This is a genomic window from Chishuiella sp., assembly GCF_032109125.1.
Classification (GTDB): domain Bacteria; phylum Bacteroidota; class Bacteroidia; order Flavobacteriales; family Weeksellaceae; genus Empedobacter.
Window position 1 is genome coordinate 1 of sequence record NZ_DAMCLZ010000005.1, and the last position, 57,671, is coordinate 57,671.

General features: G+C 28.4%; 64 protein-coding genes and 3 tRNA genes (1 of these 67 running past the window's edge). 20 read left to right on the forward strand and 47 right to left on the reverse strand.

The window, feature by feature from the left end; genetic code table 11:
• The first annotated feature begins 85 nt into the window (after positions 1–85).
• Positions 86–931, forward strand: coding sequence for a hypothetical protein (locus RT575_RS06930; RefSeq protein WP_313567102.1), 846 nt, complete (start codon positions 86–88; stop codon positions 929–931).
• Between the two features lie 38 nt (positions 932–969).
• On the opposite strand, the gene RT575_RS06935 is transcribed toward RT575_RS06930, so the two are convergent.
• Together RT575_RS06935 and RT575_RS06940 are read right to left on the reverse strand one after the other, a co-directional pair.
• A complete protein-coding gene (locus RT575_RS06935; RefSeq protein WP_291101624.1) occupies positions 970–2,064 on the reverse strand; it encodes a mannose-1-phosphate guanylyltransferase in 1,095 nt (364 codons plus the stop codon).
• A 9-nt stretch (positions 2,065–2,073) separates the two neighbouring features.
• Positions 2,074–2,664 (reverse strand): SprT-like domain-containing protein, encoded by a 591-nt coding sequence (locus RT575_RS06940; RefSeq protein WP_180905771.1) that lies wholly within the window; start codon positions 2,662–2,664, stop codon positions 2,074–2,076.
• Between the two features lie 53 nt (positions 2,665–2,717).
• Between RT575_RS06940 and RT575_RS06945 the strand changes: the two genes are divergently transcribed.
• The 6 genes from RT575_RS06945 to RT575_RS06970 all read left to right on the forward strand — a co-directional run bounded on the left by RT575_RS06945 (position 2,718) and on the right by RT575_RS06970 (position 7,020).
• Positions 2,718–3,464: an MlaE family ABC transporter permease gene (locus tag RT575_RS06945; RefSeq protein ID WP_171622564.1), complete on the forward strand. Its 747-nt coding sequence runs from the start codon at positions 2,718–2,720 to the stop codon at positions 3,462–3,464.
• The gene (locus RT575_RS06950; protein WP_114998788.1) at positions 3,464–4,231 is read left to right on the forward strand and encodes an ABC transporter ATP-binding protein; all 768 of its coding nucleotides are present in this window, start codon (positions 3,464–3,466) and stop codon (positions 4,229–4,231) included. Before RT575_RS06945 ends, RT575_RS06950 begins: the two co-directional genes overlap by 1 nt.
• Positions 4,232–4,255: 24 nt before the next feature.
• Entirely contained in the window at positions 4,256–4,855 is a 600-nt protein-coding gene (locus RT575_RS06955) for a porin family protein (protein WP_280049384.1), read from the forward strand.
• Between the two features lie 74 nt (positions 4,856–4,929).
• Positions 4,930–5,637: a tetratricopeptide repeat protein gene (locus RT575_RS06960; protein ID WP_125349548.1), complete on the forward strand. Its 708-nt coding sequence runs from the start codon at positions 4,930–4,932 to the stop codon at positions 5,635–5,637.
• 114 nt (positions 5,638–5,751) lie between these two features.
• Positions 5,752–6,249: a 6,7-dimethyl-8-ribityllumazine synthase gene (ribH, locus tag RT575_RS06965; protein ID WP_180905773.1), complete on the forward strand. Its 498-nt coding sequence runs from the start codon at positions 5,752–5,754 to the stop codon at positions 6,247–6,249.
• 30 nt (positions 6,250–6,279) lie between these two features.
• Positions 6,280–7,020 carry an acyl-[acyl-carrier-protein] thioesterase gene (locus RT575_RS06970; RefSeq protein WP_291101627.1) on the forward strand — a complete coding sequence of 247 codons (741 nt, stop codon included), beginning with the start codon at positions 6,280–6,282 and terminating at the stop codon, positions 7,018–7,020.
• A gap of 97 nt (positions 7,021–7,117) precedes the next feature.
• Here the strand turns inward: RT575_RS06970 and RT575_RS06975 are convergent, their stop codons facing one another.
• A complete protein-coding gene (locus tag RT575_RS06975; RefSeq protein ID WP_180905775.1) occupies positions 7,118–7,576 on the reverse strand; it encodes a copper resistance protein NlpE N-terminal domain-containing protein in 459 nt (152 codons plus the stop codon).
• Between the two features lie 100 nt (positions 7,577–7,676).
• On the reverse strand, positions 7,677–8,093 hold the full coding sequence (locus tag RT575_RS06980; RefSeq protein ID WP_038330990.1) for a nucleoside-diphosphate kinase: 417 nt from the start codon (positions 8,091–8,093) through the stop codon (positions 7,677–7,679).
• Positions 8,094–8,267: 174 nt separating this feature from the next.
• Between RT575_RS06980 and RT575_RS06985 the strand changes: the two genes are divergently transcribed.
• Entirely contained in the window at positions 8,268–8,795 is a 528-nt protein-coding gene (locus RT575_RS06985) for a hypothetical protein (protein WP_291101630.1), read from the forward strand.
• Positions 8,796–8,810: 15 nt separating this feature from the next.
• Here RT575_RS06985 and RT575_RS06990 read toward each other — a convergent pair whose 3' ends face one another.
• The 5 genes from RT575_RS06990 to alaS form a co-directional block, all read right to left on the reverse strand.
• On the reverse strand, positions 8,811–9,251 hold the full coding sequence (locus tag RT575_RS06990; protein WP_038330995.1) for a DUF805 domain-containing protein: 441 nt from the start codon (positions 9,249–9,251) through the stop codon (positions 8,811–8,813).
• A 56-nt stretch (positions 9,252–9,307) separates the two neighbouring features.
• The gene (locus RT575_RS15590) at positions 9,308–9,631 is read right to left on the reverse strand and encodes a DMT family transporter (protein ID WP_371202251.1); all 324 of its coding nucleotides are present in this window, start codon (positions 9,629–9,631) and stop codon (positions 9,308–9,310) included.
• A 225-nt stretch (positions 9,632–9,856) separates the two neighbouring features.
• Positions 9,857–9,985, reverse strand: a complete 129-nt coding sequence (locus RT575_RS15595; RefSeq protein ID WP_409515950.1) for a hypothetical protein — start codon at positions 9,983–9,985, stop codon at positions 9,857–9,859.
• Positions 9,986–10,038: 53 nt separating this feature from the next.
• On the reverse strand, positions 10,039–10,218 hold the full coding sequence (locus tag RT575_RS15600; RefSeq protein ID WP_371202196.1) for an EamA family transporter: 180 nt from the start codon (positions 10,216–10,218) through the stop codon (positions 10,039–10,041).
• Positions 10,219–10,321: 103 nt separating this feature from the next.
• The gene (alaS, locus tag RT575_RS07000; protein ID WP_291101635.1) at positions 10,322–12,931 is read right to left on the reverse strand and encodes an alanine--tRNA ligase; all 2,610 of its coding nucleotides are present in this window, start codon (positions 12,929–12,931) and stop codon (positions 10,322–10,324) included.
• A 99-nt stretch (positions 12,932–13,030) separates the two neighbouring features.
• Here alaS and RT575_RS07005 point away from each other — a divergent pair, with 99 nt between their 5' ends.
• A complete protein-coding gene (locus RT575_RS07005) occupies positions 13,031–13,981 on the forward strand; it encodes a M23 family metallopeptidase (RefSeq protein WP_038330999.1) in 951 nt (316 codons plus the stop codon).
• A 9-nt stretch (positions 13,982–13,990) separates the two neighbouring features.
• The gene (locus RT575_RS07010) at positions 13,991–14,359 is read left to right on the forward strand and encodes a MerR family transcriptional regulator (protein WP_038331000.1); all 369 of its coding nucleotides are present in this window, start codon (positions 13,991–13,993) and stop codon (positions 14,357–14,359) included.
• Between the two features lie 15 nt (positions 14,360–14,374).
• On the opposite strand, the gene RT575_RS07015 is transcribed toward RT575_RS07010, so the two are convergent.
• Both RT575_RS07015 and RT575_RS07020 read right to left on the reverse strand, forming a co-directional pair.
• A complete protein-coding gene (locus tag RT575_RS07015; protein WP_038331001.1) occupies positions 14,375–14,878 on the reverse strand; it encodes a hypothetical protein in 504 nt (167 codons plus the stop codon).
• 270 nt (positions 14,879–15,148) lie between these two features.
• Positions 15,149–15,673: an NADPH-dependent FMN reductase gene (locus RT575_RS07020; RefSeq protein WP_115001941.1), complete on the reverse strand. Its 525-nt coding sequence runs from the start codon at positions 15,671–15,673 to the stop codon at positions 15,149–15,151.
• Positions 15,674–15,775: 102 nt separating this feature from the next.
• Here RT575_RS07020 and dnaE point away from each other — a divergent pair, with 102 nt between their 5' ends.
• From dnaE to RT575_RS07050, 6 genes are all read left to right on the forward strand, one after another.
• The gene (gene dnaE, locus RT575_RS07025; RefSeq protein WP_114998805.1) at positions 15,776–20,176 is read left to right on the forward strand and encodes a DNA polymerase III subunit alpha; all 4,401 of its coding nucleotides are present in this window, start codon (positions 15,776–15,778) and stop codon (positions 20,174–20,176) included.
• Between the two features lie 110 nt (positions 20,177–20,286).
• The gene (trxA, locus tag RT575_RS07030) at positions 20,287–20,604 is read left to right on the forward strand and encodes a thioredoxin (protein ID WP_291101638.1); all 318 of its coding nucleotides are present in this window, start codon (positions 20,287–20,289) and stop codon (positions 20,602–20,604) included.
• 127 nt (positions 20,605–20,731) lie between these two features.
• Positions 20,732–20,805, forward strand: a tRNA-Asp gene (locus RT575_RS07035).
• 43 nt (positions 20,806–20,848) lie between these two features.
• Positions 20,849–20,922: transfer RNA gene (locus tag RT575_RS07040), tRNA-Asp, on the forward strand.
• A 43-nt stretch (positions 20,923–20,965) separates the two neighbouring features.
• Positions 20,966–21,039 (forward strand) — tRNA-Asp (locus RT575_RS07045).
• A 60-nt stretch (positions 21,040–21,099) separates the two neighbouring features.
• On the forward strand, positions 21,100–22,317 hold the full coding sequence (locus RT575_RS07050) for a tyrosine-type recombinase/integrase (RefSeq protein ID WP_313579777.1): 1,218 nt from the start codon (positions 21,100–21,102) through the stop codon (positions 22,315–22,317).
• A 9-nt stretch (positions 22,318–22,326) separates the two neighbouring features.
• Here RT575_RS07050 and RT575_RS07055 read toward each other — a convergent pair whose 3' ends face one another.
• The 3 genes from RT575_RS07055 to RT575_RS07065 are packed head-to-tail and all read right to left on the reverse strand — an operon-like array spanning position 22,327 to position 30,654.
• Positions 22,327–24,129: a hypothetical protein gene (locus RT575_RS07055; protein WP_313579779.1), complete on the reverse strand. Its 1,803-nt coding sequence runs from the start codon at positions 24,127–24,129 to the stop codon at positions 22,327–22,329.
• Positions 24,107–26,206 (reverse strand): hypothetical protein, encoded by a 2,100-nt coding sequence (locus tag RT575_RS07060; RefSeq protein WP_313579780.1) that lies wholly within the window; start codon positions 26,204–26,206, stop codon positions 24,107–24,109. The genes RT575_RS07055 and RT575_RS07060 overlap by 23 nt, the downstream gene beginning before the upstream one ends.
• Entirely contained in the window at positions 26,206–30,654 is a 4,449-nt protein-coding gene (locus RT575_RS07065) for a phage tail tape measure protein (RefSeq protein ID WP_313579782.1), read from the reverse strand. The genes RT575_RS07060 and RT575_RS07065 overlap by 1 nt, the downstream gene beginning before the upstream one ends.
• A 92-nt stretch (positions 30,655–30,746) precedes the next feature.
• Here RT575_RS07065 and RT575_RS07070 point away from each other — a divergent pair, with 92 nt between their 5' ends.
• Entirely contained in the window at positions 30,747–31,025 is a 279-nt protein-coding gene (locus RT575_RS07070; protein WP_313579784.1) for a hypothetical protein, read from the forward strand.
• An 80-nt stretch (positions 31,026–31,105) separates the two neighbouring features.
• Here RT575_RS07070 and RT575_RS07075 read toward each other — a convergent pair whose 3' ends face one another.
• The 3 genes from RT575_RS07075 to RT575_RS07085 all read right to left on the reverse strand — a co-directional run bounded on the left by RT575_RS07075 (position 31,106) and on the right by RT575_RS07085 (position 35,003).
• The gene (locus tag RT575_RS07075; protein ID WP_313579786.1) at positions 31,106–31,921 is read right to left on the reverse strand and encodes a hypothetical protein; all 816 of its coding nucleotides are present in this window, start codon (positions 31,919–31,921) and stop codon (positions 31,106–31,108) included.
• A 63-nt stretch (positions 31,922–31,984) separates the two neighbouring features.
• Complete coding sequence (locus RT575_RS07080; protein ID WP_313579788.1) at positions 31,985–34,126, reverse strand: hypothetical protein; 2,142 nt, start codon at positions 34,124–34,126, stop codon at positions 31,985–31,987.
• 13 nt (positions 34,127–34,139) lie between these two features.
• On the reverse strand, positions 34,140–35,003 hold the full coding sequence (locus tag RT575_RS07085; RefSeq protein ID WP_313579790.1) for a S49 family peptidase: 864 nt from the start codon (positions 35,001–35,003) through the stop codon (positions 34,140–34,142).
• Positions 35,004–35,065: 62 nt separating this feature from the next.
• Between RT575_RS07085 and RT575_RS07090 the strand changes: the two genes are divergently transcribed.
• Positions 35,066–35,830: a hypothetical protein gene (locus RT575_RS07090; protein WP_313579792.1), complete on the forward strand. Its 765-nt coding sequence runs from the start codon at positions 35,066–35,068 to the stop codon at positions 35,828–35,830.
• Positions 35,831–35,853: 23 nt separating this feature from the next.
• Here RT575_RS07090 and RT575_RS07095 read toward each other — a convergent pair whose 3' ends face one another.
• The 11 genes from RT575_RS07095 to RT575_RS07145 form a co-directional block, all read right to left on the reverse strand.
• Entirely contained in the window at positions 35,854–36,192 is a 339-nt protein-coding gene (locus tag RT575_RS07095; protein ID WP_313579794.1) for a hypothetical protein, read from the reverse strand.
• 193 nt (positions 36,193–36,385) lie between these two features.
• The gene (locus RT575_RS07100) at positions 36,386–37,132 is read right to left on the reverse strand and encodes a hypothetical protein (RefSeq protein WP_313579795.1); all 747 of its coding nucleotides are present in this window, start codon (positions 37,130–37,132) and stop codon (positions 36,386–36,388) included.
• A 3-nt stretch (positions 37,133–37,135) separates the two neighbouring features.
• Complete coding sequence (locus RT575_RS07105; protein WP_313579797.1) at positions 37,136–38,452, reverse strand: PIN-like domain-containing protein; 1,317 nt, start codon at positions 38,450–38,452, stop codon at positions 37,136–37,138.
• Between the two features lie 103 nt (positions 38,453–38,555).
• A complete protein-coding gene (locus RT575_RS07110; RefSeq protein ID WP_313579799.1) occupies positions 38,556–38,699 on the reverse strand; it encodes a hypothetical protein in 144 nt (47 codons plus the stop codon).
• A 2-nt stretch (positions 38,700–38,701) separates the two neighbouring features.
• Positions 38,702–38,977 carry a hypothetical protein gene (locus tag RT575_RS07115; RefSeq protein ID WP_313579800.1) on the reverse strand — a complete coding sequence of 92 codons (276 nt, stop codon included), beginning with the start codon at positions 38,975–38,977 and terminating at the stop codon, positions 38,702–38,704.
• 19 nt (positions 38,978–38,996) lie between these two features.
• Entirely contained in the window at positions 38,997–39,374 is a 378-nt protein-coding gene (locus RT575_RS07120) for a hypothetical protein (RefSeq protein ID WP_313579801.1), read from the reverse strand.
• A gap of 4 nt (positions 39,375–39,378) precedes the next feature.
• A complete protein-coding gene (locus tag RT575_RS07125; RefSeq protein WP_313579803.1) occupies positions 39,379–39,834 on the reverse strand; it encodes a hypothetical protein in 456 nt (151 codons plus the stop codon).
• A complete protein-coding gene (locus tag RT575_RS07130) occupies positions 39,831–40,688 on the reverse strand; it encodes a hypothetical protein (protein WP_313579805.1) in 858 nt (285 codons plus the stop codon). Before RT575_RS07130 ends, RT575_RS07125 begins: the two co-directional genes overlap by 4 nt.
• Positions 40,689–40,690: 2 nt before the next feature.
• Positions 40,691–41,644, reverse strand: a complete 954-nt coding sequence (locus tag RT575_RS07135; protein ID WP_313579806.1) for a DUF6712 family protein — start codon at positions 41,642–41,644, stop codon at positions 40,691–40,693.
• Between the two features lie 2 nt (positions 41,645–41,646).
• On the reverse strand, positions 41,647–43,023 hold the full coding sequence (locus RT575_RS07140; RefSeq protein WP_313579808.1) for a hypothetical protein: 1,377 nt from the start codon (positions 43,021–43,023) through the stop codon (positions 41,647–41,649).
• Complete coding sequence (locus tag RT575_RS07145) at positions 43,020–43,277, reverse strand: hypothetical protein (protein ID WP_313579810.1); 258 nt, start codon at positions 43,275–43,277, stop codon at positions 43,020–43,022. Before RT575_RS07145 ends, RT575_RS07140 begins: the two co-directional genes overlap by 4 nt.
• 473 nt (positions 43,278–43,750) lie before the next feature.
• Between RT575_RS07145 and RT575_RS07150 the strand changes: the two genes are divergently transcribed.
• Positions 43,751–44,593, forward strand: coding sequence for an AbiJ-NTD4 domain-containing protein (locus RT575_RS07150; RefSeq protein WP_313579812.1), 843 nt, complete (start codon positions 43,751–43,753; stop codon positions 44,591–44,593).
• A gap of 96 nt (positions 44,594–44,689) precedes the next feature.
• Here the strand turns inward: RT575_RS07150 and RT575_RS07155 are convergent, their stop codons facing one another.
• The 11 genes from RT575_RS07155 to RT575_RS07205 form a co-directional block, all read right to left on the reverse strand.
• The gene (locus RT575_RS07155) at positions 44,690–46,405 is read right to left on the reverse strand and encodes a hypothetical protein (protein ID WP_313579814.1); all 1,716 of its coding nucleotides are present in this window, start codon (positions 46,403–46,405) and stop codon (positions 44,690–44,692) included.
• A complete protein-coding gene (locus RT575_RS07160) occupies positions 46,380–47,027 on the reverse strand; it encodes a hypothetical protein (RefSeq protein ID WP_313579816.1) in 648 nt (215 codons plus the stop codon). Before RT575_RS07160 ends, RT575_RS07155 begins: the two co-directional genes overlap by 26 nt.
• Positions 47,024–47,347 (reverse strand): hypothetical protein, encoded by a 324-nt coding sequence (locus tag RT575_RS07165; protein WP_313579818.1) that lies wholly within the window; start codon positions 47,345–47,347, stop codon positions 47,024–47,026. Before RT575_RS07165 ends, RT575_RS07160 begins: the two co-directional genes overlap by 4 nt.
• The gene (locus RT575_RS07170) at positions 47,295–47,516 is read right to left on the reverse strand and encodes a hypothetical protein (RefSeq protein ID WP_313579820.1); all 222 of its coding nucleotides are present in this window, start codon (positions 47,514–47,516) and stop codon (positions 47,295–47,297) included. The genes RT575_RS07165 and RT575_RS07170 overlap by 53 nt, the downstream gene beginning before the upstream one ends.
• A gap of 9 nt (positions 47,517–47,525) precedes the next feature.
• Positions 47,526–47,849 (reverse strand): hypothetical protein, encoded by a 324-nt coding sequence (locus RT575_RS07175; protein WP_313579822.1) that lies wholly within the window; start codon positions 47,847–47,849, stop codon positions 47,526–47,528.
• A gap of 181 nt (positions 47,850–48,030) precedes the next feature.
• On the reverse strand, positions 48,031–48,876 hold the full coding sequence (locus RT575_RS07180) for a hypothetical protein (RefSeq protein WP_313579824.1): 846 nt from the start codon (positions 48,874–48,876) through the stop codon (positions 48,031–48,033).
• Between the two features lie 65 nt (positions 48,877–48,941).
• Positions 48,942–49,148, reverse strand: a complete 207-nt coding sequence (locus RT575_RS07185) for a hypothetical protein (protein ID WP_313579826.1) — start codon at positions 49,146–49,148, stop codon at positions 48,942–48,944.
• A 59-nt stretch (positions 49,149–49,207) separates the two neighbouring features.
• Entirely contained in the window at positions 49,208–49,774 is a 567-nt protein-coding gene (locus RT575_RS07190) for a hypothetical protein (protein WP_313579827.1), read from the reverse strand.
• 3 nt (positions 49,775–49,777) lie between these two features.
• Positions 49,778–50,416 (reverse strand): putative peptidoglycan-binding domain-containing protein, encoded by a 639-nt coding sequence (locus tag RT575_RS07195; protein WP_313579829.1) that lies wholly within the window; start codon positions 50,414–50,416, stop codon positions 49,778–49,780.
• The gene (locus tag RT575_RS07200; protein WP_313579831.1) at positions 50,406–50,846 is read right to left on the reverse strand and encodes a glycosyl hydrolase 108 family protein; all 441 of its coding nucleotides are present in this window, start codon (positions 50,844–50,846) and stop codon (positions 50,406–50,408) included. The genes RT575_RS07195 and RT575_RS07200 overlap by 11 nt, the downstream gene beginning before the upstream one ends.
• 5 nt (positions 50,847–50,851) lie before the next feature.
• Complete coding sequence (locus RT575_RS07205; RefSeq protein ID WP_313579833.1) at positions 50,852–51,316, reverse strand: phage holin family protein; 465 nt, start codon at positions 51,314–51,316, stop codon at positions 50,852–50,854.
• Positions 51,317–51,548: 232 nt separating this feature from the next.
• On the opposite strand from RT575_RS07205, the gene RT575_RS15605 reads away from it, so the two are divergent.
• Positions 51,549–51,686: a DUF1660 family phage protein gene (locus RT575_RS15605; RefSeq protein ID WP_409515951.1), complete on the forward strand. Its 138-nt coding sequence runs from the start codon at positions 51,549–51,551 to the stop codon at positions 51,684–51,686.
• A 24-nt stretch (positions 51,687–51,710) separates the two neighbouring features.
• On the opposite strand, the gene RT575_RS07210 is transcribed toward RT575_RS15605, so the two are convergent.
• The 8 genes from RT575_RS07210 to dnaG form a co-directional block, all read right to left on the reverse strand.
• Positions 51,711–53,381, reverse strand: a complete 1,671-nt coding sequence (locus RT575_RS07210) for an SGNH/GDSL hydrolase family protein (protein WP_313579835.1) — start codon at positions 53,379–53,381, stop codon at positions 51,711–51,713.
• A gap of 50 nt (positions 53,382–53,431) precedes the next feature.
• On the reverse strand, positions 53,432–53,962 hold the full coding sequence (locus RT575_RS07215; protein WP_313579837.1) for a hypothetical protein: 531 nt from the start codon (positions 53,960–53,962) through the stop codon (positions 53,432–53,434).
• A gap of 11 nt (positions 53,963–53,973) precedes the next feature.
• A complete protein-coding gene (locus tag RT575_RS07220; RefSeq protein WP_313579839.1) occupies positions 53,974–54,474 on the reverse strand; it encodes a hypothetical protein in 501 nt (166 codons plus the stop codon).
• An 80-nt stretch (positions 54,475–54,554) separates the two neighbouring features.
• Positions 54,555–54,941, reverse strand: coding sequence for a hypothetical protein (locus RT575_RS07225; RefSeq protein WP_313579841.1), 387 nt, complete (start codon positions 54,939–54,941; stop codon positions 54,555–54,557).
• A 278-nt stretch (positions 54,942–55,219) separates the two neighbouring features.
• On the reverse strand, positions 55,220–55,450 hold the full coding sequence (locus RT575_RS07230; RefSeq protein ID WP_313579843.1) for a hypothetical protein: 231 nt from the start codon (positions 55,448–55,450) through the stop codon (positions 55,220–55,222).
• A gap of 3 nt (positions 55,451–55,453) precedes the next feature.
• On the reverse strand, positions 55,454–55,657 hold the full coding sequence (locus RT575_RS07235) for a hypothetical protein (RefSeq protein ID WP_313579845.1): 204 nt from the start codon (positions 55,655–55,657) through the stop codon (positions 55,454–55,456).
• 30 nt (positions 55,658–55,687) lie between these two features.
• Complete coding sequence (locus tag RT575_RS07240) at positions 55,688–55,963, reverse strand: hypothetical protein (RefSeq protein ID WP_313579847.1); 276 nt, start codon at positions 55,961–55,963, stop codon at positions 55,688–55,690.
• Between the two features lie 303 nt (positions 55,964–56,266).
• Positions 56,267–57,671, reverse strand: the end of a protein-coding gene (gene dnaG / locus RT575_RS07245) for a DNA primase (RefSeq protein WP_313579849.1). It continues 1,799 nt past the right edge of the window; only the last 1,405 of its 3,204 coding nucleotides appear in the window; its start codon lies beyond the right edge, outside the window; the stop codon is at positions 56,267–56,269.

Here is a 57,671-nt window from a genome sequence, read left to right on the forward strand (position 1 = left end):
CACAAGACAAAACTAAGAATTATTAAACTTCTCCCCAACTTTTGTCCCTGATCCATACTCTGTCGCTTTTCTATTTATTTTAATCATGATTGGAACAGCAATGATTTATGATGATAAAGAAATTATTTTACCAGAAGTTGCTGCATTATCTGTCGGAATTTTAACGTTTCGAGAAAATAAATGGCTACAACGACCATTTCATATTTTTTTACTTCCATCCATAACTGCTATTTTAGGATTTGGGATTAATTTTTTACCGATTATATTATCATTCAAATTAGCATTGGTATTGGTTGCAATGTTAATTGTCTTGAAAATTTTTAAAAGTCAACTTGCGCCAGCATTAGCTACGGGATTATTACCAATTGTTACAAATACAGAATCTTTTGTATTTCTATATGCGATATTTCTATTTGTCTTTTTACTTTTTCTATCAATAAAAATATTCAAACTAAAACCAACTGAAAATGCGGTTCCAATGATTTATACAAGCCATAACAGATGGTTAATCGGATTATGTGTAGTTTGGTTTACAGCTTGTTATTTTAGCGGTTTTGCACATTTCTCTGCTATTCCACCTATTATCGTAATTTCTTTTGAATCTTTAAATAATCCAACATTAAAATTAACCGTACGTCTAAAACGTATTCTTGTAATGTTCATGGCTACAATGGCTGGTTGTTTAACAATGCATTATCTTGATAATTGGTTAATCATTGGCTTGATCGATTTGATTATCGTAATGTTTATTTTGAAATTAACAGATTTACGCTTACCTCCTGCTTTTGCAATGGTTATTTTACCAATGATTTTACCTTCTGACTCGATAAAATATTTACCTGTTGCAACATTAATCATGAGTATATTTTTTATGCTATCGATTTATATTATTCAGAAAGTTGCTTATCCAAAAGCGATTGATTTCAAATAAAAAAGTCATCCAAAATTGAATGACTTTGTAGCTATATTTTAACAATATTTTTCTCCGTTTTTCTGTAATTTCAAATCGCTGACATACGTCTTGATATTTTGAACATTACTTCGAGGACAAATCAATAATCCTTTCTCCGAATTAATAACCACATAACTATCTAATCCGTCAATAATAATTGCTTTATCTTGTGTAGAATAAATGAAATTGTTTTTAGCGTTGTATCCAGAAAAATGTTTACACAATAACGTATTGTGATTTTCATCCTGATCTTCACCTGTATATTTATACTTTTCGTTGATTGCCGACCAAGTTCCAATATCACTCCAGCCAAAAGTTGTCGGAATAACATAAACATTATCGGCTTGCTCTAAAATTCCTTTGTTAATAGAAGTTACATCTAACGTTGTGTAAATAGGTTTTAAAGTTTCTGTATTCTGTAAAGAACGATCAAGATCAAAATACTTTTTCAAAGTTTCTTTCATCGAAGGTAAATGTTGTTGAAAAGCTTTTACAATACTATCTACAGACCAAATAAGGATTCCTGTATTCCAAATAAATTCGCCGCTCGTTATAAAAGATTCAGCAAATTCTAAATCAGGTTTATCGATATAAGATTTTACTTTTTTTATAGGTGTTGTATTTTCGATGAACTGAATATAACTGTAATTAATATCTGGTCGTGTTGGAGCTACTCCCAAAGTAATCAATCGATCGTTGTCAGCATCCTCGAAAGCAAGATTTACTTTTTCTACAAATTCATCTTCATCAAAAATAAAATGATCTGAAGGAGAAATTATCAATTTTGCATTTGGATTAATTTGTTGGATTGTCATTGCGGCCAATAAATTACAAGCTGCGGTATTCATGACTCTTGGTTCGATGATAAAATTTTTATCCTCAAAATCTGGTAATTGTTCTTTTACAATCTCTTTATAATCTTGAATAGTTACAATGAAAATATTTTCTTGCGGAACGACTTTTTTAAGGCGATTATACGTTAATTGAATAAAAGTTTTTCCTATTCCTAATAAATCATGAAATTGTTTTGGTTTTTTAATTGTACTCAAAGGCCATAATCTCACTCCTGTACCACTGGCAAGGATAACAGCGTAGTTATCTTTATTATTCATGATTGTCTTTTAAAGTTTATTTACAGTTGCAGTTGCGTTTATCAAATATTTTTTCTTGGTTTTCAACTCTAAACAAAGATACCTTAATTTTCTTTTAGATTCTTTTTTAAAGATTCTTTTTCCTATCGAAAATATTGTACCATCCTCCAAATCTTCAAGATAAATTTGAGCAGGATTTTTATCATCTATAATATATTTTGAGATATTAATATCTGCTCCTAAACTCGCTTTCGGATGTTTGGCATGATGAAGAATATACGGTTGCAATTCTTCGGGATAAATGTGAAGAGATTCTAATAATAAATGCCCAAAAATGGTTTTCCATTCTTTTCCATGCGGATTTATTTTACGCGAATCAAACTGAACAAAAGTTTTGAGATGCGCCACTTCATGTGTAAAAACAAAAAAGAAAGCATACTGATTTAAGTCGCCATTCACTGTAATTTGATGACGATTATTTTCGACCAATTTGCGATAATCTCCCAACTTAGTTTCACGTCTTCTTGTAATTTTTAACGTTATAAAATGATTTTCTAACCACTTTTTTACATACAAGTCTGCATTATGAGGGAGATAAGAAGTTAAATGTTCTAAATTCACATTGTGCAAGATAAATAAAAAGCCTTTCCAATAAAAATATTAATTTTGTCGTAATGAAACTAATCGAAAATTTAGGGTCATACTTTATGCTTATGGGTAAAGTATTTAGCAAACCTCAAAAATTGAGCGTTTTCTGGAAATTGACCGTTAGAGAAATATATGATTTAGGTGTCAACTCTTTAGGGATTGTAACCTTTATCTCAACATTTATGGGTGCAGTTGTAGCAATACAAATGGCGCAAAACTTTCAGGGAGCTTCTATTCCTGTTCCAGATGCCTACATTGGTTATGCAACCAAAGTGGTTTTGGTATTAGAGTTTGCTCCAACCATTATGTCGCTAATTTTAGTTGGTAAAGTAGGTTCGTATATCGCTTCGAGTATCGGAACCATGCGTGTTACCGAACAAATTGATGCGTTAGATGTTATGGGAATCAATTCTGCAAACTTCTTGATTTTACCAAAAATTATCGCCTGTGTATTTTTCAATCCTTTATTGGTTATGATTTCTATCGGATTTGGATTATTAGGCGGTTATTATATTGGAGTTTTTACAAAACTATGGTCGGCAGCCGATTTTATTACAGGTTTACAAATGAATATGGCAACAAAATTGTTTGTCTATACATTCCTTAAAACAATGGTATTCGCGTTTGTTATCGCAACAATTCCGGCATACTATGGTTATAAAGTAAAAGGAGGTTCGTTAGAAGTTGGTCGTTCTGCAACAACAGCTGTTGTATGGACATCAGTAGCAATTATTGTGATCAACTTAATATTAACACAAACAATTTTGAGCTAATGATTGAAGTAAAAGATATCAGAAAATCATTTGATGCAGTAGAAGTTCTGAAAGGTTTTTCTGTCACTTTCGAGAAAGGAAAAGTTAGTTTGATTATTGGTCAAAGTGGTTCTGGAAAAACTGTTTTTTTGAAAAATTTGATTGGATTATTAACACCAACTTCAGGTCAAATTTTGTACGAAGGAGATAATATGATCGAGTTTGATTACAAAGAAAAACAACGTTTACGTTCAGAAATTGGAGTAGTTTTCCAAGGTTCGGCTTTGTATGATACGATGAATATTGTAGAAAATGTAAAATTTCCATTGCAAATGTTTTCGGATATGTCAAATGCTGATGCCGAAAAACGTGCGCGTGAAGTGTTAGATCGTGTAGAAATAGCTCGTACAGCGCTTAAAAAATATCCGTCAGAAATATCTGGAGGAATGCAAAAACGTGTGGCGATTGCGCGCGCGATTGTAAATAATCCAAAATATTTATTTGCTGATGAACCAAACTCTGGTCTTGACCCGAAAACGGCGTTAGTTATCGACCAATTAATTTATGATATCACAAAAGAATACAACACAACAACCGTTGTAAATACACACGATATGAACTCGGTAATGGAAATTGGAGATCATATTGTTTTCTTAAAAAATGGTTTCTTGGAATGGGAAGGGACAAAAGAGGAGATTTTGGTGGCTGATAATCCAAATGTTATTGATTTTGTATATTCGTCAAATCTTTTCAAGAAACTAAGAGAAGCCTTATTAAAAGAACAATAATAAATCAATAAAAATAAAAATTCTATGAAAAAATTAATTTTAACTGCAATTGTAGGTTTAGCTGCAAATTTTGCAACAGCACAAAATATCAATTTTGGTATCAAAGGAGGAGCTGTTTTCAATACAGATAAAGGAAAAGTTTGGGAAGATGCTGGAAATATTTCCAAGAAAGATGGGAAAGCTTCTGCAGGGTTTCAAGCTGGTGCTTTAGCTCGTGTCTCTTTAGCAGGAATTTACATACAACCAGAGTTATTGTATACGCAATTCAAAAATGAATATGATGTTGATGGACAAAAACTGAATGTAACTAAAAAACGTATGGATATTCCTGTAAATGTTGGAAAAAGATTTTTAGGAATCGGACATATTCAAGCTGGTCCAGTTTTCTCTTACTATTTTGATGATAAATTATCTGTAAAAGATTTTACAACTGCAAAACAAGACGAATTTAATGTCGGAATGCAAATTGGTGCAGGTGTAGAAGTTTCTAAATTATTATTCGATTTACGTTACGAATTCGGTTTAGGAAAAGTTGGATCTGACATTTTGAACGGATCAAATGGACAATATAGAACAGAAAATCGTCCGCAAATGTTAAACTTATCAGTAGCATATTTATTCTAAAAGGTTGTTTGTAAATAAATTTATTGGATATATTTGTTCCAAATTGTATTTTTGCAACCTCGTAAATTATTAAAATGGCAAAAAATAATAAAAAAGAAGAATTCGCTACAGAGCAATTCGTAGAAAAATTAGATAGAACAGCTTTCAACGTAGAGTTTTTTGTTGAAAAATATGCTAAAGCAATTGGTATTGGTTTAGGAGTAATTATTGTAGCTGTTTTAGGTTATTTTGCTTACTTAAAATTAGTCGTAGAACCTAAATCAGAAGACGCTTTCAAAGAAATGGTTCAAGCAGAACGTCTTTTTGATCAAGATTCTATTAACGTTGCTCTTAATGGTAGCGCAGGAAGTTTCCAAGGTTTACAACAAATTGTTGATGAATATGGAAATACTGATGCTGGTAATTTAGCACGTTTCAAAGCGGCAAGTTCTTATTATAAATTAGGAGATTACGCATCTGCTGTAAAATTATTAGAAGATTTTGACACTGATGACAATGTAATGTTAGCGCAAAAATATGGTATGTTAGGAAATGCATTAGTTGCTTCTAACAAATTAGAAGAAGGTTTACCTTACTATGTAAAAGCTGCTGAAGCGACAGAAGTTGAAACATTACAATCGACTTACTATACAAAAGCGGGTGAAATTGCGATGGAATTAGGTAAAAATGCTGATGCTTTAAAATATTTTCAAGCTTTAGAGGATAAATATCCAAATGCAAATAATGGTGAAACTGCGAAGTTTATTGAGCGTTTAAAATACGCTTCTGAAACTGCGAAATAATTCACTTCAAAAGATAATTACAAGCCGAACAAATTGTTCGGCTTTTTTTATTGATTCAAATCAAAGTTTATCCTAAATCATTTTTGTAATTTTACCATTCAAATTTTAAACAAAATGGCAACAGAAAATAAAAATTTATCTCAATATAATAAAGCAGAATTACCAAATGTAGCGGGCTCTAAGTTTGCAATCATTACATCTGAATGGAATAATCATATCACATTTAATTTACGAGATGGAGCAAAAGATACATTGATTGATTTGGGCGCAAATCCTGATGATGTTACATTATATGAAGTTCCTGGTAGTTTTGAGTTGATTTATGGAGCTGATAAAGTCGCGCAAGTTCATCCAGATTTGGACGGAATTATCGTTGTTGGATGTGTGATTCGTGGAGCAACAGCGCATTTTGATTATGTTTGTCAAGGTGTGACACAAGGAATCAAAGATTTGAATATCAAACACAATATGCCAATTATTTTTTGTGTTTTAACAGACGAAAATGAACAGCAATCAATTGATCGTTCTGGCGGAAAACATGGAAATAAAGGAGTTGAAGCTGGTGTAGCTGCGGTTATGATGGCGGATATGAAAAAGAAATTAGGTAAATAATTTTAGAATGATAGATTCAAAACTTTATCGATGCCAATAGCAGAAGATTTTAAATCAATTTATACGAAAAATTGGGAGATTTATTTTTCTCAATGTGATCCGACAGGTAAGATGAAATTGTCTGAAATGGCAAATCTTTTTCAATTAACTGCTTCAGAACACGCGATAAAAGGAGGTTTAGGTTTCTTTGATTTACAAGAATTTAATCAATCTTGGGTAATGAATCGACTTCGAATTGAGATTGATGAATTACCTTCTTGGACAGATTTTGTTGATGTAAAAACTTGGATTGAAGTATTGAAAGGTGCAAAATCTATTCGTGATTTTACAATCGAGAAAAATGGAAAAAAATTAATTGGAGCTTCAAGTTTGTGGGCGGTTTTCAATACAGAAAAACGTCGTCCTGATATTCTTCAAATTGATTCATCTCACATTGAACGTTTTCCTGATCTGAAACCAACGGAAGTCGAGAATTCGATTTTAAACATCGATTTTGAACCAACAGAAGTTATTCAATATAAAGTTCAGTTTTCTGATTTAGATATCGTAAAACACGCAAATAATACCAAATATTTGGATTGGTGTTTGAATACTATTGATCCTGAAATAATATTCAAACATCGTATCAAAGCGATTGATATGAATTTCTTGAAAGAATTAAGTTTACATGACAAAATAGAAATTCAGAAATTAGAAACGGAGAATTTAATTCAGTTTAAAATTGTTAGTAAAGAAAAAGTAAACTTTGTTTGTAGATTGGAGTTGAGGTAAGGTTATTTTAAGAGATATCAAACTGAATTTATTTCAGCTTATCAAAAAATCTAAAATTATTACAATAAAAAAAGGTTTCATTACGAAACCTTTTTATCTATTTTTCTTTTGTCAAAACAAATTTAGCAGAATCGGCCGACTCTATTTTCTTCTGATTTTTATTTAACTGAGTAATTTTTCCTTCTTCAACCAAAAAAGCATTCGGAACATTGGCAATTTCAGGAAAAACAATTGTATTTCCATCTTCTTTAAACTGAAAAGTTCCAGTTGTCATAATAGCCATTTTATCTAACCCCAAACGTTTTGTAGAATAGACATATCCTTTGTTTGGTAATAATTTTATTTCCATTTCAACCTCTTTGCAATCTTTCTCATAACAAGGCAAAATTCCTTTGTAAGCTCCTTCGTATTGAATAGATTCTTCGGCAGTTTTTGCTTCAACTTTTACTGAATCTTCTACATTTTCTACATCATTTTTTACAGGTTCTGTTTCGCTTTTACAACTTGACACAACAAAAGCTGCGATTGTAAATGTGGCTAAAATTATTTTTTTCATTTTTTAGAATTTGATTTAAAGGTAAGTAAATTTTGAGCCAAAAAAAATCCTTCCGAATATTTTCAGAAGGATTTGTATAATGTTTTGTAATCTTATTCGATTAGAAAATTTCTTTCGCAGCAAAGTGGAAAGCAGCTTCAATAGCAGCATTTTCGTCAGAATCAGAACCGTGAACAGCGTTAGCATCGATAGATTCAGCATATTTAGCACGGATTGTACCTTCTGCAGCCTCAGCTGGGTTAGTAGCACCGATTAAAGTACGGAAATCAGCAACTGCGTTGTCTTTTTCTAAAACTGCAGCAACGATTGGTCCAGAAGTCATGAATTCTACTAAATCCTTGAAGAAAGGACGCTCTGCGTGGATAGCGTAAAATGCTTCAGCATCTTGTTTTGCTAATTGAGTCATTTTAGCCGCTTTAATTTTGAAACCAGCGTCAGTAATGTCTTTTAAAATATCTCCGATGTGTCCTTTTGCAACTGCATCAGGCTTAATCATTGTAAATGTAATGTTTGCCATTTTATTGAATTGTATTTATTACTTATTTTTTGAGGTGCAAAATTACAAAAATGATTCGAATGTTTTTGTTTTATAATTAAAATTTCTTATTTTAATAAAAATAGTTAATTGTTATTCATTTAAGATTGTTTCAATTCGATAATATTTCTTATTTTTAAGAGAAATCTAAAACTTATGAATACAAATGATCTTTCCACATTTCATCATAAAACGAAACTCAAAAAGGTTGGTGATAAATATTTTCTGCCTTTCGAAATTTGGAATTATTTAGATTTAGGTTTAATGTTTTTACTTATTTTGTTTTTCGCTTATGCATCAAGTGAAATCAATATTATTTTTATTTCAATGATTGTAATTTTTGGAATCCGAATAATAACGACAATTAATGATAGATTTTTTGTAGAAATTAAAACATCAAAATCGTTAAGTGAGAATATTAATTTAATCAAAGAATTAGCTCAGCGACAACTTAATTTTACCGAATCGTTGGATGAACAAGGTTTGTTTCTTTTTGAATATTCGGAACGAAATATTTTTTATAAATATAATTATCGAAGACGAGATTATATCGAAACAGTTGTAATTTATTGTGAAGACAATTCGATTTGGGTGAACTCTTTTAATCAACGTTATTTGGGGATTTTTAGACGATATAATCTAAAACAATGGATAAAATTAATCCAATTAAAAAGCGAGAATTAATCTCGCTTTTTAATTTTAATATCTTTCGATTAAATCGTTTCCTATTTCGTTGATAGAATCATCAGTTTCTTTTGGGTTTGGTCCCCATTGATTAGAACCTGGTTGGCTATCTGTAACTAATGCTATTATTAATAAAATAGCTCCCACAAGAGGAATTAAACCAATTAAATAATACCAACCACTTTTTCCTGTGTCGTGTAATCGTCTTACAACAACTGCTAAAGAAGGGATAAAAGTTGCTAATGCATACAACATTAAAATTCCATAAATTAAGTAAAATAAAATTCCAGGACTTTCTCCGTCGCTTCCAATAGCTACAGAGATAATAACTAGAATATACATTACAAATGAAATGATAACATTACATAATGTATAATACCAATATTCGCTTCTGCGGGCTCTTCCCGAGAAATTGGCGTAATTGTCAAACATTACTCGTTTGTATATTTCAATCATAGATTAAGTTGTTAAATTATGTTAAAAATATTAAAATAAATTTTATTACGTAACTCTTAATCTGCTTTTAAACGTTTAGTTTTGAACATTTCTGGCTTATAATTAATAATAAAAACACCAAGAATAATTAGAATAGTAGCGACGATAAACTTTGATGAAATTTGTTCGTCTAATATTAACCAACCCAAAATTATTGCAATAATCGTATTGAAATAAGAAAGAATAGAAACTTGTATTGGAGAAATTTTGGTCAACGCATAATGAAATGAAAAAAACGTAATCACAGAACCAAAAACAGCTAAATAAAGCATGGCAGAAATACTTTTTGTACTCCAATTTTCGAAATTATAATTTTTTGTAAAAGCGAAAGCAAAAATAATTTAAACAATTCCAGCAAATATAAATTGGTAAAAAAGATTGAGAGAAATATTTTTGGATTGAATATTCATTTTTTTAATGAAAATAGTTCCTGTTGCCCAACCTGTAATTGCACAAAAAAGTAAAATAATTCCAGTTCTATATGCTAGATTTGCTAATTCTTGATTTCCCTACCAAAAAATAAATATTCCACCCCCAAAATAAAGTAAAACACCTAATAATCCACGCTAACTGAATTTTTGTAAGCCAATAAAAATACTTCCTAAAAAAACGAGAATAGGTGAGGTTGCACTAATTAATGCAGCTAAAATACTCGATAAGTTTTCTTCTGCAGCAGTAGTTAATCCATTTGCCATTATCAGCATTAATGAAGCGAGATAAGTTGATAAGAAAGGTTTTTCCAGACAATCTATTTTAATTCCTTTTTAGATAGTAAAATAATTAGCATAATTAGTCCTGCCAAAAATTGACGAATTTCAGCAACAAACCAACTAGGAATAGTTTCTACAGCTATACGAATTCCGAGGAAAGTTGTTCCCCAAACAATTGCAACTATACTAACGGCAATCAATAATTTGATCTCTTTCAAGATAAAAAAGTTAAAAGTGATAATTCTAAAATAGAATTATAAAAATAAAAAAAAAGCGACTTGATAAACCAAGTCGCTTTTAAAGTATTATAATAGAGATTTATTATTTAACAAAATCCTCTGCTTGTTTTAGTGCAGCATCTAATCCAGAAACCTCTTTACCACCTGCTGTAGCTAAGAAAGCTTGTCCACCACCGCCGCCATTGATGTGCTTCGCGATTTCTTTTACAATTTGTCCTGCGTTATAACCTTTTTCATCTACAAGGTTTTTTGCGATAGAAATTGTAATCGATGGTTTTACGGCATCATTCGTACCAACAACGATAAATGCATTTTCGATTTCTTTTGTTAAATCAATTGCATTTTGTTTTGCGGCATTTGTATCTAAATTCGTTTTAACCGCTAAGAAATTAACACCATTAATCTCTTTAATCGCAGCTTTCCAAGTCGCTTTCTCAGCAGCAGCTTGTTGCGCAACAAAAGACTCTAATTGCTTTTTCAATTCTGCATTTTCATCTAATAAATGTTGAACCGCTTTTACCGCATCATTTTTCGTTTTAAGTGCAGCTAAAACATCATTGTAATTTTTCTCAGCATCTTTGTATGCTTCGATTGCTTTGTTTGATGTAATTGCTTCGATACGACGAATACCAGCAGCAGTAGAAGATTCAGATAAAATTCTGAACAGACGAATATCCGCTGTGTTTTTTACGTGTGTACCACCACATAATTCGATTGAAGATCCGAAACGAATGACACGAACTTTATCACCATATTTTTCACCAAATAAAGCCATTGCACCTTCAGTGATAGCTTCGTTGATATCACAATCTCTTTTTTCGATTAATGGTAAAGCTTCTGCAATTTTATCGTTTACTTTTTGCTCAACAATAGCCAATTCTTCATCTGTCATTTTAGAGAAATGAGAAAAGTCAAAACGTAAATAATCGTCTCCAACATACGAACCTTTTTGTTCTACGTGCGTTCCTAAAACTTCGCGTAAAGCTTCGTGCATTAAGTGTGTTGCAGAGTGATTTTTAGTTGTCTCATTACGTTTTTCTGTGTCAACTTTCGCATTGAATGTAGCGTTTACATTTTCTGGTAAAGTTTCAACGAAATGAATTACTAAGTTATTTTCTTTTTTCGTGTCAACAACTTCAATTGTTTCATTCAAAGTAGAAATTGATCCTGTATCACCAATTTGTCCTCCAGATTCTGCATAGAATGGCGTTTGGTTGAATACCAATTGGAAAAATTCTCCTTTTTTATTTTTTACTTTTCTGTAACGTGTAATTTTTACTTCAGCTTCTGTGTTATCATAAGCGATAGAGGTTTCCTTTCCTTTATCATCTAAAATAACCCAGTCATCCGTTACTAAAGCAGTTGCTTTTTTCGAACGTTCTTTTTGTTTCGCCATTTCAGCTTCAAAACCAGCTTCGTCAATTGTGAAACCGTGATCTTCTGCTACAATACGAGATAAATCTGCGGGGAAACCAAATGTGTCATATAATTCGAAAACCACATCACCAGGAACAACTTTAGAATCTCCTAATTGCTCAATGATTTGATTTAATCGATTTAATCCTTGTTCAATTGTACGTAAGAAAGATGCTTCTTCTTCGCGAATAACGCCAGTTACAATTGTTTCTTGTTTCACTAATTCTGGGAAGAAATCACCCATTTCAGCTTTCAAGATTGGATATAATTTATAGATAAAAGGTTCTTTAAGACCTAAGAAACGATATCCGTAAGAAATTGCACGACGTAAAATACGACGAATTACATATCCTGCTCCTGTGTTTGATGGTAATTGTCCGTCTGCAATTGCAAAAGAAACTGCACGTAAATGGTCAACTACAACACGAATAGCGATATCTGTTTTTTCTGCTGTTCCGTATTTTACACCAGAAATTTCTTCTAATTTTTGAATTGTTGGTTGAAAAACATCTGTATCATAGTTAGATGATTTTCCTTGTAAAACCATTGCCAAACGCTCAAATCCCATACCTGTATCGATATGGCGAGCCGGTAAAGATTCTAAAGAACCATCCGCTTTACGTTGATATTGCATAAATACCAAGTTCCAAATTTCGATAACTTGTGGATGATCCATATTAACCAATGTTTTACCATCAACAGCTAAACGATCAGCTTCTGGACGAATATCAACATGAATTTCAGAACATGGTCCACATGGTCCGATATCACCCATTTCCCAGAAATTATCTTTTTTATTTCCGTAAAGAATTCTATCTTCAGCAATATGTTGTTTCCAAAGTTCTAATGCTTCTTCATCTAATGATGTTCCGTCACCTTTATCACCTTCAAAAACGGTTACATAAATTTGATCTTTAGAGATTCCGTATTTTTCTGTTAGTAATTCCCACGCCCAAGCGATTGCTTCTTTTTTGAAATAATCACCAAAAGACCAGTTTCCTAACATTTCGAACATCGTGTGGTGGTAAGTATCTTTTCCTACATCATCCAAATCATTATGTTTACCAGAAACACGAAGACATTTTTGTGTATCCGCGATACGATTACTTTTTGGAGTTCCGTTTCCTAAAAAATATTCTTTGAATTGTGCCATCCCCGAATTATTGAACATTAATGTCGGATCGTCTTTCAAAACAATCGGCGCAGAGTCTACTATTAAGTGGCCTTTTGTCTCAAAAAAATGCAGAAATTCTTTTCTTATATCTTTGGATTTCATTTAATTAAATTATTTTTATCATTTGATTAACAAGTTTACTCGTACAATATTCGTTACTTTGCAAACGTTTTACAAAGATAATAAAAGGTTGGTTAAGTAATGGAAAATAAAAACTATAAGTATAATTCTGTGAAATTTTTAATGAGTTGGGCGAAGAAAAGAGTCCAAAAAACTCCTAAAACAGCATTATACGTATTACTATTTTTATGTCTATCGACAATATCTGCTGGAATGATTGGTTATCATTTTAATGATTCTGAATACGCATCGAGAGCAGGGAAATTCAAAGACGACAAAAGCAAATTATTAGCTGAGTTGGAAAGAATGGAAAATGAAAATCAGCAATTACATAAAAAATTCAAAGAAGTTGAAGAAGCTTTGACAGAAATCGAAGAAAAAGATCGCAATATTTATCGTACAATTTATGATATGCGTGTCAATGAAAATATCGATTCTGTAAACAAAGAAATTGATAATTATACAGCAGAAGATATCGAAAAATTGATTGATAAAATTGAAATTGAATCAAAATCGTTGGACGAAGTATTTCGTTCGGCTGGTGTTAAAGATGCCAATTTATCATCAATGCCAGTACTAAAACCTGTTGCAGATAAATATGTAAGTAGATTAGCTTCTGGTTATGGATCTCGTTTTCACCCAATTTTGAAAGTGAATAAAATGCACAAAGGTTTAGATTTTGCAGCTTCTACAGGAACACCAATTTATGCAACTGGAGATGGTTCTGTAAAAGTTTCTGAATTTAATTCGGGTTACGGAAATATGGTGGTCTTGAAACACGGAAATGGTTACGAAAGTTTGTATGCTCACATGTCTCGTGCGAAAGTTCGTAGTGGACAAAAAGTGAAAAGAGGCGATGTAATTGGTTATGTTGGGACGACTGGATTGTCGACAGGAGCGCATTTGCATTACGAAATTCACAAGAATGGAGAACCTGTAGATCCAATTATGTATTTCTACAATGATGTAGATCCAGACGATTTCATTAAAATTTATCAAAACTCTAAAAAATTGTCATTATCTTTGGATTAAACGCTGATAATGAACGTAGACCTGCCTGATAAACTATATTACTCGATTGGCGAAGTCGCCAAAGCCTTTGATGTAAATGCATCGTTGATTCGATTTTGGGAGAAAGAATTTGAAATTATTCAACCCAAAAAGAACAAAAAAGGAAATCGATTATTTACCAAAAATGATATTGATTGTTTCAAGAATATCTATTATTTGGTAAAAATAAAAGGCTATACGTTAGAAGGTGCAAAACAAGCGATTGGTAAAAAAGGAATTGCGACAACAACAGATGAAATAGATGTTGTGAAGCGATTAGAAAATATAAAAGATGAACTCATCAAACTTAAAATGAGTTTTGAGTCGGAAGAAATTTTAGAAAAAGATGAACTGAATTAAGTTCATCTTTTTTGGTTATAAAACTTTTGTTTCAATAAATTTAAAGCCAATTGCAAGTATAAAACTTATAATGATTAGAATCCAGTTTGGTTTTAGTTTAGTTTTTAATTCAAATAGTTTCGAAAAAATTTCAATCACTCTTTCTTTGTCAATAATTAAGATAACAAAGACTAAAACTTGATAAAAAATAGAAGAATTTAGCGCAACAATTTCATAGAAATAATCTTGTAGAATAATATTGATTAAAATTGTAGTTAATAACAAGCATGCAAAAATTCTTGTCCTTCTAAAAAGTAATGTGATTGCACCAATCACTTCAAAAATTCCGATGATTATTGGATACCCTTTGGTAAAACTATAAAAATTCCACATCAATCGATGACCTTCAGAAAGATGATTATTAATGCTGTTATCCATATTTGTGAATTGAGTAGGTTTTACAATTCCATACACAAACATTGATATTGAAACCGTAAATATTGCTGACCAATAAAGTATATAGATTAGTTTTTGTTTCATTTATTTTTTAAAATTATTTAGAATAATCATTACAATTTTTATAATTAATACAATAATAGTGATTGGAAGTAAGAAGAGTAAAATGGAGTATAAACTCCAAAAATCATTTAAAATTTTAAAATATTGTAAAAAAAATAAGCTAATCAAGTAAAGCCAGAATAAAAAAACTAAAATGAGAAGGTTATTTATTTTGAATATTTTTCGTTCAACGAAATAAAAAGTCAAAATAATCAAAAGTGGTATTGCAATAGTATAAACGTAAAACATATTTTAGGTTAATAGTTGGTTATAAGCTACGATGAACTCTTCCAATTGTTGTAAAGTTACTTTATCAATAATTTTTCCTTCCGAATTTACTTTTCCTTTAACACCTTGAATGAGTAAAGTTGTTTCATTATTGAAGTTTGTCATCAACGTTTTCATTATCAATTGCAATTCTTCATGTCCTTTTTCTCCATTTGCAGACGCAGTGATAATTCCTAAAGGTTTTCCATCAAAAATAGTTGTAGAAACGCACCATTCTAATACATTTTTTAATCCACTCGGAATACTAAAAATATATTCGGGCGTACAAATAATTATTCCATCAGCTTTTTCTATTTCAGTTCTAAAACCAAGTATTTCTTGCGGCGTATTTTCGATAGAACGTTCTGGATCAAAATGAGGAAGAGTTTTTAATTCATCAAAAACAGTACATTTGAAATATTGAGATGTAGAAGAAATAAAATTTTCTATGATTTTTTGATTAGATGAATTTTCGCTTGTGCTTCCATTAATGATGAAAATATTTTTCATTTTCGTTGATTTGAACATCTAAAATAGATAATTATTCTTAACTTATCTTAAGAAAATCTTCTGCTAAGATTTCGTAAATTTACAGATTCAAACGAAAACTCAATGTACTTAATATACGATACAGAGACAACTGGTCTTCCGAAAGATTGGAATGCGCCGATTTCTGACTCCGACAACTGGCCGCGTTGTATACAAATCGCTTGGCAATTGCACGATGAAATGGGGCAAATTATTGAACATCAAGATTATTTGGTGCGTCCAGATGGTTTTGATATTCCGTATGATTCTGAACGTATTCACGGAATTTCAACTGATTTAGCAACCGAAAAAGGTGTTCCATTAAAAGAAGTTTTAGATAAATTCAACGAAGCTTTAGGTAAAGCTAAATTTATTGTTGGACAAAATTTAGGTTTCGATATTAACATTATGGGAGCCGAATTTTATCGTCTGAATTATGAAAATAATTTAGCCGAAAAACCTGTTTTGGATACCTGTACCGAGGTGACTGCTGAGTTATTGAAACTTCCTGGAGGTCGTGGAGGTCGTTACAAATTACCAACGTTAACGGAATTGCATCAATATCTTTTTGGTGTTTCGTTTGGCGAAGCGCATAACGCAACTGCCGATGTGGAGGCAACTACGCGTTGTTTTTTCGAGTTGATTCGTAAAGGTATTTTTACAAAAAACGAGTTAGAAGTTGAAGATGAATATTTTGTTCGATTTAATGCAATTAATGAAACAAATATTCAGCCAGTTGGACTAAATCACGTAAATCTTAAAAAAGCTTCACAAGAAATTGCGAAAATTAAAGCCAAAGAAGATGGAGGAGATGAGGTTATTGATATTTCGGAAGAAGTTTTAGCACAATTCGAGAAAGCAAAATTTGCACATTTACATAATCACACACAATTTTCAATTCTTCAATCGACTATTTCTGTAAACGATTTGGTGAGTGCTGCGGCAAAAAATAAAATGACTGCAGTTGCAATTACCGATCATGGAAATATGATGGGAGCTTTTCATTTTAATGCAGAAGTACAAAATCATAATAAAGCTGCAAAAGTAAAGAATGAAGAGTTAATTGCTGACGGAGCAGAACCAACGGAAGTTATCTTAAAACCTATTATTGGTTCCGAATTCTTTGTTTGTGAAAATCATTTAGACAAAACAAAAAAGGATAATGGCTATCAAATTGTAATTTTTGCAAAGAACAAAAATGGTTATCATCATTTAGCAAAAATGGCATCGAAGGCTTATACTGATGGGTTTTACTACGTGCCTCGAATTGATAAAGCGATTATTGAAGAATATAAAGAAGATTTAATTGTTTTGTCTGGAAACTTACAAGGTGAAGTTCCAAACAAAATTTTGAATCTTGGTGAAAAGCAAGCCGAAGAAGCTTTACTTTGGTGGAAAGAGCAGTTTGGTGATGATTTTTACATCGAATTGATGCGCCACGGACAAGAAGATGAAGATCGTGTTAATCAGACTTTGCTTGCGTTTGCGCGTAAACACAATGTAAAAGTTGTTGCGACAAATAATACGTATTATATCAATCAAGACGATTCGAATGCACACGATATTTTGTTGTGTGTGCGCGATGCAGAAAAACAATCAACGCCAATTGGTCGTGGTCGTGGATTCCGTTTTGGTTTGCCAAATCAAGAATATTATTTTAAGTCGGAAGCAGAAATGAAACAATTGTTTCAAGACATTCCCGAAGCAATTATTAATATTCAAGAAATTGTTGATAAAATAGAAGAATACACGCTTTATCGAGATGTATTACTTCCAAAATTTGATATTCCCGAAGAATTTCATCACGCAGAAGATGATGAAGATGGAGGGAAAAGAGGTGAGAATGCTTATTTAAAACATTTAACCTACGAAGGTGCAAAAATTCGTTATCCAGAATTGACAGACGAAATTAAAGAACGTTTGGATTTCGAATTAGCCACAATTGAAAAAACAGGTTATCCTGGTTATTTCTTGATTGTACAAGATTTTATTGCTGCGGCGCGTAAAATGGGCGTATCGGTTGGTCCAGGTCGTGGTTCGGCGGCAGGATCAGCAGTTGCTTATTGTTTATGGATTACCAATTTAGATCCAATTCAGTACGATTTACTTTTTGAGCGATTCCTAAATCCTGATCGTGTATCTATGCCCGATATCGATATCGACTTTGATGACGAAGGTCGATCGTTGGTAATGGATTATGTGATTGATAAATATGGAGCAAATCAAGTAGCGCAAATCATCACTTATGGTACAATGGCGGCGAAATCTTCGATTAAAGATACGGCGCGTGTATTGGATTTACCATTGTTTGATGCGAACCGTGTTGCAGGTTTGATTCCGAATATGAAGTTATCTAAAATCTTCAATTTAGATGAAGCTGCATTAAAAGGAGCCTTAAAACCAGAAGAGTTTGATGCTGTAAGCGAATTAAAACGTTTATCGAATGGAGACGATTTAGCTGCGGAAACTATTCAGCAAGCAAAAATCTTAGAAGGTTCTGTTCGTAACACGGGAATTCACGCGTGTGGGGTAATTATTACGCCAGATGATATTACGAATTTCGTACCTGTAACAACAGCTAAAGATTCAGATTTATATGTAACGCAGTTTGATAACTCGGTTGCAGAAAGTGCCGGATTATTGAAGATGGACTTTTTGGGGTTGAAAACCTTAACCTTGATTAAAGATACCATCAAATTAGTAAAAGCGAGAACAGGAATCGAAATCAATCCGGATGAAATTCCGATTGACGACGAAAAAACATATGAGCTTTTCCAGCGTGGCGAAACGGTTGGGGTTTTCCAATACGAGTCACCCGGAATGCAAAAATACATGAAGGATTTACGTCCGACAGTTTTCGCGGATTTAATTGCCATGAATGCCCTTTATCGTCCTGGGCCTATCGAATATATTCCGTCGTTTGTTCGCCGTAAAAATGGTGAAGAACCAATTCAGTACGATTTGGATGCGATGGAAGAATATTTATCAGAAACCTACGGAATTACGGTTTATCAGGAGCAAGTAATGTTGCTTTCGCAAAAATTAGCAGGTTTCTCGAAAGGTGATGCCGACGTTTTGCGTAAAGCAATGGGGAAAAAGCAAAAAGCTGTCTTGGATAAAATGAAACCAAAATTTGTTGCGCAAGCTTCAGAAAAAGGGCATGATCCTAAGATTTTAGAAAAAGTTTGGACAGACTGGGAAGCCTTTGCATCCTATGCCTTCAATAAATCGCACTCGACGTGTTATGCATGGGTAGCGTATCAAACAGCTTATCTGAAAGCACATTATCCAGCAGAATATATGGCGGCTGTTCTTTCAAATAATATGAATGATATCAAGCAAGTGACCTTCTTTATGGAAGAGTGTAAGCGAATGGGATTGGCGGTTCTTGGTCCAGATATCAATGAATCGATTACGAAGTTTAACGTAAACGAAAATTATGAAATTCGTTTTGGAATGGGAGCTGTAAAAGGTGTTGGGCAAGCCGCAGTAAACTCGATAATTTCTGAACGTGAAGCAAATGGTCCGTTCAAAGATATATACGACTTTGTTAAACGTGTCGAATTGCGAACAGTGAACAAAAAAACAATCGAAAACTTAGTTTTAGCTGGAGGTTTTGATTCGTTTGAATTTCATCGTGGACGTTATTTTTTTATCGATAATACGACAACTAATTTGGAAAAATTAATCAAATATGGAGGAAATTATCAGGAGCAAAAAAACTCTTCTCAAACTTCTTTATTTGGTGATTTTGGAGGTGATTCTGTTGTAGAAGATGTGGTTCCGATGTTGCCAGATTGTGAGAAATGGAATATGTTACAACGTTTGTCGAAAGAGAAAGAAGTTGTTGGAATTTATATTTCTTCGCATCCTTTGGATGATTTCAAACATGAGTTGAAAATGGCTTCAAATTGTAGTATTTCTGATATCAATGCGAATGAAGATAATTTTGTTAACAAAGAAGTTTCAATTTGTGGAATGATGTCAAATATTCAACATAGAATTGCCAAAAATGGAAACGAATTTGGTATTTTTACGTTTAGTGATTACACCGATTCGATGGATATCATGGTTTTTGGTAGCGATTATATGAAATATAGACACTTTATGCAGGAAAATATGTTCTTGAATTTGAAATTGAATATCTCGAAAAAAGAATTCAAAGACAAAGAAGGAAATGTAACGCAAGGTCGTGTGTATAAAAACATCACAAATATTTTGTTGTTGAATGAAATTGTTGAAAAACAAGCCGAAAAAATGACGGTGAAGATTGAAGTTCCAGAATTTTCGGAAGAAACATTTAGCAAATTATCAGATATTATGTTCAAATATCAAGGAGATAAATTATTAAAAATTCAATTAATTGATCCAAAAGATTATTTGAATAATTTAGATTTACCAGCAAGTAAAATCAAAATTAACATTTGTCGAGATTTGTTGAAAGAATTAGATGAATTGCAGGAAATTACATTCAAACTGAATTAATTATTCGTTTCATCTATTCAATAATTGATAGATAATATGAACGAAATTTTTCAAGAATAAAATTTTATGTAGATTTGTAAACTTAAGATTAGATAAAAAAATATAAGATTATGGCATTAGAAGTAACAGACGCATCATTTGCATCAGATATTATAGAGTCAGGAAAACCAGCAATGGTTGATTTTTGGGCTGTTTGGTGTGGTCCTTGTAGAATGGTTGGTCCAGTTGTGGAAGAGCTTGCTTCAGAATATCAAGGAAAAGCAGTTATTGGTAAAGTTGATGTAGACACAAACCAAGAAGTTGCTGCGAAATATGGAATCCGCAACATTCCTACAATTTTATTCTTCAAAGACGGAGAAGTAGTAGACAAAGTTGTTGGAGTTGTTCCAAAAGAGCAATTAGTAGAAAAATTAAACGCGATTTTATAATAAATTAAATCGTTGATTTTGAAATAAAAGAATCTCGGATGCAAAATTTCCGAGATTTTTTTTGAAAAAAGTTTAGGTTTTATCAGAAAACCCCCTATATTTGCAATCCGAAATCGATACAGATTTTGATCCGGTAGTTCAGTTGGTTAGAATACTTGCCTGTCACGCAAGTGGTCGCGGGTTCGAGTCCCGTCCGGATCGCAAAAAGTTAGTTCTTTTACACAATATATTTTTTATAATTTCTGATCCGGTAGTTCAGTTGGTTAGAATACTTGCCTGTCACGCAAGTGGTCGCGGGTTCGAGTCCCGTCCGGATCGCAAAAAGTTAGTTCTTTTACACAATATATTTTTTATAATTTCTGATCCGGTAGTTCAGTTGGTTAGAATACTTGCCTGTCACGCAAGTGGTCGCGGGTTCGAGTCCCGTCCGGATCGCAAATTCATTCTGTTGAATTTCAATGTTATTGATTGCCAAAGATTTAACATTAAAAGAAAATGGAACGAAAGCTAAAAATACAAGAACGATATCCTGTATATGGAACGAAATTGGCACGAAAAAAAGTTCGTCCAATGAATTATCGATTCAAATTGCACAATCATGTGCGTAAAACAGATGGAAAAGTAAAACTAAATCTATTTGTAACTCACTCTGGAAAATCAGAAACAATCCCAATTTCAAATGTTTTAATTAATCCTAATAAATGGAATAAGAAAAAACAACGTTTAAATGCTCGTGTATCTGAAGATATTGATGTAAATGCAGTATTAGATCAAATTGAAGAAAAAATCCTTCAAATAAAGAATAAATATGCTATAGACAATTCAATATTAACTGCTGAAAAATTTGTTGAAGAATATTTATATTTTAATGCTAATATTGATTTTTTAGTATTTATGGATGTACAAGTAGAAAGGGAAAAAGATTTTTTGAAAAAGGCTACTTATCTCTATTATTTCAATGTTTTAAAAAAATTAAAGAATTGGAAAAAAGAAATAATTTTTAAAGAAATCAATGATGTTTTTTTTGAGGACTATACTGCATATTGTAAATCATTAGGTAATCAAACTAATACTATATCAAGAAACATTAGAGCTATAAAAAAGTATCTTAAAAAAGCTCTTAAAAAAGGTATTAAAATTAATATTGATTTAGAAGATGTAAAGACTAAACAAATCAATTCAACTAGAAATGATTTAAGTATATCTGAAGTAAGATTATTATTACAAGAATTTTATAAAAATCAATTACCTTTTAGAGCTCAACAAAGTTTAGGGTTATTTTTATTTAGTTGTTTTACAGGCCTTAGATGGAATGAATTAAATAATTTTTCTCTTGATAACATTTATAAAAAATATATTGTTATTTGGCAAGAAAAAACCGAGAATCCATTAAGAATACCTTTAACATTAGAAGCTTCTGATATTGCTGAAGCAATAGATTGGAATAGAAAAATTTCGTACCAATGTTGGTTAAAATATTTAAAAGAAGCTGCATTATTACTTGGATTTAATAAAAAAATTTCGTTCCATGTTGGACGCCATACATTTGCAACAAATTACATGCGAACAAATGGAAATGTTGTGAAATTAATGGTTTTATTAGGGCATAAGAAAATATCTACTACCCAAATTTATGTTCACATGACTGGAATGGAACAAGATGATCATATTCATAAGTTATCTAATCTATATGCAATAGGAAGTGGGCTTTAATGCCCACTTTTATCTTAAAACTAATGTTTCTACACTAACTTCTTCAATATTATTTTCTATATCTCTTTGAATTTTTTTTACAAAATGGATATTACCATAACAATATTTTTCTTTTTTAATATTAAAAGGATCTAAGAACCTTGTTTTTGTTTCAAATTCCCAAGAATATTGCACAGTTTTAATACGAAATCTTATCCATGTTTTATAAAATTCTTCAGTTATAGATGGTGTTTGAAAATCTATCATATCAACTGTTTGATTATCATTTGTACTATCATTTCTTAAAACTGCATATATATTACTTACATCATCTTTATATATATAGGCAGACATTTGATTATTTCTCATTAATAAAGGTAATGGAGTTGAATCTATGTTGATAGTAGTAGTGTTATCGTTGATAATAAAATTTTCAGTATAATATCCATTTTGATTTATAAAAGTTTGAATCAATGGATAGTTTTCATCATCTGAATTTTTAAATTTTAAAAGATAAGAATCTCCTAAATTTGTTGATCTTTCTTTTTCATACACCTCTGTAAAAGTCCAGTCTTCTGGATTTTTTTTAGAACGTAAATATTTTTCCTTTAAATTCATTGATACAACACCATTATTTTTTACAGTAAAATCTACATTAAACCAATTTATTGTCGCTTGAATAAAGGTACCTTGAGTTGTATCAGGTAATGCTAATTTTAAATCAATAATGTTAGAATCTACAGTATAACTTATCAAATTACCATTATCATCAAATAATTCAATAGGAGTAATTAAAATTTCAGTTTTTTCAGAATCTCTTTGATAATCATAAGCTATTAATTTTAATTTAGAACCTCCTTTTTTTGTTTTGAAAGTAAAATCTACATTATAACTAGCTCGACCAGATTTTGACCAAATTAATTGATCATCTAAGTAGATGTAAGCTCTAACATCATGATGTTTTCTGTTCCAATTATGTATAATGCCTTTTAAACGAAATTGCCCAAAAAAATTAATTTCCTGAGTTGATTCCCATCGTCCATATTGCCATCCTTTACCAAGTCTATTTCTGAAACCTTCACGAATATAACTCTCTAAACCAATAGTCCAATCAATTGTTTGAGGGCGATCTTTTAATTCAAATTTTTTACCTGATGTTAAAATTAATTTCTTTAATTTATCAACATTATAAATATCTCCTTCAAGTTTGTAACCTGCCTGTGTTATTACTTGTTCTAATACATATAACCAATACATATATGGACGAATAATAGTTCTATTATAAATAATGTTATTCGTCGTATCTATTTCATTAACTAACCAAGTATTATTTTCTTTTAAATTGATTGAACCTTTAAAATTTGCAAAATTTAAATCATCAGTTGAATATTGATCTGTGTGTATACAAGGAAAATAATAATTTACTTCTGGATAAAATTTAGAATTAATTTCAGTAGCATGATTTCTAATATTGCTTACATTAATATCTGGTAAATTAAGATCAGATAATTTTTTATCCCAATTAGGGAAATTTTCTTGACCATAAAAAATTGAAAATGAAAAGAAATTATTATCTAAACTCACAATTTCAAATCTAGCAGAAAAAATTTCATTATTTAAATTTACTACTACATCATATCTAACTTCATATTCTTCAGCATTATTAGACTTATATTTTAAAAAAAACGGATGAATGTCATAAGGTAATTTTTCAGGTAAAGTGTATGCAGAAACTAAGCTATCTGTAAACCAATTATTTTCTTCAGTAAATTGAATTCGCCTATTTGTTAAATCTATATGAAATTGATTATCAATTTCTGTAACTCTTATCATAAGTATCTGGGTTAATGTGAAATTCTAAATCATAGCTGTAAAGTTCATCTGTACTATCAAATAATTCTAATTTTTCAGTTGTTGGTATTATCTCAATAATTTCATTTGATTTTATAAACCAACATTTAGGAGATGATAATATTTCATTAATTATCTCTATATCATCATTTGTTATTACGCCTGTATTTATATTTAAGGTGTTAGTTCTTGTTGAATCAACATTTTTTATTGTACTTTTTTTAGGGATAAAAGTTGTATAATTCATAGAAATAGGAAAAGAATATTCTCCTGTAATTTCAAATATTTTTAATAAACCCCAATAATCAATAAATGATATAAAATTTGAATTTAAAGTATCTGGAAAAATTTGGTATCTTATAACCTGTACACCTAATTGAAATTCAACCATATCACCTATATTACATTTTATTGCAGAAAAGTCTATATAAACACTAAATATTGAAAGTTTAGCATTTTGTATAATTGGTATGTCTAATTCTTGAATAATACCATTTATATAAACTTTAATACCTTCTGATTTATCATATAAATATGATAGTATAGTTTTTCCATTAACTGTTGCTCTTAAAGTCTTATTAACATGATTACCTAAAAATCCAATATTTTGATTTGTTAAAGTTAACGGCCTATGACCTTTTATAAATAGTTGTGTGGGTATAGAATACCAAAAAACATTTTCTTTGGTTGTAAAATTAATTTCTGTAACTTCTAAAGTTACACGAGCAAAATCATACATTTTCTTTTTATCTACAGTTTTAGAGGTAATTTTTAAATCATTAATTTGATCTTCATATAGTAGAAAATAATCATGAATATATTCTCCCAAATTAAAAGATGTTTTATTATTTATAAAATATAAATTAAGGGATTCATTAATTGAGATAACTTTACCTGTATTGTTATAAACTAATCCTTGTAATGTTATATTCAAATAATTATTTTCATTTCTTTGATAAGCTGAAAAATTTAATAATTCATTTTCCATTGAAAAATGGATATCTTTATTATAATCTGAATTCCAATAACTATATAATTCAAAATCAACATTTATTTTAACTTCTGTATCAGAATCTTTAAATATTATTTCACCAAAATAGCTACCTATTTCAAGTTCTATATTTTTTGTTGTAGATCTTATCAAATATCTTTTAACATTAGATATTTCTGTATCTAATGTAATTTCTAACCAATTAGGTTTAGAAATAGTAATAGGTTTTGGTGTGTAAACTATAATACTTTGCCAATCTCCAAGAGGTAAACTTTCTAAATGAGAAAATGATAAAGTATTTGTATCTGTTTCTAATTTATCTGTATTTGTTTGTAATATATTTAATATTAAAGTAGATAATGTCTGATTTACTTTTCTAAAAGATAGTGAAGTACTATTGATACCATATTCTAGTTGATTAGAATCATCAACTGTAAATATTAATTGTCTTGTTCCAGCTGGAAATGTTTTAGGTAATTTTTCTCCATTTGCTAAAATATATGTAGGTCCATTTATGGTGTAATCTGTATCACTATTTACGTTTATTTTACTAGATGTTGAAATATTGTTATTTCTAGTATAGTGGATTGAATCTGAATTTTTGTCAATCGAAAATTTGTAAGTAGTTGGTAAATTAACAGATAACCTAACATCAATTGAAGATGATGCTAATGTAGACCATGGATCATTTCCTTTTTTACCAGAAATTATTACAGAAAAATAACCTGTATAATATCCATTTGGTACATTAGATAAATCTTTAGTTTTTATCTTAGGTGTACCTTGCCAATTACTACTACCAGATAGTAATATTTCATCAGAACCATCTATCTCAAATAAATCATACCCATACTGAGATGTGGAGCAACTAAATTGTATTCTATAAACAGTAGCATTAGGATCTACACCTCCTTGATATGTATTAACAGCTATACTACTATTTTTAGATGTATTATCAGATAAATTAAAATTTACTTGTGAAGGTGATATTTTAATAATGTAATTATAAGAATTACCTCCAACATTTCCATCATCTACGGAAAATCCTGTATCTGGTTTTATTGCCATTACATTTTTGTTTTTGATATAAATTGTTGATATTTTTTTTGCCCATTAGATATGTTTTGTTGAAATCTCATATCATTTATAAGATGAGCTTTGACACCGTTTGTTTTTAGTTCATTCAACATTTCATAATTAGCAGACAATAAAGCAATCATTTGAGAATTATCTATTGACGCATAATTAGGATTTATTCCATTTTCATAACCTGGAGATTTAGTCCCATTTATACTATTCATAACTGCTGATTTTAAACTTGGTGAAAAACCTTTCCAATCAGGACCAGAAATTATTACTTCTGGAAAAAATTGTCCTTGTTCACCTGCAAGAAAATGTGTTGGTTTATTTACTAAACCAGATTTAGCAATTCCTCCTTTCTTAGCTCTGAAATTTTTTCCATCTTGGGCTCTTTCAATATTAATATAACCATCTTCATAACCTTGTGATGGTAATGGTTGTTTTGCAATTAAAGCTGTTTGAAATAATCCCATTGCACCAACTATACCAGCTAATGCAAAATTGGCTGGAGTCCAAGGTTTATTACCTAAAGCTCCTACAACTGCTGCAGCTGTACCAGTAACAGATGAAATTAAATCCATTTGTTTTTGGCGTTTAGCCTGTTTATATTCTACTTCAGCTTTCTTTTTATTATAAGCATCTTCTAATTTTTCTACTTCAGTATTATAAGTAGCTTGGGAAATATAACCTTGATCTAATTGTTTCTGAAGGTCTGTTTTTCTTTTTTCGGTATTTTTTTGAAATCTCTCTAATTGTCTATTTTCATTAGCAGCTACAAAGGAATAATATTGTCCAAAAGCATTTTGTAATGCTCCTACAACAGCTACAATTTCTTGTAATCCTATTTTACCTGCAGATATATTATCATATAATTGTTGCCACTGATCAACAGACATTCCTAATAAATCTGTTTGTCCTGCTAATAATGATTTAGATTTTGTATTTTCTTCATCATTTTCAGATGAACTTAATTTGAATTTCTCTATTCCTAATTCATTTAGCTTATTTTTTACTTCATCCAATTGTTTCAACATTTCTTTTTGTTGATCTGGATTTAGTAATGAGAAATCTAAAGTGTCAATATCAGAACCATTTATTATATTATTTAGTTTAGTAATACCTTCTTGAACTAATGAAATTTCTAAGTCTAATTCTTCTTGTCTTTGTTGCTTGGTTAATGCTTTTTTTACTTCAGAAAATGTTTTAATACGTTTTAGCTCTTTATCAGATAAAGTTTTTCTCAGTAAATTTTTACCTGTTTCTAAGTTAGTAATTGAAGACAATTCTTCATTCTGCTGATATTTTAATTCTTGTTTTTGTTTTTCTACTGATTGCAAATAATCATCATAAGATTTTAAATCAGCTTTACTTTGTATATGGCCAAATTCTACCCAAAAATTTAATTCAGATTGAGTAATTAATTTGTTTATTTCAGCATTTTTTGTTTCAAATGTTGTTTTCATCGTATCTATATTCTTAATAATAGCGTCATATTCAGCTATTGATGTAGAATCTTTTGAATTAGATTTTAATGAAGTATATTTAGCTTTATCATTTGATAATGCAGTGAAAGTAGATTCATTTACTTTTTGAGATTCTAAATCTTCTTTTTCTCTTGAATGTTTTAATTTTAATAAAGAAATTTCTTTATCAAAACCTTCATTCATTAAATTTATTTCAGCATCTTGTAAATCTCTTTTTATTTTTAAAATCTCTTCATTATTTTTTTGTTGATCTTTTAATAAATCATCTAAGTATTTTTTACGATCATTTTTTTCTTTTTCAGCTGCTTTTTCAGCTGCTTTTCTTAGTTTTTCAGCTTCTTGTTCTTGCTTTTTTCTTGCTTTTTCATTTGCCTTATCGTTATTTGATAAATTAAAATCTGTCGTTTTAGCTGAAGATTCAGTATTTAAATCTAATCCTAATAATGAATTAAGTATTTCTGTATCTGCTTTTTGTTTCTGTAATGTTTGTTTATACTCATTACTATTTTTATTTAATGTTTTTAAAAGAGATCCTGATTTTTCTAAACGTTTTTGAACTTCTGTTATTTGTTTTTCTTGGGAATTATTTAGTGAATTAATTTGATTTGTAACTTGATTATTTTTTTGACTTAAATCATCTATTTCTGTTTGAATAACTTTTTGATTTCTTCCTATATCAAATCCAAATGCTTTACCATCAGAACCCCAACCATTACCTGTGCTTTTAGTATTTTTTTTCTCTGTTTTTAAAGCATCTATTTTATTGTTATTTTTTATTTGTTCAGTATATAATTCAGCTTTATATGCGACAATAGCTTTTGCTTTTGCTAAATCATCAATATGTTTTATGTAACTTTTTATTAAAGAAATTCCTTCTTTTGTTGTGATGTTTTCTAAAGTCAACGTGTCTAAATAACCATTTGTTATTTTCTTTAATAATTCTAAAGCCCTTTGTTTTTGCTCTAAAGATGTATTTTCATCTTTAAGTACAGATAATAAATTTTGAATTCTATTTTTTTGCTCAGAAGTCGATTCAGAGGCTTCATTTTGAATTTTTACTGATGCAGACATTACATCGTTAGCTGATTCTGTATTATCTTTTAATAATACATATGATGCTGCCAATGCTACAACTAATGCTGTTACTGCACCTAATGGAGATGCAGATAAAGTACTATTTAATAATCTTAATTGTGCTATTGCAGCTTTTATATTTCCTGCTAATAACATTTTAGCTATTGCTAATCCTTCTGTTCTTATAATAGCAATAGCTGCTAATGCATTTTGTACTTTTAGTTGCAGATTGTAAAGAATGGTATTTGCTTGAGCTCTGGCAGTCCAAATAGAATATAATTTAATTGCAGTATTATATGAAACTAACCCTGAAACTAAAATTAAAATCATTTTGGATAATAAAATGATATTATTTCTCCAAGATGTTGTTTGATGATCTGTATCTTCAACTGCTCCAATAAATTTAGCAAATAAAGTAACACATGTTGTTAGCCATGAAACTAAAGTATCTGAAGTGAACCAACTTTGTACTGTATTCTTAATTTTATCTAATGTTGCCTGTAAATTGTTATTTTTAATATTAAATTCATTTGTCAATGATGTTGCTTCTTGCATTGCAATATTAGCAGTTAACTGTCTATCTTTTAAAATATCTACATTAGAAGCTAATGCAGATAAAGCTGCAACACCACGTGTACCTCCTGCATCTAATTCGTCCATTTTAATAGTCATAGCTTGTAATCCAGCTTCTGAACCATTTAAACCTTCTAAAAATTTGATAATAGCAGCATTGGAATCTGTATTTAATAATTTATTAAAATCTTGTAATGACATTCCTGCAATTTTTGCATATTCAGAAGGATCTTTAAACATGTCTAACAGTACTTTATTCATTGCTGTGGAAGATACTTCTGCAGATTGTCCAATTTCATCAAAAGTTGCAGCGTAACCAATGTTATCAGATGCTGATATTTTAGCCTGAGAAGCTACTCCAGCCATTCTATTCATGTAATCAACTAAAAAACTAGCTTGATTAGCTCCAGATGCTGAAACTTCATTAATAGCAGATCCGAGAGCCTCCATCGATCCTTCAAAATCTTTTCCTGTTTCAGTAGCTACTTTATATGTAGTAACTAATTTTCCGACATCACGTATTTGAGATTCAGAAAGATCATCACCTAATGCAACTTTTAACCTATCAGCAACAACCATAAATCCTTCTACAGATTGTAAGCCTTCTTTACCTAGTCGACCTGCTTCTTCTGCTAATTTTAATAATTCAACTCTGGAAGTACGTGTATCTAGTTTATTAATATGTTGATTTAATTGTTGAATTTCTTGAGCTGTCAAACCTGTTGTTTTCATGACATCAGCTTCTGAGTCAGCTAATTTTCCATTAAAATCTATCCATTTTTGAAAAGAATAAGTAAGTCCAGTAATTGTGGCCGTTATAGATAATAAAACAGTTTGGTAGCGTTGTAAAAATCCACTAGCAGAACTAAATGCAGATCTTTGTTGAGATCCTAAAGAATTCATTCTAGTAAGTTGAGCATTAACTTCTGCTAATTGTTCTTTTAATTTATTTCTATCATTAGAATTCAACATTTTACTTAAAGCTAATTGAAGTTCTTTTGCTCTAGCTTTAAGTTGTTGACTTGTCATTTCATTAACTTTTAATGCTGAAGTTAATTGAGAGATTTTATTTCTATTATTATCTAATTCTTTATTATAGTTACTAAGTTGTGATTGAAGATTTTTATATTCATCTGAATTTTTTGATTGTGCAGAACGATATTTTTTCATTTCATCTTGCACATTTTTAATAGATGTTTTTAATTCATTATTTCTTTTTTGAAGATTAAAAATTTCTTTTTGTCCTTCATTCCCATTTACAGAAATATTTAACCGAATATCTTCTTCATGTATTTTGTTTGCCATATTGCAGTTTTACTGCAAAATCGCTTAGAAATAGGAGGTAAATGTTGACACAAAAAAAGCTACTTATTTATTTTTATATTAAATTAGTATCTATGATAACAAGAGAAGATATAGATAGTGCATTTAAACTACTTAGTTTTTTAGTGCCTGTACAAACTTATTCTGTTCAGTCATGGGATAAGGATGTTAAAATAATATCTAATAGACTATATCAAATTGAAAAAGATAAAGAAATTAAAATGTTATTTTTTAGATTAAATTCTATCAGTGAAATTACTTGGAGAAAAATATATAAAAAAAGTAAAGATTTAGAACATTTGAATTTCACAATTAAAAAAAAAGATGGATATTGGTTTTTAAGTTGGGAATAAATTCAGAGAAGGACATTCATCTCCTTCTCTAAAAAAAAGTGGTCAAATTTGACCACTTTTTTAATTATTTAATAAAATTATTATTTTCTATTTTCTTCTATTAAATACTTGGTTGCACCAGCATCATAATAACGTAGTGTAATAATAGAATTTTCTAAGGATGTCCAATTAGTACCATTCTTTAAAATAATGGTTGTACCTGTTCCTCCATTTGCCAATGTATAAGGATCATTTCCACCACCACCAATTAAGGTAATTCTATCATTGTGTTTTACATTATTAAGTTCTGAAAAAGAAATTTCTGCTGTTGTATCAGCACTTGGTAATTGTACCATTTTACCAATTTCACCATCTACAATAATAGTATTTGAAGTAGCCTTTATAGGTTCAGAAAAAGTTAAATTTCCTTCATAATAACCAGGGAACTGAGATGTTTTACCATCTGCTTGCCAATTTAATGTAAAATAAGTTCCTTCATTGTTACTTGTATAACTTGGAACTAATTGCATTGGAGTACAAGGAGTTCCTTCTACAATATAACCTAGTTTATCACATGATCCAATTAAAAGAATTGAATCTACTCCAGTCCAATCTTCTAAAAATTCTAATGCTTCAACTGTACCACCTGGATGTTGTGTTGCAAATTTAGGTTCACGAGAAAATGCATCAGGATCTCCTGTAGATTCCCAAGAAGCATCTCCTTTAGACGATGTGTGGTAAACTGTATGCATTCTAGCGTTTGCTGCAAGTACAAAATCATTGATAAAACGAATCCCTTTTTCATCTCTTGATGGAAATTGAATAATGTCAGCAACAGCGATGATTATAATTTCTTTTTTGAAATTAGTAGGACCTCCTGGTGCTTTTCCTTCTGGTCTTTTTAAATTTGGACGCATAGTCTTATTTTTTTAATTAACGTTTAAGAAAAAGTAACTACCTAAGTAGTTACTTTTAAAAATTTATTCTGAAATATTTTTGGCAATTTCATACCATGATCCTTCAATAAATACTAATTGAATATAATCATCAGATTTTTTTAGAACTACATCTGCATTTATTGCTATTGCATCTGATTTTTTTACAGTTAATTCTGCTATATCAGAACCATAAATAGTTATTTTTTTATTCTCAATTCCATTGATAATAGTTAATAAATCTTTTGCTTCTGATCCATTGAATTTAAATTCTGTAGCATTAACAGCATCTATTGCAGTATTATCAAAATTGATTTTATCAGAAATAGATGGTGCTGAAGCTGTACGCTTAATTTCTTTGAATTTACCTTCTCCTAAAGCTAATAGGGTTAAAGTACCTCCAGTTTTCAAATTAAAATCAGTTGTTAAATCTAATAGTTCTCCTTTTTTTATTTTTACTTCAGCTCCTAAAGATGTATTTCCTTGAATTTTTATGACTTGTCCAGAAGCTACATCTGCTAGTTCTGTAATATCTGTTTTAAATTCGGAATCAATTTTTGCAGTTGAATAATACATTTTAATGATTCCTGATGTGTTATCATAAGCAGGGAATGATACATCTTTTCCGAAAATAGGCATGTCATTTGTAAAAACTACTTGATTAGCATATTTATTAACATGCGTTTTTGATAGCTTAATACCGATGTATTGAAGACGAATACCTAATTTATAATCTGCAAATGCATAAGTATCTCGCTTGTCATGACCTAGTGTAAATTGATTAGCTTCTTCTGGTAAGAAACTTAATTGATCAATATTTTTGGATAAAGTCAAATAGAAAAAATCAGAATTGACCATATCAGGCACAGCTTGTAATTTGATATTTGGACGGTCTTTCACGTAGTCTATTGTAGATTTGAAAATACCTCTTTGATTATCTAATACTACTACCTGACTGTTTCCTAATGCTTGTTGATAAGCTAATTTCCAAGCTGCAGACATTCCTATTTCTAAACCTTGAAGTTTTAAATATTCTTCTGGAATTAGCTTGATAAAGTTCTCAACATAATCTACAATATTTTCTAATGTTGGAGCACCTAAAGAAAATGGTTGTAAAATATTTCTTGTGTTGATAGCTCTATATAATTGAATTAATAATCCATCTTGAGCATTTACAGAATTACCTGCTCTGTTATCAGGTGTTGGAACATAAATACCATTAATTTGAGCATTACGATCCTCCAACATTCTTTGTTTGATTGTTTCTGAAAGAATCCAACCAATAAAAGACATCTTCCAAGGATGTGAACCATCTAAATTATAGATATTAGCTATCCATGTGTTTTCTAATGTTTGAAGTTGTGGTCCAGAAAATTCTAAATCAATTTTCTTAGGATAAACTTCTCCAATTTCTACAGAAATATTAAAACCTCCTTTTGCTGCCCATGTACTTGAACGTGCTTGAGTAACTTCTCCAAATGTAATTGAAGCTGTTGTAATACGATCTCTAACGCCTGTAGTTTGTGACCACTCTGCAGGTAAAGATTCAAATTCATTAAAGAAGGTTACTAAAACAGTTGGATTTTGACGAATAAAATGTTCTACATCACCTTGTAGTACGGGAATATTTTCTTTATTCCAATCTGTTGCTTTTGCAGAACCACTCATTGCTCTCTGATTCCAAGATCTGTGTTCAACAGCTTGATAATCTAAATTTTGACCAAATAAGTGTGTAGCTGTATGCTTTGGTAAAGCATTTACACCATAAGGAGTTAAATTCATAGCATTTTGAATAACTGCTGCAGGATTATCTCCAATAGATTCTTTAGCCATTTCTGTATTTTGTTTTTGTAAATTTCTTATAGTTGCAGTTGCTTGAGCTTCTAATGGTTGTTCTACTGCATTTGTTTCAGAAGTTTCTTCTGTAGCATTTACGACACCATTAATTTCCTCTAAAACTACTCTTAACTCTTCTGAAGCTTGATTGCCTTCAGTTTCCTTTTTTAATTCAGCATTAAGGCCATCAAATAAAGCTTGAGCTTTTTCTACGCCTATTTGTTGTTCAATTTTTTCTCGCTGATCTTCAGACAATGCGATTTCATTATCTTTTACTTCAATTTTCTCAATGCCTAATATTTTCATTAACCATTTAGATGAAGTTTGCATTTTAATCCAATTAAAATTCATAAGAAATATTTTATTAATTATTGTTGTATTTTATTTCAGATAGTACATCTATCATTTCAATAGCATCTTGTAAATTTCCAATGCTATCGATTAATCCATATTTTAATGCATCATCTGCATTAAATGTGCGTCCATTCAAAATACCTTCTATTGATAAGTCCAACTTTGGTCTATTTGCTTTTACAGCATTTTGAAATTGTAGAGCTAAAGGGTTTAAAGATTCTGATTTTAAAGAATCATAATTACCTTCTAAGGCTTCTATGATTGGTTTATTTTTCCAATCAGATAAATCAGAATAAACTTCATGTTCTTCTAATCCTGCCATTTCTAAAGCTTTTTTATACCCATAGAAAGTTGCAACAACTCCAATAGAACCAAAACGAGCAGATATATTATTAGAAGCCATTTTATGATCTGCAAGAATATCTGTTGCCCATTCTCCTAAAGACAATGCTTGATCACACAAAGCAACTACAGGTTTTTTCTTTTTAGCTGCAAAATCAATAAATGGATTAATAGCAGGAACAGCACCACCTGGTGTATTTGTTTTTAGAATAATTCCTTTTACAGAATCATCATTATTGTATTTATTTAGTCTATTTGCTATACTTTCAGCACCATAATTAGAACAAGTATCATATAATGTAACTGGTCCTATTAATTCTACAATTGCGTAAGTAGAATTTTGTTTCTTACTATCGTTTGTAATTGTATCACCATATTCATTGGCTAAATAGCTTATTGCTTCTGGTTTTTCTCCAAAAGATTTAGCATTAAATTGCCCTTCTAAAAACTGATTGGCTATTTTTGAGTAATATCTTGTACTTTGTAAATCGAATGCCCAAAGGCTGTTTTGTAATTCGAATAATACCTTCATTGTATAGTATTTGAAGGCAATTTAATTTCATTATATTTGAAGATTACTGACGCATGAAAAAGATGAATAAATTATTAAAAAGAGTTGCATTTGGGATATTGATAATTTCACCATTTGCATTTGTTATTACAGTTGGACAATTTTTAAGAACAACAGGCTTTAGTTTTAATATAGATATAGGTATTTTAAATGATTTTGGAGGTTTTGTAGGGGGGGTATTTGGAAGTTTATTAACTTTTTCAAGTACTTTACTTTTAATTTATAGTATTAATAAACAACAATTAGAAATTGATAAATTAAAAGATAAGGAGGATGAAAAAGATTTTTATAATCAATTAATTATTTTTTTAGATTTATATAGATCAAAAAGTAGAGGATATCTAATTGGTGATAATATTCCTAAATCAAATTATGAAAATCAATTTCAATATTATTTAAAATCTTTTAAAGGAAGATATGATTTACTTCAAAAAAAAGATATTTTAAAAGAAAGTTATTTCAATAAAGATATTCAAAGCAAACTAAATGATGTTAATTCTCTTAATATTATAAATGAGATGCAAACTGATTTAATTTTTATTTTTAAGTATGTTGACGGAAATAAATATGGTGAAAAATATTATCAAATATTAAGAATGTTTATTCTAAAAGAAGAATTTATAATTTTATATTTTTATTGTTTACTATTATTGGTAGAATCTAAATTATATTTTAATCTAGAGAATGAGAAATTTGTTTACAATTTTTACAAAAAAATGGAATTAGATAAATACTTAAGTGATGATTTTTTTAATTCAATAATGCATGATAGATTTTTAATAAATTAACGCCCAATAAAGGGCGTTTTTAATTATATATTCATTTTATTTGAAATTCTTTCTGTTCTCTTTTGGTTATTAATTCTGAGTTTATCTATAGCTTCTGGTTCTGCCATTGCTAAAGAATTAAAAATACTTTGAAATTCAGTTAAAATAATATTCCCATCTCGTAAATATGCATAATCTCCATTATCAAAATAACCTATAAAATCTTGTTGAACATCTTTTACAACATTGGAGATATGAGCAGGATTATCGGTTTTTAGAATAATATTTAGGATAGTACCTATAATTTCTTGTTCTAAAATAAGTGTTTGGTTATTGATTTTTTGTTGATGTACATCTAATGTACTGTTGTTTGTTTTTGACATAATCGTTGACATTTTTATGATAAAAAAAAGGTAGGTCACCGTCAACGAACATCATACGATGAAGTCTTGGGACTTGCACCCATATGCCTACCATTATATTTTTAAGATTTTTTTTCATTTGATGTATGAATTCGTTGACAAAGCAAAGATAATAAAATAAAAAAGAGTTATGCAAATGCATAACTCTAAAAGTTTATTTTTTGTATTTATCGAAGAAATCAAGTAATGATTTGATATGACTCCTTGTCTTCTTATTAATTTTATTATCACTTGCTTTCGTATCACTTTCGAAACGAATATCAACGTCTTGTTCACTATTAGCAATTTTTCGTAAAATTTCAATTTCTTCATCACTAAGTAAATTACTAGAATATTCTTTTACTTTTCCAGCATTTAATACTTTTGTTTCTGGTTTTGAAATTGGAAAATCAATAACTTTATTATTTACGATAAATTTTACTTTATCATGAAAAACCCAATTACTTCCAAAATAACGAATGTTTAGAAATATCAAAGCTTTACCTTCTTTGTAAGATATGTAAGGGTCTAAAATAAAATCTGTACGCCATGCATTTTTTGGATGTATAAAATATCTGCCTTTGAATTTATCAAAATCAAATTCGTATTCTTTATTTTCTTTCGGATTTAATGTAGAAATATCTTGAAAATCAAAACTAGTTTTTGGAAAATTCAATTTTGATATAGAATCTTTTTTAATTTTCACTTGTTCTATAAGTTCTGTGTCTTTTGTTTTTTCTTCAATTTTAGTTAATTCACTTAACCATAGTTCACGTTCTTCATCTGATTTTAAATTCGTAAATAATTTATTTACAGAATTGAACATTACCCTATTTAAAGTATCTTTTTCAGTGGTTTGAGTTTCCTGAGGAAATGCCGAAATTGTAATTGTCAGCAATAAAAAGGAAAGAAATTTTTTCATGAATTAAAATTTATTATTTTTAATGTATATTTTAAGATTGTATATAATTTCATCAAGTATTAGTGAGGGAATAACAAACTCTTTTGAATCATTAATCTTGATTTTTCTAACTATCATTATCTTAAATTCTTGTATGGAAATATTATTTTCTAATAATAATAAATATATTTTTAGAGTTTTTTCATTTAATTGTTTTAGTTCAATTTTGTCTAATTCAATTCCACTACTTATTAATAAACTAATTAATTTAGAAAAATGGAAGTTTTCTATTTTATTACTATCATTAACTTGTGATATACTTGGATATAATACTCCATATTCATCTTCTATATTTCCATAAATATTAGAATCGAATAGTTTATCAAAATAGCTAGGACTCGGTTTATTGGAATAACTATCCTCTAAAACATCATGATCTATATTATAAATATCTGGTAAGTATCTTTCAGCATCAATAATATGTAATATTTGATTAGTATTATTATAAGAATTATAAACGTAATGCATTACTGTTTTTTTGTCTGAATGAAACCAATCACTTTTAGTACTGTCATATGTTAGAAAAATCACACTCTTATTTAAAATTTTAATATTTTTTAAAATTTCATGATAAATAATAAAGTCTCCTTCTTTATTTATTTCTTTATCTATATCACTACATCCAGGAAAACGTAAATCTATATTTTTTTCAATAGGTGTACTTTTTAATGATACTTCTAATTCAGAAAAATGTTTTTTTATAATTGAAATTTCATTTTCATCTAAATCATCAAGAATATGGCATCCCAAAATAAGATCTAAATATTCATCATTTGAAAAAATATCAAATTGATATTTTTTTTGAAAATCTTCTTCAAAGAATTTATTTAAGCCTTCAAATTCTTTATCAATTTGTTCTATTTTTTCTGTAATATCTTTTTGGTCATTAATGATATATTTACTTTGATTTTTAAAATTATTAAATTGTTTAATAACATCATATAATGATTTTAATGTAGGTTTTATTTTTGAAGAATTAAACCCTTTAATAGTTTTTTCACGATTCTTAATAAATTCTTTTTGAACGTGTCTAGTAATATAAATTCTTTCTTTATTTTCTTTAATATAACTAAAAAATTTTTTTCTCGACTCTAATGAAATTTCATAATATTTCAATAAAAAATTAGTATCAACAAAAATTGGATAATTATTTTTTTCTGAAATAATTTCTTTAGATTCTTTATCAAATTTTTTTAAACATTCCCAGTATTCATTTAATGATTTTATTTCTCGTTTTGCCTTAAATGAAAATTCATCAGATATCAATTCTATTTTACTCATCGTATTAATTATTTTTTTTTAAAACTTATAAAAGTAAATAATAAAAATAATATCAAATTATGGTTTTCCGTAAAATAAAACCCACTCATTTGAGTGGGTTTTATTAATCTTTGTAAACAGCTTGAAATAAAACTGAATTCATACCAAACATTCCGCCTGCAAGTTTATAACCTTTGTCTAAATATTCGTTAACTTTTTTTTCAAGTTCTGAAGAATTTCTATGAAAAAGGATTTTGTAATCTGACATAACTAATATAATTGATTAAATTTTTCATTTTCTATAATTCCTATTTGATATCGCCCCACTTTATTATATATATCTTCATCTATTTCAATTCCTAAATAATAAAAAGGAAATTCCATACTTGAATTATATTCTGTTAAATGGTCAATAACCAATTGGTCAAAGTTTTTTTGATGAAGTAAAATCATATATTCTTCATCTAATTTTTTATCAGTAATAAAATCTTTTAAAGTTTTAAAAGTAATAGGGAAGAGTTCATAAATAGAAATTTTAGGTGTCATTTATTTTTTTTCTAAAATACTAAATATTTTCTAACTTCTTCATTTCTTCTATAACTGTATCAGTATAACCAAAAGATATTTCTGAAATAATATTATTTAGATGTCCAAATACAATTTGATTATAAATAGGATAGTTTTTCTTTTTAATAATACCATTTTTAGTATTACGAGTTTTCATGTCAACAAATCTGTGTAATTTTAATAGTGAAAATGTTGCACGAAAATCAGATACATTTAATGCTAATAAATTAAATTTTGGATTAGAAAAATCGTTTTCTTTCATCCTTTCTTTTTGTGCTTGGATTATTGATTTTCCTTCAGTAGTAAGAACACGTTTTATAAATCTTTTTTTAAGAACATGATCAGCATTATCTTTTCTTAATTCAATTAAATTCATAAAATTATATATTAAACGTCCAACTCCAGCCAAAGCAATCCGTTAATCCTTTTACAGGATCTATTTGAAATGATGCTGTATCAAAATTTCTAAAAATTTCACAATTGGATTCTTCATCATCAAAATTTTTAAAAAAGTATTCTAATAAATTATTCAATGAATCTTGAGTTCGTTTATATATCATCATATCCTCAAAATTATTTGTAGGGAGTTTAGGATCTCTTTTTTCTAAAATCAAAAATTGCATCAAATTACGATATTGAATATTATCTATATTTTGAGATTTTTTACTATCTACAGAAGGAATTACAATAACTAATAAATGATTATCAGTAACTTTATGATGTTGTAAATTTTTTACAACTTCAGATTCATCCTGTACAAGTTTAAAAGAATTAAATCCTATATCTGCTGATTTAATTTCTAATCCTAATTCATATAATCTTTGGATATCTATCATTTTGATGATTGTTTTTGTTGTTCTTGCATGTCGATTGCTTGTTTAGTAATATCATACATTCTGATTAAGACTTCCCATAGGTTCGAATTTCTAACATTGTTGTAATCCCCAAAAACCCCAGATTCTGCCATTTTATAAGCAGTTGCTTTTATTCCTATTCCAGGTCGTGGAGATTCATAAGAATTTAAATCATTATCAAAAATTATTGATAAATCAATTTCTTTACCTGCAATAGTAACTGAAGCAGAATTAAGAAAATTCATAAATGCTGTGATATGAAGAAAAAACCCGTAAACTATGCCTAAATCTAAGTGTTTGAATTTTGATATTCTTTTTAATGATTTTTCTTTATCATATTTTTCATTCTTTGGTAAGAAGAAAATAGATAAAACTTTATAAATATTATCTTCATCAGGATATTTGAAGTGATCTAATATTATTTCTACAGCATCCTCCCATTGCCCATAAGTATTTGTTAAAAATCCATCTGATGGTGCATAATATTTTTTTAACCAATAATAGAAGTGTGTTATTTTTCTTTCAGATAAATGATTAATTAGCTGAACAGAATTAATTTCTTTATCTACTATAAAAAATGATTCAATATATTGAGATAAAAATGCAATGTTATTCCAATGCTCTAAATCCTCATTTTCAGTTCTTTTATTTTTATCTGTAGGTTTTATTTTTAGAATAGAATATACTGCTAGTGAAAGAAATTGATTCCAATCTATTTGTTTTACATGATACAAATAAATTAGTCGACAAATATCTATGTACTCATTCGAGCTACACTCTTGTAAATTTTCTGGAAAATAAACCTTTTTTTCTAATCCAAAATATATTTCCTTCATAATTATATGTCTATGATTTTATCATTTTTACTTAAATCTATTTCATAAGATATAGATTTGTTATCTGAGTTTATTTTAGGCTTAATAAGATTTTCAATCTTAACTAATTCAGCTTTATAATCTTTTTCAAAAACATTTTTTAATACTCCAAATTGATTTGTATCAGGAACTTTTTTAGCTTGAGATGTTTGATTTTCAGCTACAAAATTTTGTAAAATACCTTCTGGTAAAATAGTTGCAGATAATCTAGTTGAAGCCCAGAAAAGAGAGTAATATGCACACGCAGCTTTTATATGATATAGTATATTTTGATTAGGTATAGATTTATTTTCTTTTAATGCTGTAAAATATTCACTCCAAATTGATTCTGTTATTCTTGGAATTACTTCTTCTTGTATACATTTCTTAATACCTGGGATCAATTTAATCAATAAATATCTTGATTCAATTTCAAAATATTCATTAAATTCATCTGTAGTTCTGAATAATGGATAAAATGTGTTTTTATATTCCTCTGAATCTTTCCAATTTTTATTAGATTTAACTAAAGGATTTAATTCATCCAATGTTTCAATCATATTATCTAAAGCTTTATAGTATCTTTTTTCCAACTGTTTATTATCACGATCAATCATCCATTCAAATGCTTGTTTTTCGTGTTCAGATACTCTCATCCTTCTTCCTGAATTAGTATGAGCTACATCATTATTAATAACATAATTTCGATAAGCATCTACAGCAATAGGATAAGCAACAGAAGAAATTAATTGTTTATTAGATTCTGAATCTTCTTGTTGGAGTTTATATATAGAATTGTATAATTCTTTTCCAATTATTTTAATAATTGTTTTTGTTGAATTATTTGCATCTAAAATAATATTTTCAAATGTTATATCAGCATCTATATATGGTAAATACTGTTTTAATTCTTCACTATTTGTAAATAACAATTCCATGATTATTTGTTTATTATTCGTTCAGAAGGTGTAATATCTTGTTGTCTTTTAACACCAACATGGTAAAAACCTAATCTTAAATCAGTTCCTTTAAAATTAGCTCTAATGGCTTCATTGTAGGCTTTAAGTGTTATCATTTCTGGAATAGTAACATTTGTATTAAGATGTGTTTGATGGGCATATAATTGCTCACTTCCTGAATCTGATTTACCTGTTTGAGAAATATTACCTAATGCCGAATGTATCCCTATTCCTGCACCAACAGCATAATCTGCACGTTGAGAAACTGCAATTTGTGATTCAATAAAATCTTTTACATTTTGGTCAATTGGTTTTATTGACCAACCAAACTCCCTAAGATCAGTTCCATTATCATCATACAATTTTATTGTGTGCCACATTTTTCCAGAGTTATCAGCTCCAGATAATACTGTTGTAATTTGCTTAAATAATGATTGTCTATATTCAACTAACATAGAAGATTTATAATCAGTACCTTTTTCTGTACAAATGTCTTTTAATTCTAATTCCTTTTTATCCCAATATAATTGAGGGGATTCAACATGAAATTTTAAATTGATTGAATTATTAGTAAAAGCTTGTAAAATTAAAGGTGTTGCTGTTGAAGTTTTCAACCATTCCAATGAACCAAATATATCTGGAACAGTATATACATCAATACCAAATGAATATTCATTTGAATAAACAATACTATTCTTTGAAGCAAAAGGATTTTTCCTATCAAATAGATTATAAACCTTAGCTGTTATATCATGATTATATTGATCAGCAAATGTATTTGATATAATACAATGAGTTGATTCTCTTTGGCCATTTATAAAGTTTTTAGATAATAATCCTTTACGAGCTTTGTTAATAGGAATATGATCTATTTGAGTTATGAGAGACGAACCAATTAAACTACCTTTATTCAATTCATATTTAGAAACACAAGCCTCCATGTAATTATAATCTTTTGCTAATTTATTTATTTCAGTTTCTGCATCAATAAAATCTAACCAATGATTAATTTCTTTATCATGAACCCATTCACGAATTAACTCATTACCATCAAATATTTCACGATATAATTTAGGACCTTGTCCCCATAGTAAGTTTTTCTTTTTGGATAATAAACCAGGAGCTATATAATTCTTTTGAACAATATCTCGAATAATAGTAGGTAAGTTATTACAATCACCATATTGATATATGTAGTATTCACCTAATTGTAGAACTGAATTATTCCATTCTAAGGAATCCTTTGTTCTTGGTTCTGTTTTTTTTTCACCACGAGGATCATTCATTGTTGAAAATGTTACTGCTCCCATATCATTGTACATCAACAATGCTTCTTCATGTTCTAATGTTTGAATCATAAGTAAACGTTTGCTTCATTTAACTTCATTAATAATGATCTATGAAATTGTCTATTTTCATTTTTATCTAAATCTTTATAAGCAATTAAAAATTTCGCTTTTTTAGATTGATCGTTGCGATATCCTTTGTTTAAAATAGCTCGATGAACTGTTTTCCTTTTTCCTTTTAATGTGTAGTACTCAAAACTAAATTCAAACTCATGTTCAGAGAACTGTTTCATACGACGAATAGCAGTCATGTAATGAATGTTCATATTCAAATATCGCATGCTATTGACACAACATTATTGACACAAGAAAATATATATTACATAAACACATATAAGGAAGTCTCTATTTATGATAGCTTCAGAACTTATAAGAAAATTATTAATTACGATTCGAATGAAATTTGTACAATTTTTTTAAATTTTAGAATATATTATTCGCTCAAACCCTTTGTATAAGAGGGTTGCAAGGGAGATTGTCATATTTCTAATTTTTTTTGAATCCTTCAACGTTGATTTATGATTCTGAGCGGGTCGGAGTGAAAGTGTTTATTTTATTTTTAATTATTTAAATAAAATGTAAAAACCATTGATTTTTAATCAATTATGGTTTTAAGTTTTTATTTAAAGTTATTAAAATAACTATTTCCATAGTAAAATGTTATTCTTTAGAATAGTTCTAATTAATTTGAATTTAAAATTTTAGATATTTGTTTGAACTTAAATTAAAAAAATATAAAATGAAATTCTCTGATAGATTTGGATATACTGAACCAAAAACAATTATACAAATAGATGGAATTGATAGTGATTTAAAAAATGCTCTTTGGAATATTATCGATATAATGTATTTATCTAAATATAATTCAAATAATATTTTTGATTCAAGTAATTCAAGAAATTATCAATCAATGATAAATAAAATTTGGGTTGGTTATTTTAAAAAAACTATCGATAGAATACCAAGAAGTGTAACAGAATTTAATAAAAATTTGAGAGATTATTTTTTTAATACAGAATGGTATAATATTTACAATTTATTAGAGTTTATTTCTATGAATTCTAATCTACATCCAAGTGAAATATTCTATGATGTTTGTAATAAAAAATTGGAGTCAGAACTTTCTGGATATCGTTTTGTAGATGGAAAAATAACTCCAATAATAAATGAAGAAGAAATTAAATCTATTGAGGATGCTATTTTAAATTCAAATCAATTTAAACCTGTACAATTACATTTACAAACTGCAATTGAGTTATTTTCAAATAAAACAAATCCAGATTATAGAAATTCAATAAAAGAATCTATTTCTGCTGTAGAATCACTTGTTACAATTTTGACTAATGAGCCTAAATTATCATTAGGTCAAGCATTGAAAAAATTAGAGGATAATGATATTTATATAAATAAAGTTTTTAGAAGTGGTCTTTCAACTATTTATGGATATACAAGTGAAGAAGATGGAATACGTCATGGGTTATTGGAAGAATCTGATATAAAACAAGAAGATGCACGTTTTATGTTGGTAATTTGTTCATCGTTTACAAATTATTTAATTGAAAAATTAAATAAAGCAAATTAATAAAAAAAACCTCCAAATACTGGCATATTTGGAGGTTGTAAAATAGATAAATTTCAATCCGCTAAAACTAAAATTTCTATGTTGTAAATATACGAATTATTCAATAATTTCAGTATCAATAAATGTACTTGAACTTGTACTTCTTGATGATGCAGATGTTCGCCAAATTCTACGCATAATCCAATATTTAAAAGCATCGGAAAAGTTTGTAGAATACATAGGTCTAAGATGCATTGCCAATTTTTCAGATGTTTTATTTTTATGAATCTTGGTTTTCCCTTTTCTATCTTTTTTTGTAATAACTTTTGTTATTTCTAAAGAAGATTTTAATTCTTTATTAAATTTTCTATAAATTCTTAAATTAGGAATACCTGCAATACCTTCATTTAACCATTTTGTCATGAAATAATATTCTTCATCTTGATAAATAGTTGCTTGGTTTTTTGACATTAAATTTACTTTCCATTTTTGTCCTATTTTGGAAGAATATTCTTCAATAGCATTTTTAACATCTGTTGCCCAATCTCTATTTACTTGTTCATATTGATTTCCTGAGCGATCATAATATAAATTCAATATTCTTTTTTCATGACCATCATAAAAATCAACAAATTTTGCAGCAATTTGTGCTGTGCTTTCTGGTGGTAGAGTAAAGAAATTTTTTAAAGCATATATATAATTTTTATTTTCTTGACCTGTAACCATACTAATCATATCACCAAAATCCATTCCTGCAGATACAGGTTGTCTTTTATCATAATATGGTTTTTTTATATGCTTTGCTAATGGATTGAATTCTTCTTTTAATGAATAGTTTGATAGATAATCTTCACGTAAACCATCATCAAAAAAATGATGTGGTCCTAAATAAGCATAAAACATTGCTCCTTGAGGAATGGTAGGTTTTAAAGATAAAATAGAGGTTTTAAATTCTTCAATACCTAACGTTTTCAATGAATCTTCAAAATATCCTAAAGTTAGTATCTGTAAATTAGCTAATGATGAACCAATTAAGAAGTAGGTAGAATCTTTTCTAGCTCGTCGCCATGCAATGGTATATTTAACTATTCTTTTTTGAATTCTTTGAATAGCTAGATCATCTCGATTTTTATAAGCTTTAAATAATTTCTTTTTATCCTCATTTATTTCATGAGCTAAATTTAATATTAGTTTTATTTGATCTACATTCATGTTTTCTTCCTGCTTCATAATCCAATCATATTCTTTATGCATAGGATTTGGCATATCAGTAGTAAATGAATGACCTCTATAATATACAGAATCTCCAAATTTGGTATATTCTCCACGGATAGCAGGGAATAACTTACCAATCTTTTTATCATCAAAATATTTTACTTCATCTCCAAATAAGTGTTGGTAGGAATTACCAGCAGCAGAAGATGGTTGATCTAATGATACTATTTTGAAAAAGCATCCATTGTAAATTGACATTGTATGCTTAAATGATTTTGGTGATTTATATGGTAAATCAAATTCTTTTGGTGGACGTTCATCCAAAACATAATGTACACCTTCTATCCATCCTTTTCTGTTCCACCCCTCAACTAGAGCATCTCTAACATTACCTATTGCATTTTCGTAAGTATCAGCTACCCATGCAAAATAAGCTCTAGGCATATCTTCAGCTATACGCATAGATCTTTCTGCTAATATATCAGAAGATTTTGCAGTTGCACGTCCAGAAATAATATCTAAATTTTTAGGAGAAACTAAGTCGGATAAAATTTTTATCCAAGATGAAAAACGTCCATCAACTAATGGATCATCAATCAGATTTGCGAACGTCTTCATGTTTTTCAGGAAATAATTTTAATGGTTCTAACATAGCTTCTTGATAAGCTAGTTGTTTTTCTCTCTCAGTTACATTTTCAAGATTATCTATAAATTGTTTAACTAAATTTTTATCTTGTATAGTATCTAAACCTAATAATTTAGGATCGTATGTATAAATTGCAAACATTTTACCTGCAGCATCTGTATTTAGTTGTGGAGGATCTTGTTTATCTAATTCTCTAATTTTAGCAACTTCAGCCCAAAGTTTAGTTGCAGCTACAAAATCTTTCGTGTCTTTTGCAGCCATGATAGCAGCATTAATTCCACGCTCCATTTTATCTGCTATTATATTTCTCCAGGCAGATTTAGAAATTTCATTATCACAATAGAAAAATTCTAAGGATTGATTATAATATTTTTTTGCTAAATAACGAGAAAATCCTTCTACAGTAATTAAATGATTTATTATGTGATCTTCACAACCATATTGATCTATACGTAAATGCATTGAACGTATTTTATCAAGTAAATCAAGATGTTCTATTATTGATTTTTTGGATTCTGGAATTATATCATCTGGACCATATTTACAATCTATAAAATCGTAAATATCTTGTAATGTTATTTCTTCTTTTTTCATCCAAAAAAGTGTTTTTTAATTTCTTCTATTTTTCTAGCATCTTTATTCTTTTCAAATTGAAAATTTGCAGAAGTATCACCTTTAGCAGCTTTTTCTATCATGGCATTATTAATGGTAAAATCAACTACCATTCGTCCTCGATTTATTGATTGATAAATTCTTGTTCCTTTAGTATTAGCTATTTTTATAAATATATTTTCATCAACATCTAAAAACTGTGCAATTTTGCGTAATGAGAAATTGGCACCTGCTAACTTTTCAAGTTGTTCATATTGTTCCTCGGATAGGAAAAGAGGATTTTCGTGAAATGGCGTTGACATTTTTTTTAGGATTTAATTTTTCGTAAGCTTCTCTGAGGTCTTGAACTAATTTTGGAAATTCTTCTTTCAACATCATTTGTTTTACTTCTTCTGGATAAGGTAATTGTGAAGAATGACTAAAATCTTCGATAGCTGATATTGCGTTATGTAAATCAGTTATATTTTGCATTTGTTTATATTATAAAGATTTCTCTAAATAATAGATTAAACCTTTTAATGAATTTTCGCCTGTAGCTAAATCAGAACCTATTTCTTCAAATTCATTTGGATTTTCTACATAATCATTTAACCAAGTATCCCAAGCGTCTGTAATCTGTTTTTCGCTATAAACTTCATTATTAACAGAAATAAAAGTATTTTCAGTTAATTTTTTCAAGTCATAAATAACTTCTGGAATAATATCCTTAAGTGCTTCAACAGAAATATCAGCTGGCATTAAAGGATTTTTGAGATTAGCATCTATATTTTCTAATCGGTCAATTATTAATTGAATGTTTTTCATATTAATTTGTTCATTAAGAAGTTTTATCTGTCAATATAGAGTTTAAATCCTCTAAATGATGTTTTAGTTCTTCAATTTTGTTATTGATAAATTCCATTTTATTTAGGATTAAAAACCAACTTTTTTGAAGTAATCGCTAAAGTTGGAAATGAGTAAAAAAAGATATTTAAACAGGCAGTGCTTAATTATTTGTTTTTTCTAAAGATTTTATAATTAGATTTCCTTCTAATTCTAATTTTTCTATTTTGGTTTTTAATGATTCTGCTTTATCAAAATCACCTTTATTTTCAGATTTTGTTTTATAACCTTTTGCAACACGAATTTGACCTTTTAAGGATTCTTTTCTTTGAACTTTTTGTTCAGCTGTCATATTCTCAATTGATTTTTTTAAGTTATGTGTTGAAAATATTTGATGATTTCCTAAGATATCTCCAGTTTCTTGGTAATGTTTCAATTCATCATAAATCAATGAATTTAATATATCAGCTTCAGAAACATTTTTAGCAATTTCTGCTCGTTGTTCTTCTGGTGTGTTTGGATCGTCTAATGCACCACGACCAGCAACTATTTTATTATATGCAGTGATTTTATCATTAATTAAAATCTTGAATTCCTCTGGACATTCCTCTGAATTTAAAAATGGGAATTCTACACGAATAGGAAGATCATTATTCTTATTTTCTAAATTCTCAGTTTGATTTAGTTCTGGATTATAATTTTTTAAAATATTTTCATCTTTTCCAACAAATTCAGATGAATCAATGATATTTTCATCTATAGATTTTGTAATTGTTTCTGGAGATGTGTAAATATGTTGTACTGTTTCTAAATCAGATATTTTATAAACTTTTTTAACTTCATAAATTAATTTAGAAAATTGATGTGGCGTACAACCTATTTTATTGAAATTTGATTCAAGATTTCTATCCTTAGATTGATTTTTTTTATAAAAATCAAATAGTAGATTAAATTTATCTGAGTTACTAAGTGAAGGATGTTTAATGATATTTAAAATGTCTGCTTTCATACGTTTTTGTTTTAAATATCCTTCTATTATTGTTTTGAGTTACTGACACAAAAAAAGCTACTTTTTTAAGTAGCTTTTTGATTATTTTTACCTATTAACTCAATACAATAAAAGACTGCTAATTGTATGTCGGCTCTTATATTTTCATCCGATGCAGAATCACTGCCATTCCAGTCCATGAATAGTGTTAATAAATTATTTTTTAGAAAATCTTTGTCTTCTTCTGAAAGTTCTTTTAATGGTTTGCTGTTTTTTTTGGCATCAAGTAACATTAGGTAAAATTTAATGGTTGTAATTTATTATTTTTAAGCGACAAAATAAGTCGTTAAAATTATTTTTTTATAAAATACTTATAAATTAAATAAATCATTAACGCTCCAAGTAATATTAATGCAACTAGAACTCCTATTGTAAAACCAAGTGTTTGATTTTCTTTATTCTTGTCGATTTCTATTTGACTGTCATTTGATTTTACTTCTGATTTTGAGCTAGAATCTAACTTTAGTCGCTCATTGATTATTTGATGGTTATTTGATGAATTTAAAGAATCTTTTTTATTGTCAATTGATTTTCCGTTAATTATTCCTTTCCCTTTAAATTTCCAACCGTTATTTAATTTAATTATTTCCAATTCGTCATTATTATCTAACCCTTTGAATGAAAAATTAATTTCCTTCATGTAGCTGGACCAGGATAAAGAATCAATTTTATTAAGGTTATTATTCTTTTGAATTGAAATAGAAGAATCAATTTTATTAATTTTTAATTCAGACTTTTCAATATCGACTTTTGATTTTTCTACAATTTTTTTTGAAGTTCTACATCCGTAAAAACTTATAATCAATAGAAATGATATAAGAAGTGCTATTAATGACACTATTTTTCTGTGATTCTTCATAAGCTACTGATTAAAAGCTCTATTCATCCAGCCTCTTAAAAACTTATCTTGTGATGGATTCCGAACTGTTATATTTAAATAATATTTAGCGTTTTCAACGACCAGCTTTTTATGCAGCAATTCATTACCTATTACTTTATTTTTATTGCTTAATTCATTTATATCAAAAGTTATATTAGTATTTATAGAAATAAGGGAATCGTAATATAATTGATTAATAGGAGGAATTGTATCAGGAGTAAAAGTGTACTTTAAATTATTTTCCTCCTGAAAAACTGCAATCTTTTTATTTAGAAGAATTTTAATTTCTGATTTTAAATCTTGTTGAGTGTTTTTTTTAGAAAGAATACTTTTCCCTTGATTGATTATATTATCATATTGATTTCTGTAAAACAACCCTCGTTTATTACTGATATTTAAATCTTTCCAAATAGAATAATTTAATTGATATTCTTTGTAAACTGAATCAAAATTATTTATAGGAAAAATTAAAGCTGGTTCAATTTCAATTGAGTCTTTTTCTGTTTTTACGTCCAAAACAGTAGTTGGAGTAATTTCATTTCCTTGATCTGATAAATTGTTATTCTTAAAACATGATGTTAAAAGAAAAATCGATAAAATTATTAGTAGTTTATTTTTCATTTTCTAATAGTTTGTTTAATGGATTATTTATTAACTGTAATAAGTTATCTGTTACTTTACCTGTTTCAGATACTCCGAGAGCTTTTTGAATTTGTTTAATAGATCTTGATTGACCAGAGTTCACTCCAAAGTCATATAAAGTATCTGCAATAGATTGACTTTCTATTGAATCTGCGTCTAAAACATTCCAAAACTTAGATTTATAGAATTTCTTTACCAATTCGTCTAAATTTGAATCTTTGATGATAAGTCCATATTTAATTGGACCATTCTTTTTTTTGTAAGCATCAATAATTTTCCATCCTTCCCAAGTTTTATGAAAATTACGGGCTATACCTTTATAAGTTTCTCCTCCGTTATCACCTTTTACATCAGCATAACCTCCTTCATTAACTGAAGTTCGTTTGTAAGCATTATTAAAATTTGCCATTGTTACTATTTTTTATTGTTTAACATTTTTTCAAATACTGTTACAGAGGTTTTTCTTATCCAGCTAATAAAAATTGTGATTAAGTCGATATTTTCAACTTTTTTCTTATTTTTTACAGAAAGTATATTAGCTAAAATGGAAAGACATTCATTTGCCAATAATATTCTTACAGCTAAGTCTGCTGTCCATACAAAATTCATTTCTAAAGCTATTCCTAATACAGAAACTGTGAATGGTATTATTAATAATAATAGTTTAGTTACAAAACCAAACATAAATATTCTAGGAGAAATTTTTTCATCAAGTATAATTCCTTTTACAACTCCTAAAAACATATCTATCATCATAGCAAAGAATAGAAACAAAGCCATGTCATAGTTTAGGTTTATTAAAGCAAAAAAACCATAAAAAAAGCATTTTATAATATTGCTGGTAGTAGCATCTGTACCAAAGCATTCATACAATCTCATATTTTTTACTCAAATATCTCATAGTAAAAAAAATAACTTGTTGACACAAAAAAATCTCTTTAAAAGGATTTTACATTTTTTATTTAAAAAAACTGTCTCAAATAGGTTAGTTGTAGGTTATAGTTTTGGTCTAATTTTATAATTCAAAAATGCAGAAATCAATGTTTTTCAGAAAGGACAAAGAAAAATCCCACTTATAAAGAGGGATTTGTATATTTGAAAAAAAAATAAGATGAAATTATATTGCAAATTCAATATCCATAAATGGAATTACACTTCAAAAACATTAAGAACTTGTTGTTATTGTAATAAAACACAAGAATATATTAATGAAGGTCCTGTATCAGGATTCGGAGATTTTTCATATTGAAAACTATTAAAAAATAGTTTTCAATTATTCTTCTGAAAAAATAACTAAATTATTAGTTATCCATTTTTTAAATATTTGATACAATCTATAATGACCAGCTCTATTAGGGTGTAACATATCTGTTGATGAATTAGTAAAAAAACTATTATATTCTTCTAACGTTGGTAATAAATTTCCAATTTTAAATAAATCTAGTAACGGCACAGAATAAATATCTGAGGCTTCTCTTATTGCGTTCACATAATCATTTATATATAAATTTAGAGAATTTGAATAATTTTCTGCAGGTTGTACATTTGTAGAACCAAAAGTAGCGTAACCTCTATGTAATGGAGTTACTAACACTATTTGAGAATTAGGAAAATTCTTTTTTGCAAAAAGTAATAAATTATTAATTCTTCCTTTAAATGTCGAGGAATTGTATAAATAATCTTTTCGTTTTAGATTTTGCATTGTTCCATTTTTATTTACACTTTCAGTTAATTCATTATAAAAATCACCCAAAGGTATGTTGGAATTATAATCATTAGTTCCTCCAAAAATGAAAATTGTTTCAAAATTAATACCGCTTGATTTTGCCGTATTTAATTGTGTTAACATTTGATTGTATTGAGCACCATTAACTGCATAAGAAGTGTTATTAACGAGTAAATCATCAGCTAAAAAAGAATGATATGTTTTATCTGTGCCTACTCCAAAAGTTATACTATCGCCGATAAATGCAAAATTTAAACTTGAAAAATCCCCAATTTTTTTATTAAGAAATTCTAAGCCATTCTCTGAACTATTTTTTTTAATGTTTAAATATTTTGTATAAGAAGTATCCTTTTTGTATTGAACTATTATTTTATACATATCTGAAGTAACCTCAAAATCAAAATCAAAATAATAATTTTTAGTACTTCCTATCTTGACACTACTTGTATTTCTGTTATCTATATATTTAATTACTTCATTTTTGCTATTGAATATAATAACTGCTGGAATAAACAAATCGGTATCAATATACCCTACAGATTTTCCCTTAACCCTTTCTATATTATTTTTCGAGTTGTCTATTGATAAAAAAGTCCAAGTATTATAAACACCTAAACTGTTAATATTATATTCCGAACTACTTGTTCTGTTATATACTGACCTATCAGCCGTGCTATCTAAATCACTATTCGAGGAATTAGAAACACTAGAAGGGTTTAAATTAAAATTTTTAGGAAACAAAACAGAAGCAACCTCTCTATTTGCTATTGGGTTTTCAGAATTCACATCAAATTCTTTATCTACATCGACATGAAAATTCTCAATAAAATCATCTATTTTTTCAATAGCATCATTTACTGCTGTCATGTCAGGTTTGGCAATAGGAAAGTAATCCAAAGAAAAAGAATTCCCATCCCAAAAAATAAATCCCATATAATTATTAGTAGCATCTGCAGCAGGTAAAACTACATTACCAAAATTTTTATATGTACCTGGTTGAGTTACTAAAAAAACACCTTGTCCTAAATCAGATGGTAGAGTAGATGTCGTTGAAATTTTACCTGGATAAATTCCTCCAGATGAAGCTACTAATCTTTTGTGTTGTTCAGATATATTTTCTGCATGATTTTGAAGAACTTGTACAAGAGCATTCATTTCTTCAGCATTTTGTTGAGAACCAAATGTTTTTGGTAGCCATACAGGATAAGATATTTCCATAATTTTTTATTGAAAATTAGATGTATTGTTGTAAAAAAAAACTGACGCAATTAAGCATCAGAAGTCCATTTATGTTGAAAACGTTTTAGTTTAGCTGATGATTTTTTGTATCTCATATACATCCTTTCTATCGATTCTAATGTATGTCCATGTTCTTCTAAATCATAATCTTTCATATACTGTCGAATACCTTCTTTAATCTTTCCTGTACCTTCATAACCTCTCAAATATGAATTGATTGAAGTTCTAAATATATCTTCAAGCATATGATTAAGATCTTCTACAAATTCTTCTGGTAATTTCAAAAAATGATTTTTACCATCAATATATTGATATACTGATGCTGAGTATATTTTAGAAGATAAATCTTGAACTTCAAAAACCATATTATAAAATCTTTTGGTTGTAGGTCTTTCTGCTTTTTCGCACATAGATCTTATGTATCTACCAAGTGAAGATTTTAAATCTATTTTTACACCTTTTACTTTTTTACCTGCAATAGTATATTCTTTACCTTCAAAAAAATCATATAATATAGGAATAAGCTCTGGACGAATAGTAGTTTGAATTAGTGTACTCATGATAAAATTAATTAGATATAAATGAAAGGATATGTAAAAGTGTAACCTGTATTTACGACATTTTTAATTGTTGCTGGTATTATTGATTTTGAAGTAAATTTTGCTTCTGTAAAATTTAAATCAGATGCAAATGAAAGTGTAGGTTTTCTATTTTGTTTAACATCATTTCGACCTACAATTATTTCTGATCCATCTGATAATATTAATCCTATTAGTTTTACTTTTTTTAGAAATTCACTTTCTAATGCATGTTCATTTGTATTAGATCTATAAGAAAATTGAACAGTTTGTGTATATACTCCTCCAGCTCTCGTTTCTTCATAATCTTGCTTAAAAGATAAAGAAGATCTTGAATGCTTAATATTGATAGCTGTACCAGCAACTAATGTTTTGTAAAATCCTTTTTTTGAAGTATTATTTTCTTCTACATCTACTAAAATAGATGCAACTTTATCATTGGTATATAAATTAACTTTACATACAACTCTTAAATGTTTATTTTGTTGATTCATAATAAAAAAGGATTATTACAAAAATAAACAAAAAAATAGACATTAATTATTTTAATGTCTATTTTTTGTTTATAAATTAATCATAAAAATCCTTTATTAGATTTTATCTGGATATTCTTATGTATTTGAGAAAAATCAATATCTATTTTTCCTAAATTTTTAAAACTTTCACAAAGCTTATTTAATTCTAAATAATGTTTTTGATTAACTGATTCATATTGAATAATAAATTTCATATATAAGTCAATAGTAGGAGTTCCTTTAGCTAATAGGAAATTAAATTTTTTATTGATTTTTTCTAAATCCCAATTAGCAGATTTTCTATTAAAAATTAAAATCAGATTGTAAATTTCTAAATTAGTCTTAAAATCTATTTTATTTGATAATATCTCAATTTGTAAATACTGTTCTTTAAGTATTTTTCTTTCATTTAAAGATTTTATAATTATTTGAATTATTTTTTTCATCTATTATAATTTTATATTAAACTCCTGAGCCGTTTTTCTTATAGCCGTTTCAAATTTATTTTCTAAGTTTTGAATAAAACTTGTAGATTGTAATATAGGTTGTTCAAATGCCATTTCTGTACCTTTTCTAACAAGGTTTTAAGTTGAATTGATTCTTCAGAATTAACACCTGCATTGTCCATTTCTTCTAATATTGCTAAAGCATGTATTGTTGCTTTTATTAGAAATGTATTTTTTTCTTTTTTGAGAGTTGTTTTTTCATTAGTAATTATTAAAAATTAATATCTTCTATTAACAAAATCTTGATAATATTTTTGTCTTAATTCATAATTATCTTCTATTAATTTTTCGATAAATTCTTCATGATTTTCTATTCTTTGTTTTAAAAAATTAATTTCATTTTCATTAGAATTAATTATGCTTTTTTTTTCTTTATTATCAGATATTACTATTAATATTATAACTATTAAAACTATAAGTATTAACACTGTATAAAATTGTATCTTCATATTTTATATATTTTCAATTAAAAATTCTTTAATTTTTGAGAAAGATGTTTTTTGTAAAAAAAATTGCATCTGTTTTAGCTCTTCTTTATTTTGTACTAATTCTAAAATATAACCATATATAAAATTGGTACATTCTACAACTTCATTAATTGTTTGGCAATCGTTAATTATTAATATAACTTTTGCCTGTTCTACAACATTTAGCATGCAATTTCATTTTTAGGTTCTGATTCTTCTTCATTTTTTTTCTAATCCCAATTCTTCATATAATATTGATGTATCATATGATTCAAAAATGTAAATGAGATTTTGATCTAAATATTTTTTAAATAATTTCATGTCTAATGATGAACTCATTAAAATTGGACCAGCAAAAACATTAAATTCTTTTAAGTGTATGAAAAATGGAAAGTTTTCACGTATAACCATTCTAGGAATACCTGAATAATCTATTATTTTAGTTTTAAAATCTGAAGATTTTGCTTTTTTTATATTTATTGTTGCTACACTCATGTCTATTTTTTATTAAAATGTCTAAAATTTGTTTCTATTAAGTGAAAAAATAAAATCGTTTTCCAACAATACTAAAAAATTGATTTACAATTATTTAAACTGTTATTTGCATGTTTTTTTGTTGGAAAGTGTTGGAAATAAAAAACGTTTTCCAACACTTTCCAACATTTCCACAACTTTTCCAACACTTTTTTTATATTTAATTTACTTAAAATCAATATTTTAATATTTGTTGGAAATGTTGGAAAAAATATTGTGTCGTTATGAGTTTTATTGACACATTTTTTAACTAACATTTTGTTTTTAGAATGGTAAATCATCTTCTACTTCTTTATTTATTGTGTCAGAATTCGCCAAACTCTCTTTTTTATTATCAAACAATGATGGGGTTACAGGGGAATCACTATTTTTATTACGCTCTTGGATATCTATTGAATAATTAATATCTAAAACATCTTCTTGTTCAAGTTTAGATGTGTCAAAAATTAAAGCAGATGTATTTACTCCTTCTAAAAATCTAACACTTTTAGAACTTCCAATAAAAGCATCATCTTCACACAATGCTTTTCTTAATTCATTTTTTGTTGGTGCAGAGGAATTGAATGTTCTGTACCAATCTTGCTGAACACGACCATAAACAAATGAAAAATTAAAATAGATAGTTTTACCATCAACTTTAAAATCAACTCCATTTTTTAAATATGATGGAGTAGAAGGTCTCAAACATGTGATAAATAATTGCCAGAATTTCTGAATAACACTTTCATTCTCTATTCTTCTTCTTTGTGCAGTAACCATTACATCAAAATGAGATAACATTTCATCACGGGTAAATGGAAAATGTATTTCATTGTGAAATATTTCATACATTGCTGCAATAACTGCGTGATTTGTTGCAATTCTTTCAGGTAAACCCATGAATGCATTTCTCTTAGTCAGGCTAGATTTATAATTTCTGAATTGGCGTGTAAAATGTTCTTCAACTAAATGCCTTTTTAAAAGTATATCTACCATAAAATGAGATACACCTTCTTTTATCATATCATCTAATTTGTTGAAATTTTGTTTAGCTTGTTCATCAAAACTATTAACGACCATTTCCTCCCATAGCATTCTTATAATTAAAGGTTCTTCGGTTGGACAATCATTAGATGTTACAAGTGGAGCTGAAAGAATAGGAACTTCATCAGATGATACACGAGAATCTAATGTTCCAAACTTGTAACCATTTAAATCCCATAGACCTTTTAACATTTCATTAGTTTCTAAATCTCCATTACGGTATTCAGAAAGGTGTGTAATTACATTTGCAAACTGGGCAAATTCACGTATTTGTGCTTTACCTGTTGATTTTTTAGAAGATAAAGAAATTACTGATTGAATGTCTCCAAAAAATGATCTTAAACCTTGTGATAATTGATCCTTTCCTGAAGATCCAGGACCAAATAAAAATAATAATGGAAAAGCTGATATTTCTGATTTGACAATATCATGAAAAGCTGCTGCTAATAAAAATAATATACCAGTGATAGCATGATCTCTATGAACTTTTCTAAGTTGAGATAAGTAATCCTCTAAAGTGAAATTTGATGATTTCACAATGAATCTTTTTTGAGAAATATATCTTGTTGGATTATTTTTATAAATACCATTAGCCGATGGAACATAATAAGTAACATCATTGTAATGAAATACTCCATTATCATCC

Bases quoted from the DNA above. Each gene is read 5' to 3' on its own strand.
- RT575_RS07215 (WP_313579837.1), bottom strand. From the start codon at position 53,962: ATGAGTACACTAATTCAAACTACTATTCGTCCAGAGCTTATTCCTATA.
- RT575_RS07185 (WP_313579826.1), bottom strand. From the start codon at position 49,148: ATGTTACTTGATGCCAAAAAAAACAGCAAACCATTAAAAGAACTTTCA.
- trxA (WP_291101638.1), top strand. From the start codon at position 20,287: ATGGCATTAGAAGTAACAGACGCATCATTTGCATCAGATATTATAGAG.
- RT575_RS07050 (WP_313579777.1), top strand. From the start codon at position 21,100: ATGGAACGAAAGCTAAAAATACAAGAACGATATCCTGTATATGGAACG.
- RT575_RS07145 (WP_313579810.1), bottom strand. From the start codon at position 43,277: ATGAACATTCATTACATGACTGCTATTCGTCGTATGAAACAGTTCTCT.
- RT575_RS07075 (WP_313579786.1), bottom strand. From the start codon at position 31,921: ATGCGTCCAAATTTAAAAAGACCAGAAGGAAAAGCACCAGGAGGTCCT.
- RT575_RS07235 (WP_313579845.1), bottom strand. From the start codon at position 55,657: ATGCTAAATGTTGTAGAACAGGCAAAAGTTATATTAATAATTAACGAT.
- RT575_RS07015 (WP_038331001.1), bottom strand. From the start codon at position 14,878: ATGAAACAAAAACTAATCTATATACTTTATTGGTCAGCAATATTTACG.
- alaS (WP_291101635.1), bottom strand. From the start codon at position 12,931: ATGAAATCCAAAGATATAAGAAAAGAATTTCTGCATTTTTTTGAGACA.
- RT575_RS07110 (WP_313579799.1), bottom strand. From the start codon at position 38,699: ATGTCAGATTACAAAATCCTTTTTCATAGAAATTCTTCAGAACTTGAA.
- RT575_RS06975 (WP_180905775.1), bottom strand. From the start codon at position 7,576: ATGAAAAAAATAATTTTAGCCACATTTACAATCGCAGCTTTTGTTGTG.
- RT575_RS07175 (WP_313579822.1), bottom strand. From the start codon at position 47,849: ATGAAAAACATTCAATTAATAATTGACCGATTAGAAAATATAGATGCT.
- RT575_RS07240 (WP_313579847.1), bottom strand. From the start codon at position 55,963: ATGAGTGTAGCAACAATAAATATAAAAAAAGCAAAATCTTCAGATTTT.
- RT575_RS06980 (WP_038330990.1), bottom strand. From the start codon at position 8,093: ATGGCAAACATTACATTTACAATGATTAAGCCTGATGCAGTTGCAAAA.
- RT575_RS06990 (WP_038330995.1), bottom strand. From the start codon at position 9,251: ATGATTGAAATATACAAACGAGTAATGTTTGACAATTACGCCAATTTC.
- RT575_RS06955 (WP_280049384.1), top strand. From the start codon at position 4,256: ATGAAAAAATTAATTTTAACTGCAATTGTAGGTTTAGCTGCAAATTTT.
- RT575_RS07070 (WP_313579784.1), top strand. From the start codon at position 30,747: ATGATAACAAGAGAAGATATAGATAGTGCATTTAAACTACTTAGTTTT.
- RT575_RS07100 (WP_313579795.1), bottom strand. From the start codon at position 37,132: ATGAAAAAATTTCTTTCCTTTTTATTGCTGACAATTACAATTTCGGCA.
- RT575_RS06970 (WP_291101627.1), top strand. From the start codon at position 6,280: ATGCCAATAGCAGAAGATTTTAAATCAATTTATACGAAAAATTGGGAG.
- RT575_RS07135 (WP_313579806.1), bottom strand. From the start codon at position 41,644: ATGGAATTGTTATTTACAAATAGTGAAGAATTAAAACAGTATTTACCA.
- RT575_RS07080 (WP_313579788.1), bottom strand. From the start codon at position 34,126: ATGAATTTTAATTGGATTAAAATGCAAACTTCATCTAAATGGTTAATG.
- RT575_RS07190 (WP_313579827.1), bottom strand. From the start codon at position 49,774: ATGAAGAATCACAGAAAAATAGTGTCATTAATAGCACTTCTTATATCA.
- dnaE (WP_114998805.1), top strand. From the start codon at position 15,776: ATGTACTTAATATACGATACAGAGACAACTGGTCTTCCGAAAGATTGG.
- RT575_RS07095 (WP_313579794.1), bottom strand. From the start codon at position 36,192: ATGTCAAAAACAAACAACAGTACATTAGATGTACATCAACAAAAAATC.
- RT575_RS06960 (WP_125349548.1), top strand. From the start codon at position 4,930: ATGGCAAAAAATAATAAAAAAGAAGAATTCGCTACAGAGCAATTCGTA.
- RT575_RS07150 (WP_313579812.1), top strand. From the start codon at position 43,751: ATGAAATTCTCTGATAGATTTGGATATACTGAACCAAAAACAATTATA.
- RT575_RS07180 (WP_313579824.1), bottom strand. From the start codon at position 48,876: ATGAAAGCAGACATTTTAAATATCATTAAACATCCTTCACTTAGTAAC.
- RT575_RS07055 (WP_313579779.1), bottom strand. From the start codon at position 24,129: ATGATAAGAGTTACAGAAATTGATAATCAATTTCATATAGATTTAACA.
- RT575_RS15605 (WP_409515951.1), top strand. From the start codon at position 51,549: ATGAAATTATATTGCAAATTCAATATCCATAAATGGAATTACACTTCA.
- RT575_RS06945 (WP_171622564.1), top strand. From the start codon at position 2,718: ATGAAACTAATCGAAAATTTAGGGTCATACTTTATGCTTATGGGTAAA.
- RT575_RS07140 (WP_313579808.1), bottom strand. From the start codon at position 43,023: ATGATTCAAACATTAGAACATGAAGAAGCATTGTTGATGTACAATGAT.
- RT575_RS07020 (WP_115001941.1), bottom strand. From the start codon at position 15,673: ATGAAAAATATTTTCATCATTAATGGAAGCACAAGCGAAAATTCATCT.
- RT575_RS07155 (WP_313579814.1), bottom strand. From the start codon at position 46,405: ATGAAGACGTTCGCAAATCTGATTGATGATCCATTAGTTGATGGACGT.
- RT575_RS07115 (WP_313579800.1), bottom strand. From the start codon at position 38,977: ATGACACCTAAAATTTCTATTTATGAACTCTTCCCTATTACTTTTAAA.
- RT575_RS07230 (WP_313579843.1), bottom strand. From the start codon at position 55,450: ATGAAGATACAATTTTATACAGTGTTAATACTTATAGTTTTAATAGTT.
- RT575_RS07105 (WP_313579797.1), bottom strand. From the start codon at position 38,452: ATGAGTAAAATAGAATTGATATCTGATGAATTTTCATTTAAGGCAAAA.
- ribH (WP_180905773.1), top strand. From the start codon at position 5,752: ATGGCAACAGAAAATAAAAATTTATCTCAATATAATAAAGCAGAATTA.
- RT575_RS07060 (WP_313579780.1), bottom strand. From the start codon at position 26,206: ATGGCAATAAAACCAGATACAGGATTTTCCGTAGATGATGGAAATGTT.
- RT575_RS07195 (WP_313579829.1), bottom strand. From the start codon at position 50,416: ATGAAAAATAAACTACTAATAATTTTATCGATTTTTCTTTTAACATCA.
- RT575_RS15595 (WP_409515950.1), bottom strand. From the start codon at position 9,985: ATGGCAAATGGATTAACTACTGCTGCAGAAGAAAACTTATCGAGTATT.
- RT575_RS07220 (WP_313579839.1), bottom strand. From the start codon at position 54,474: ATGAATCAACAAAATAAACATTTAAGAGTTGTATGTAAAGTTAATTTA.
- RT575_RS06935 (WP_291101624.1), bottom strand. From the start codon at position 2,064: ATGAATAATAAAGATAACTACGCTGTTATCCTTGCCAGTGGTACAGGA.
- RT575_RS07130 (WP_313579805.1), bottom strand. From the start codon at position 40,688: ATGAAGGAAATATATTTTGGATTAGAAAAAAAGGTTTATTTTCCAGAA.
- RT575_RS07225 (WP_313579841.1), bottom strand. From the start codon at position 54,941: ATGAAAAAAATAATTCAAATAATTATAAAATCTTTAAATGAAAGAAAA.
- RT575_RS07065 (WP_313579782.1), bottom strand. From the start codon at position 30,654: ATGGCAAACAAAATACATGAAGAAGATATTCGGTTAAATATTTCTGTA.
- RT575_RS07200 (WP_313579831.1), bottom strand. From the start codon at position 50,846: ATGGCAAATTTTAATAATGCTTACAAACGAACTTCAGTTAATGAAGGA.
- RT575_RS07005 (WP_038330999.1), top strand. From the start codon at position 13,031: ATGGAAAATAAAAACTATAAGTATAATTCTGTGAAATTTTTAATGAGT.
- RT575_RS07125 (WP_313579803.1), bottom strand. From the start codon at position 39,834: ATGATAGATATCCAAAGATTATATGAATTAGGATTAGAAATTAAATCA.
- RT575_RS06985 (WP_291101630.1), top strand. From the start codon at position 8,268: ATGAATACAAATGATCTTTCCACATTTCATCATAAAACGAAACTCAAA.
- RT575_RS07120 (WP_313579801.1), bottom strand. From the start codon at position 39,374: ATGAATTTAATTGAATTAAGAAAAGATAATGCTGATCATGTTCTTAAA.
- RT575_RS07210 (WP_313579835.1), bottom strand. From the start codon at position 53,381: ATGGAAATATCTTATCCTGTATGGCTACCAAAAACATTTGGTTCTCAA.
- RT575_RS06950 (WP_114998788.1), top strand. From the start codon at position 3,464: ATGATTGAAGTAAAAGATATCAGAAAATCATTTGATGCAGTAGAAGTT.
- RT575_RS07160 (WP_313579816.1), bottom strand. From the start codon at position 47,027: ATGAAAAAAGAAGAAATAACATTACAAGATATTTACGATTTTATAGAT.
- RT575_RS07090 (WP_313579792.1), top strand. From the start codon at position 35,066: ATGAATAAATTATTAAAAAGAGTTGCATTTGGGATATTGATAATTTCA.
- RT575_RS07165 (WP_313579818.1), bottom strand. From the start codon at position 47,347: ATGTCAACGCCATTTCACGAAAATCCTCTTTTCCTATCCGAGGAACAA.
- RT575_RS07205 (WP_313579833.1), bottom strand. From the start codon at position 51,316: ATGAGATTGTATGAATGCTTTGGTACAGATGCTACTACCAGCAATATT.
- RT575_RS07010 (WP_038331000.1), top strand. From the start codon at position 13,991: ATGAACGTAGACCTGCCTGATAAACTATATTACTCGATTGGCGAAGTC.
- RT575_RS07170 (WP_313579820.1), bottom strand. From the start codon at position 47,516: ATGCAAAATATAACTGATTTACATAACGCAATATCAGCTATCGAAGAT.
- RT575_RS07085 (WP_313579790.1), bottom strand. From the start codon at position 35,003: ATGAAGGTATTATTCGAATTACAAAACAGCCTTTGGGCATTCGATTTA.
- RT575_RS06930 (WP_313567102.1), top strand. From the start codon at position 86: ATGATTGGAACAGCAATGATTTATGATGATAAAGAAATTATTTTACCA.